The organism is Psychrobacter sp. Rd 27.2, assembly GCF_001921755.1.
Taxonomy (GTDB): domain Bacteria; phylum Pseudomonadota; class Gammaproteobacteria; order Pseudomonadales; family Moraxellaceae; genus Psychrobacter; species Psychrobacter celer.
The window spans coordinates 403700-461370 of the sequence record NZ_MRYB01000001.1; the positions used below are offsets into that span (position 1 = coordinate 403700).

Annotated in this window: 43 protein-coding genes, 3 tRNA genes and 3 pseudogenes (2 of these 49 running past the window's edge); 27 read left to right on the forward strand and 22 right to left on the reverse strand. The window is 47.9% G+C overall.

What is annotated here, in order from left to right; all coding sequences use genetic code 11:
• From BTV99_RS01695 to BTV99_RS01705, 3 genes are all read left to right on the forward strand, one after another.
• A protein-coding gene (locus BTV99_RS01695; protein ID WP_075100604.1) for an AAA family ATPase crosses the window boundary here: on the forward strand, positions 1-1467 show its 3' portion. Its footprint begins 447 nt before the window's first position; the window shows 1467 of its 1914 coding nt (coding positions 448-1914); its start codon lies beyond the left edge, outside the window; the stop codon is at positions 1465-1467.
• Between the two features lie 69 nt (positions 1468-1536).
• On the forward strand, positions 1537-2682 hold the full coding sequence (locus tag BTV99_RS01700) for a type I glyceraldehyde-3-phosphate dehydrogenase (protein ID WP_075100605.1): 1146 nt from the start codon (positions 1537-1539) through the stop codon (positions 2680-2682).
• Between the two features lie 92 nt (positions 2683-2774).
• Positions 2775-2865: transfer RNA gene (locus tag BTV99_RS01705), tRNA-Ser, on the forward strand.
• Between the two features lie 160 nt (positions 2866-3025).
• Here the strand turns inward: BTV99_RS01705 and BTV99_RS01710 are convergent.
• The 3 genes from BTV99_RS01710 to BTV99_RS01720 form a co-directional block, all read right to left on the reverse strand.
• Positions 3026-3760: a hypothetical protein gene (locus BTV99_RS01710; protein WP_075100606.1), complete on the reverse strand. Its 735-nt coding sequence runs from the start codon at positions 3758-3760 to the stop codon at positions 3026-3028.
• A gap of 330 nt (positions 3761-4090) precedes the next feature.
• Positions 4091-4420, reverse strand: a complete 330-nt coding sequence (locus BTV99_RS01715) for a CopG family transcriptional regulator (RefSeq protein WP_075100607.1) — start codon at positions 4418-4420, stop codon at positions 4091-4093.
• 201 nt (positions 4421-4621) lie between these two features.
• Positions 4622-4697, reverse strand: a tRNA-Asn gene (locus BTV99_RS01720).
• Positions 4698-5314: 617 nt separating this feature from the next.
• On the opposite strand from BTV99_RS01720, the gene BTV99_RS01725 reads away from it, so the two are divergent.
• The 14 genes and pseudogenes from BTV99_RS01725 (at position 5315) to BTV99_RS01780 (ending at position 24760) form a co-directional block, all read left to right on the forward strand.
• Entirely contained in the window at positions 5315-5659 is a 345-nt protein-coding gene (locus tag BTV99_RS01725) for a multidrug efflux SMR transporter (RefSeq protein ID WP_075100608.1), read from the forward strand.
• A gap of 31 nt (positions 5660-5690) precedes the next feature.
• Complete coding sequence (locus BTV99_RS01730; RefSeq protein WP_075100609.1) at positions 5691-6266, forward strand: TetR/AcrR family transcriptional regulator; 576 nt, start codon at positions 5691-5693, stop codon at positions 6264-6266.
• 154 nt (positions 6267-6420) lie between these two features.
• Positions 6421-7935: a betaine-aldehyde dehydrogenase gene (gene betB / locus BTV99_RS01735; protein ID WP_256713705.1), complete on the forward strand. Its 1515-nt coding sequence runs from the start codon at positions 6421-6423 to the stop codon at positions 7933-7935.
• Between the two features lie 158 nt (positions 7936-8093).
• Complete coding sequence (betA, locus tag BTV99_RS01740; protein WP_075100610.1) at positions 8094-9794, forward strand: choline dehydrogenase; 1701 nt, start codon at positions 8094-8096, stop codon at positions 9792-9794.
• Positions 9795-10152: 358 nt separating this feature from the next.
• Entirely contained in the window at positions 10153-12198 is a 2046-nt protein-coding gene (betT, locus tag BTV99_RS01745; RefSeq protein WP_075100611.1) for a choline BCCT transporter BetT, read from the forward strand.
• Positions 12199-12453: 255 nt separating this feature from the next.
• Complete coding sequence (locus tag BTV99_RS01750) at positions 12454-12948, forward strand: M48 family metallopeptidase (RefSeq protein ID WP_075100612.1); 495 nt, start codon at positions 12454-12456, stop codon at positions 12946-12948.
• Between the two features lie 805 nt (positions 12949-13753).
• Positions 13754-17014 (forward strand): annotated as a pseudogene (locus tag BTV99_RS13850) (ESPR-type extended signal peptide-containing protein); the annotation flags it as partial.
• Between the two features lie 81 nt (positions 17015-17095).
• Positions 17096-18613, forward strand: a pseudogene (locus BTV99_RS13855) (hypothetical protein); the annotation flags it as partial.
• An 84-nt stretch (positions 18614-18697) separates the two neighbouring features.
• A pseudogene (locus BTV99_RS13860) lies at positions 18698-18871 on the forward strand (YadA C-terminal domain-containing protein); the annotation flags it as partial.
• An 81-nt stretch (positions 18872-18952) separates the two neighbouring features.
• A complete protein-coding gene (locus BTV99_RS01760; protein WP_075100614.1) occupies positions 18953-19417 on the forward strand; it encodes an outer membrane protein assembly factor BamE in 465 nt (154 codons plus the stop codon).
• Between the two features lie 312 nt (positions 19418-19729).
• Positions 19730-20683: a DMT family transporter gene (locus BTV99_RS01765; RefSeq protein WP_075100615.1), complete on the forward strand. Its 954-nt coding sequence runs from the start codon at positions 19730-19732 to the stop codon at positions 20681-20683.
• Between the two features lie 50 nt (positions 20684-20733).
• Positions 20734-21147: a PaaI family thioesterase gene (locus BTV99_RS01770; protein WP_075100616.1), complete on the forward strand. Its 414-nt coding sequence runs from the start codon at positions 20734-20736 to the stop codon at positions 21145-21147.
• Between the two features lie 289 nt (positions 21148-21436).
• Positions 21437-23797, forward strand: a complete 2361-nt coding sequence (locus BTV99_RS01775; RefSeq protein ID WP_075100617.1) for an ATP-binding protein — start codon at positions 21437-21439, stop codon at positions 23795-23797.
• 24 nt (positions 23798-23821) lie between these two features.
• Positions 23822-24760 carry a response regulator gene (locus BTV99_RS01780; protein ID WP_075100618.1) on the forward strand — a complete coding sequence of 313 codons (939 nt, stop codon included), beginning with the start codon at positions 23822-23824 and terminating at the stop codon, positions 24758-24760.
• A gap of 19 nt (positions 24761-24779) precedes the next feature.
• Here BTV99_RS01780 and truC read toward each other — a convergent pair whose 3' ends face one another.
• Both truC and BTV99_RS01790 read right to left on the reverse strand, forming a co-directional pair.
• Positions 24780-25538 carry a tRNA pseudouridine(65) synthase TruC gene (gene truC / locus BTV99_RS01785; protein WP_075100619.1) on the reverse strand — a complete coding sequence of 253 codons (759 nt, stop codon included), beginning with the start codon at positions 25536-25538 and terminating at the stop codon, positions 24780-24782.
• Positions 25539-25996: 458 nt separating this feature from the next.
• Positions 25997-26073: transfer RNA gene (locus tag BTV99_RS01790), tRNA-Val, on the reverse strand.
• A 376-nt stretch (positions 26074-26449) separates the two neighbouring features.
• Here BTV99_RS01790 and BTV99_RS01795 point away from each other — a divergent pair.
• Entirely contained in the window at positions 26450-27427 is a 978-nt protein-coding gene (locus BTV99_RS01795; RefSeq protein WP_075100620.1) for a glutathione S-transferase family protein, read from the forward strand.
• 162 nt (positions 27428-27589) lie between these two features.
• On the opposite strand, the gene hemB is transcribed toward BTV99_RS01795, so the two are convergent.
• From hemB to BTV99_RS01820, 5 genes are all read right to left on the reverse strand, one after another.
• On the reverse strand, positions 27590-28597 hold the full coding sequence (gene hemB / locus BTV99_RS01800) for a porphobilinogen synthase (RefSeq protein ID WP_075100621.1): 1008 nt from the start codon (positions 28595-28597) through the stop codon (positions 27590-27592).
• A 214-nt stretch (positions 28598-28811) separates the two neighbouring features.
• Entirely contained in the window at positions 28812-30620 is a 1809-nt protein-coding gene (locus BTV99_RS01805; protein ID WP_075100622.1) for an efflux transporter outer membrane subunit, read from the reverse strand.
• Positions 30617-33847, reverse strand: coding sequence for an efflux RND transporter permease subunit (locus tag BTV99_RS01810; RefSeq protein ID WP_075100623.1), 3231 nt, complete (start codon positions 33845-33847; stop codon positions 30617-30619). Before BTV99_RS01810 ends, BTV99_RS01805 begins: the two co-directional genes overlap by 4 nt.
• Positions 33848-33882: 35 nt before the next feature.
• Entirely contained in the window at positions 33883-35295 is a 1413-nt protein-coding gene (locus BTV99_RS01815) for an efflux RND transporter periplasmic adaptor subunit (RefSeq protein ID WP_075100624.1), read from the reverse strand.
• A gap of 594 nt (positions 35296-35889) precedes the next feature.
• A complete protein-coding gene (locus tag BTV99_RS01820; RefSeq protein WP_075100625.1) occupies positions 35890-36915 on the reverse strand; it encodes a polyprenyl synthetase family protein in 1026 nt (341 codons plus the stop codon).
• Between the two features lie 751 nt (positions 36916-37666).
• On the opposite strand from BTV99_RS01820, the gene rplU reads away from it, so the two are divergent.
• From rplU to lolA, 3 genes are all read left to right on the forward strand, one after another.
• On the forward strand, positions 37667-37978 hold the full coding sequence (gene rplU / locus BTV99_RS01825) for a 50S ribosomal protein L21 (RefSeq protein ID WP_075100626.1): 312 nt from the start codon (positions 37667-37669) through the stop codon (positions 37976-37978).
• A 92-nt stretch (positions 37979-38070) separates the two neighbouring features.
• Positions 38071-38328, forward strand: coding sequence for a 50S ribosomal protein L27 (rpmA, locus tag BTV99_RS01830; protein ID WP_075100627.1), 258 nt, complete (start codon positions 38071-38073; stop codon positions 38326-38328).
• A gap of 575 nt (positions 38329-38903) precedes the next feature.
• The gene (lolA, locus tag BTV99_RS01835; RefSeq protein ID WP_075100628.1) at positions 38904-39590 is read left to right on the forward strand and encodes an outer membrane lipoprotein chaperone LolA; all 687 of its coding nucleotides are present in this window, start codon (positions 38904-38906) and stop codon (positions 39588-39590) included.
• A gap of 82 nt (positions 39591-39672) precedes the next feature.
• Here lolA and scpB read toward each other — a convergent pair whose 3' ends face one another.
• From scpB to mrdA, 8 genes are all read right to left on the reverse strand, one after another.
• Entirely contained in the window at positions 39673-40239 is a 567-nt protein-coding gene (gene scpB, locus BTV99_RS01840; RefSeq protein WP_075100629.1) for an SMC-Scp complex subunit ScpB, read from the reverse strand.
• Between the two features lie 24 nt (positions 40240-40263).
• On the reverse strand, positions 40264-41175 hold the full coding sequence (locus BTV99_RS01845; RefSeq protein WP_083608471.1) for a ScpA family protein: 912 nt from the start codon (positions 41173-41175) through the stop codon (positions 40264-40266).
• Between the two features lie 45 nt (positions 41176-41220).
• Positions 41221-42288, reverse strand: coding sequence for a tryptophan--tRNA ligase (locus BTV99_RS01850; RefSeq protein ID WP_075100630.1), 1068 nt, complete (start codon positions 42286-42288; stop codon positions 41221-41223).
• A 148-nt stretch (positions 42289-42436) separates the two neighbouring features.
• The gene (locus BTV99_RS01855) at positions 42437-43546 is read right to left on the reverse strand and encodes a lysophospholipid acyltransferase family protein (protein ID WP_075100767.1); all 1110 of its coding nucleotides are present in this window, start codon (positions 43544-43546) and stop codon (positions 42437-42439) included.
• Positions 43547-43781: 235 nt separating this feature from the next.
• Complete coding sequence (rpsI, locus tag BTV99_RS01860; RefSeq protein WP_075100631.1) at positions 43782-44168, reverse strand: 30S ribosomal protein S9; 387 nt, start codon at positions 44166-44168, stop codon at positions 43782-43784.
• A 10-nt stretch (positions 44169-44178) separates the two neighbouring features.
• Complete coding sequence (gene rplM / locus BTV99_RS01865) at positions 44179-44607, reverse strand: 50S ribosomal protein L13 (RefSeq protein WP_075100632.1); 429 nt, start codon at positions 44605-44607, stop codon at positions 44179-44181.
• Positions 44608-44868: 261 nt separating this feature from the next.
• On the reverse strand, positions 44869-45573 hold the full coding sequence (gene rsmD / locus BTV99_RS01870; RefSeq protein ID WP_075100633.1) for a 16S rRNA (guanine(966)-N(2))-methyltransferase RsmD: 705 nt from the start codon (positions 45571-45573) through the stop codon (positions 44869-44871).
• 57 nt (positions 45574-45630) lie between these two features.
• Positions 45631-47598, reverse strand: a complete 1968-nt coding sequence (mrdA, locus tag BTV99_RS01875; RefSeq protein WP_075100634.1) for a penicillin-binding protein 2 — start codon at positions 47596-47598, stop codon at positions 45631-45633.
• A gap of 575 nt (positions 47599-48173) precedes the next feature.
• Here mrdA and BTV99_RS01880 point away from each other — a divergent pair.
• The 6 genes from BTV99_RS01880 to adk all read left to right on the forward strand — a co-directional run bounded on the left by BTV99_RS01880 (position 48174) and on the right by adk (position 55159).
• Positions 48174-49508 carry a hypothetical protein gene (locus BTV99_RS01880; RefSeq protein WP_075100635.1) on the forward strand — a complete coding sequence of 445 codons (1335 nt, stop codon included), beginning with the start codon at positions 48174-48176 and terminating at the stop codon, positions 49506-49508.
• A gap of 236 nt (positions 49509-49744) precedes the next feature.
• Positions 49745-51772 (forward strand): heme lyase CcmF/NrfE family subunit, encoded by a 2028-nt coding sequence (locus BTV99_RS01885; RefSeq protein WP_075100636.1) that lies wholly within the window; start codon positions 49745-49747, stop codon positions 51770-51772.
• A gap of 4 nt (positions 51773-51776) precedes the next feature.
• Positions 51777-52436 carry a DsbE family thiol:disulfide interchange protein gene (locus BTV99_RS01890; protein WP_075100637.1) on the forward strand — a complete coding sequence of 220 codons (660 nt, stop codon included), beginning with the start codon at positions 51777-51779 and terminating at the stop codon, positions 52434-52436.
• A complete protein-coding gene (locus tag BTV99_RS01895; protein ID WP_075100638.1) occupies positions 52433-52996 on the forward strand; it encodes a cytochrome c-type biogenesis protein in 564 nt (187 codons plus the stop codon). The genes BTV99_RS01890 and BTV99_RS01895 overlap by 4 nt, the downstream gene beginning before the upstream one ends.
• Positions 52993-54273 (forward strand): c-type cytochrome biogenesis protein CcmI, encoded by a 1281-nt coding sequence (gene ccmI, locus BTV99_RS01900; RefSeq protein ID WP_075100639.1) that lies wholly within the window; start codon positions 52993-52995, stop codon positions 54271-54273. Before BTV99_RS01895 ends, ccmI begins: the two co-directional genes overlap by 4 nt.
• 232 nt (positions 54274-54505) lie before the next feature.
• A complete protein-coding gene (gene adk, locus BTV99_RS01905) occupies positions 54506-55159 on the forward strand; it encodes an adenylate kinase (protein WP_172953130.1) in 654 nt (217 codons plus the stop codon).
• Between the two features lie 205 nt (positions 55160-55364).
• Here adk and secB read toward each other — a convergent pair whose 3' ends face one another.
• From secB to rsgA, 4 genes are all read right to left on the reverse strand, one after another.
• Positions 55365-55817: a protein-export chaperone SecB gene (gene secB, locus BTV99_RS01915; RefSeq protein ID WP_075100642.1), complete on the reverse strand. Its 453-nt coding sequence runs from the start codon at positions 55815-55817 to the stop codon at positions 55365-55367.
• Between the two features lie 245 nt (positions 55818-56062).
• Positions 56063-56326 carry a glutaredoxin 3 gene (grxC, locus tag BTV99_RS01920; RefSeq protein ID WP_075100643.1) on the reverse strand — a complete coding sequence of 88 codons (264 nt, stop codon included), beginning with the start codon at positions 56324-56326 and terminating at the stop codon, positions 56063-56065.
• Positions 56327-56803: 477 nt separating this feature from the next.
• Positions 56804-57259, reverse strand: a complete 456-nt coding sequence (locus BTV99_RS01925; protein ID WP_075100644.1) for a rhodanese-like domain-containing protein — start codon at positions 57257-57259, stop codon at positions 56804-56806.
• Between the two features lie 150 nt (positions 57260-57409).
• A protein-coding gene (gene rsgA, locus BTV99_RS01930; RefSeq protein WP_075100645.1) for a ribosome small subunit-dependent GTPase A crosses the window boundary here: on the reverse strand, positions 57410-57671 show its final stretch. 842 nt of this gene lie beyond the right edge of the window; 262 of the gene's 1104 nt are visible here — the last part of the coding sequence; the start codon falls outside the window, past its right edge; it ends in the stop codon at positions 57410-57412.

Genomic DNA, 57671 nt, shown 5'->3' on the forward strand with positions numbered 1-57671 from the left:
GAGAGTAACCGCGAAAAGTTCGCTTTTATGTCTGAGGCATGGCTCGATGCCAAGTTTCATATTTGCTATCTGTCTGAGCAGCATCGTCAAGTGAGCGAGGCGGCCAATGGCGGACTGGATTTGGATGACATTCTCAACCAAATTCGCCGTCAGGAAGTCACCTTTGAGGCGATTGCGGCACTAGAGGCGACCTATGATCAAGACGTCGATATCAAGCGCACCCGACTGTATACTCACAATCTCAACGTCAATAAAATCAACGACAAAGAGCTGGCCGCCTTAGATGGCGAGATGATGCGTTTTGAGGCGACGTCGACGGGCGATAGTAAGCTGGTCGACACTCTCAAAAAGACCGTGCGTACCCAAGATGAGCTGACGCTCAAAGTCGGCGCTAAGGTGATGTTTATCAAAAACAACACCGAGCTTGGCGTCTCGAATGGCACCATGGGTGAGTTGGTTGGCTTTGCCGCTGTCAAGATAGACGATGGTAAGGGCAATAGCGAAGCCTTAATTGAAGAAGTCGATGCAGACGATGACGCAGAGACGGCCAAAAAGACAGATACGTCAGACAAGCAGACGGCAAAAACCAAAAAGCCCACCATGCAAAAAATGCCTGTGGTGCGGCTAAACTCAGGCCGTGAGGTCGTCGCTGAGACAGAAGAGTGGATCATCGAAGATGAGACAGGGGAGGTGCTGGCAAGCTACAGCCAAGTACCGCTTTGTCTGGCTTGGGCAATTACCATTCACAAGTCGCAAGGTATGACCCTAGAGGCCGCAGAGATTGATCTGTCGCGCACTTTTGAGCTGGGTCAAGGCTATGTGGCGCTCTCACGCCTCAAGTCGTTAGCAGGGCTGCAGCTACTTGGTATGAATGAGATGAGTCTACAGTTAGATCCACTCGCGCGCGGGGCGGACAAGCGGTTTTTGGCGCTCTCCGAAGAGGCGGATGCCAACTATGCCATGCTCAATGAAGAGAGTCTGACACAGGCGCATGACAAGTTTGTCTTAAAATCGGGCGGTACGCTGAATCAATCAGTGATTGATGCTTATGCGGCGCTACAAAAAAAGCGCCGTGAGCAGCAGCAAGCAAAGATTGACAAAAAACAAAAACGCCGCAACCAGGTCGCTGATAAGTCCCAAAGCACCTTGCTGGCAACCAAAACGCTCCTCGAAGAGAGTTTGTCTATCGCTGAGATATCACAAGCGCGCCAGCTGTCGCAATCTACCATCATGCGCCATATTGCAGAGTTAAAAGCGCAGGACCCAAGCTTGGCCTGTGACCATCTGCGCCCAGACGATGAGGTGATGACGGCAGTAGGTACCGCTTATATCGCGATCAAAGTCGCCAACAATCCCAATGACTTTAATGATGATGGCAGTGTTAAGCTGCGCCCAATCTTTGAGCATCTCAAGCAGCGTATCGATTACAACACCATTCGTCTGGCCTTGATTTTTATTACCCCATAGGGCTGGGCGATGATGTGATATCGTCTCAGTGATTTGCCGTGTTTTTTATCTTTATAGCGATATGTCTTTATGCCTGATTTTTCTAGTGCCACTTATCAACTGACCTCTGATCCAGCCGTCGCCGCGATGCCTTATACAGGCGAGCATACTCAGCCATTACGAGTGGCGATTAATGGCTTTGGCCGTATCGGGCGTAATGTACTGCGCGCCTTATTAGAGCGTTTTGAGGTCTTGGGTCGTGCGATTCATGTGGTGGCAATTAATGATTTGGCACCTGCTGATATTTTATTGCATTTATTAAAGTTTGATAGTGCGCATGGCCGCTTAAGTCAGCTGGGCGTGGCAGCTGAGCTGGTGGTAGCCAGTAAGGATGAGAATAAAACCCAGCTGTGCCTGACCAAAAACAGCCTGACTTATTGTATCAATATGCTCTCAGAGCCAGATCCCAAGAGCCTGCCATGGCAAGCGCTAGGGGTCGATGTGGTATTGGAGTGTACGGGGCACTTTCGCTCTTATGAGCAGGCGCATCTGCATATTGAGGCAGGCGCGCAGCAGGTCATCATTGGTGCAGCGCCTTTCGATGATGTCGATGCCTGTATCGTGATGGGCGTCAACAGCGATACCTTGACGCGGGCGTTACCGATTATCTCGAGCGTCTCATGTACCACCCAAGCGCTGGTACCGCTGATCGATACCCTTGATAAGGCTTTTGGCGTCACCTCCGCGATGATGACAGAGATTCATGCAGTCACCGCTGACCAGACTGTGCTCGATCAAGCGCACCGAGATCCAAGACGCGCCCGTGCCTCAGGTCATAACATCATACCTACGACCTCGAGCAGTATCGCTGCGACCGAGCGTGTCTTACCGGCGATGGTCGGCAAGGTCAATGGTCACTCTATCCGTGTGCCCACCATCACCGTTGCAGCGATCGATGTGACCTTTGTCTTTGACACCCAGCCTGTCAGCATTGCGGCGATTCGTGAAGTACTGACAGCCGCCAGCGACGGTCATTTGCGTGATATTATGGCCTATACCGATGAGCCACTAGTATCCAGCGACTTTATCCATCAGACCGAGTCGCTTATCATTGATGGTCAGCAGCTGATGCAGGTCGGTACGCAGTACAAGGTTTTTGCTTGGTATGACAACGAGTGGGGCTATGCCAATAGACTGCTTGATATGTGTTTGCATTTGGCCTCCAGCGGTCATTAAATTCGTGATTTATGCTCATCGATAAATTAATTTAATTTTTTTAGATTATCTGCTTGCATTATGAAATGATATCTATATAATGATGCACCAATGGAGACGTGGCAGAGCGGTTGAATGCACCGGTCTTGAAAACCGGCAAGGGTTCATAGCCCTTCGAGAGTTCGAATCTCTCCGTCTCCGCCAAATTCGAAAAGCCCCAATCAACAATGATTGGGGCTTTTTTTATGGGCGTGTATCAGCGCGCTTTATCACTTAAATGATGACAAGAGAGTGTTTGTTACTTTTTAGCCAGTCTCTTACCTGCGTATTCATTTATATGCCCAGTTGTGTACCTAGTGACGTTTTATTTGGCTAAAGACTCATCAAACTCAACATGTTGACCATCTGCTAGTGTCAACGTCCCTTCGCTAATCTCAATAGTCATGTCTCTGGTGTTTCTGATAGCGCGCATGACATTGATGTCCTCAATGCTACTCTCGATGATAATTTTGCCAGATTGCTCAGGTTTGATAGCAGGCTCAAACACAGTCAACGGGACATTAAAGCGCTTGCCTTGGGTCAAAGCGATGTCTTTCATCACCAATGTACCCTTAAAGCTATCGATGGCGACTTCGCCGTGGTTGGATAGCATAAACTGGAGCTTTACTTGGTTTAAACTGTCGCTATCACTGCTTTTGACTGGCAAGAGCGCCACAGGGTAGTGTTGCGTATTGGCCGTGGCCGCTTGCTGACTTTTTATGATGGGGCTTTTCTTGCCCGTGGGATTATTGGGATGCAAGCGCTCATATTCACGCTGCTGTATCAAGGCTTGTTTGATCGTAATACGCGGCATCGCACCAGACTCATAGGCGCCGCTGAGCTTCATGCGCAGCATATAGCGACTGAGCAGCTGCTGATCGGTCTTAGGCAGTTGCTCAAAAGTATCGCCGAGCTTTTTTTGCCACTGATCAGAGTTGGTTGGAATGGTTTTTTTGCTAGGATCTGCTTGCGGCTGTGAGCACGCAGAGAGAGCAGGCAGAAATGCCAATGCCATCGTCAACAATAATGCTTGGTTAAAACGCGGATAAAAACCTCCCATCGTACACCTCCGTGTCAATTTGTTTTGCACCAACGACAGTGATTGTCATCGGCTTTTGTTATGAGTAGGGCTGGTTTTAATATAGCTGGTTTTTTTGGGTGTTGTGTTGGATTATGGCTAAAGACTGTGTGCGGGCGACAACCATCATTTGGCGCACAAAAAAGACTGAGCGCCATGAATGGGCAAGCTCAGTCTTTTGGTACGCAGCCTATCTAGTTCATCATTAAGAAAGCAGTTTTTTATACTGTCGCTTATGTATCGTCGATTATATATTGTCGTCGATTATATATAGTCGGCAGTATATCGAATCGGCTTTCTTAATCATCTCTGCTAATCGTCGTTTTGTAGCTCGGATAGGGGGTGGGAGATGTTGTTATTGTGAGTCACCACGATGGCCTCATCGATGATGTGTTGACTGACGCCGCGCTTGCGCAGAGACTCGATAAACACTTCATCATGCGCTAGGGTATAGTCTTGATGATCACGATCAAGCCCTTGACGAATGTATAGGCGAATCAGTCCTTGAATACGCTTAAAGCCCAGCTCTTTTGAGGTGGTCTCTAATAATGCGATCATCTCTTCAGACAGCCGAATACTGACCGGGCGCATGATTTTTTGCGGATGGTCAGAAAACTTATTTTTTACACGTACAGGTATCATAATAAACCATTATTTCTAGTGAGTAGGAGTAAAATATTCAGACAAAACGAACCCAAGCAAACTACTCTTACCATACAACAAAATCGCCCAAATGAACACCGCAGCGGTATTTATATCACTGATTTCATAAGAGAATTGTCTGAGCCAAAAATGACAGCCATAAAAAAACCTTCATCAAATAATGATGAAGGTTTTCGTATATGGCTCTCCAACCTGGGCTCGAACCAGGGACACACGGATTAACAGTCCGTTGCTCTACCAACTGAGCTATTGGAGAATAAGCTGTGATAACGGTAAATATGACAGGCTAAAAGTAATTGCTGTCTGCGTTATGTGGGGCACATTTTAGCCAAGTTGGTATAGGCTGTCAACCTTATTTTGACATAATTCGCAAATATTCTTTAGTTGTTGTGAGATTTGACTGCCAGCCCTCAGTCTTTGGCGCATTTTAGCGATAAAAATGACCCTAATATGTCATAAGCGTATCTCAGAATGATGTATCTATAAGACGGCGCGTTAGGGCAAATAGGTCTGGATATGGATGGGCTTAATAGTGTGTTTGTTTTGTTAAAGTCTCCATCTACCTGCGGCGTGTAACAAAAAAATATCAGCGATATGCTACTTTTATTTATGGCTTAAGCAATCTGCTGTCAGCGTTGGTTATCAAGCTTTTGCGGGTAATTTGATTAGACAACTTGGCTATCTTTTTGAATATAAAAGCAATCTGTACATCGCTTGAAACAAAAAAACTGCTGGGTTGCCCTTCACATTGCTGGATTATTTCTATAAAATACCGACCGTGTGGTTTCTTTGAGAGCTACATTCTATTATTTATTGCTTATCCATTTCACTCAATCAAGCGTGTACGCTGGATTTAACACAGGTGTTTTAGCTATGAGTCCTACCATCATTGCTTACGGTTATCTCGCCATCGCTATCATTTGTGAAGTGGTGGGCACGACCTTTTTGGTCAAGTCAGAGCAATTTACCCGTTTGGTGCCGACCTTGATTATGGGCGTGCTTTATGCCATCTCGTTTTATTTGTTGACCCAGACCATCAAGACCATACCACTTGGCATCGCCTATGCGCTGTGGGGCGGTCTGGGGATTGTGCTGACCTCACTGGTCGGGGTGTTCTTTTTTAAGCAAAGTCTCGATACCGCCGCGGTGATCGGCATTGCAATGATAGTCGGCGGCGTGGTGGTGATGAACGTATTGTCAAACTCGGTGGTGCACTGACAGGTAGGTAAAAATGAACATGGACACAAAAATGGAAACACAAAACGCGCATAAACGTAAAAAACAGCCAGAGCTGGTGCGGCGGGCGCTGCTCGATCAAGCAGCGCGTATCACGCTAGAGCAGGGCTTGTCTAAAGTGACCTTTCAAGCGGTGGCAGATGCCGTCGGCGTGACCAAAGGCGGAGTGATGCATCACTTTGCTACCAAGGACGCGCTTATCTTAGAGGTATTTTATGATGCGATGGCCAAGTTTGAGGCAGAAGTCAATGCCGCCATGGCAAAAGATCCGGTCCGCTACGGCTCGTTTACCCGTGCTTATATCGATGCCACTATTAGCTTGGGCGAAAAAGGGCAGGCAGAGTTTAATAGCCAAGCGACCTTGTATGTGTTGATGCTAGGAGACCGGATGCTACGCGAACGCTGGGCTGAGTGGTCAAATGAGCAGCTAAAAAAACATGCCGCTACCGATAATACTGAAACGCTATGTATGGTACGTCTGGTCGCCGATGGTATTTGGCTCTCTGACTTTTCGGGTATCGATATCTCGGACAAAGCCTCAATACGTGAGCGCTTGATAAATATGACGCAGCAAGACTTTGACCAATAACCTTGATAAACAGTTTTGATAAATGACTTTGACCAATAACTTGATAAACAGCTTTGGTCAATAACACGCACACAGGAAATTTGACCTTTAACCCATGACGGCATGATTTACTGAACGCTTTTTTATAAAGCTTTAGTCGCTCTAAGGAGAACTTATGACAACTACTCAAACAAACGTAAATAATTTACAAGATATTATTGATTTAACACAGACACAGACCGCTTATATCAACGGTCGCTATCTGGCGGTCGACGAGTCGCTGACTACCTTTGACGATATCAACCCAGCGACAGGTGAAGTGCTGGCGACCATTCAGCAAACCACCGCTGAGCAAATCGACGAAGCAGTAAAGGCGGCGCAACAAGGGCAAAAAGTATGGGCGGCGATGACCGCAGTTGAGCGCGGCCGTATTTTATCAAAGGCGGTTGCGATATTGCGCGAGCGCAATGACGTACTGGCATTGCTTGAAACTAAGGACACCGGTAAAGCCTACTCTGAGACTAAGTATGTCGATATCGTCACTGGTGCTGATGTCGTTGAATATTATGCAGGGCTTGCGCCAATGATTGAGGGCCGCCAGATTCCACTACGTGATAGCAGCTTTGTTTATACGTGCCGTGAGCCACTTGGCGTCGTCGCTGGTATCGGCGCATGGAACTATCCGATTCAGATCGCCATGTGGAAGGCTGCGCCAGCGTTGGCCGCTGGTAACGCGATGATTTTTAAACCTTCAGAAGTCACGCCACTAACGGCGCTAAAACTGGCAGAGATTTTTACTGAGGCGGGCATGCCAGATGGCGTCTTTAACGTCGTACAAGGCGATTATAAAGTAGGTCAAGCGTTAACTGAGCATCCTGATATCGCCAAAGTCTCGTTTACAGGCGGGGTGCCAACGGGCAAAAAAGTTATGGCAAGTGCGGCATCATCGTCGCTCAAAGACGTAACCTTAGAGCTGGGCGGTAAGTCGCCATTGATTATCTTTGACGATGCCGATATCGATATGGCAGCGGATATCGCCATGATGGCGAACTTCTATAGTACCGGTCAGGTCTGTACCAATGGCACACGGGTGTTTATACCAAAAGCGCTACAAGCCAAGTTTGAAGAAGCGATCTTGACGCGGGTTAAACGTATCAAGCTCGGTGATCCGATGGATGAAGATATCAATATGGGGCCGCTAGTGAGCTTCCCTCATATGGAGCGAGTGCTTGGCTATATCGAGCAAGGTAAAGCCAGCGGCGCGCGTTTATTGGCGGGCGGTGAGCGAGTGACGACAGACGAGCTGGCTAAAGGCGCGTATGTCGCGCCGACAGTGTTTACCGATTGCACCGATGACATGACTATCGTACGTGAGGAAATCTTCGGTCCTGTGATGTCGATACTGACTTATGAGACTGAGGAAGAAGTCATTCGCCGTGCCAATGATACCGAGTACGGCTTGGCGGCTGGGGTAGTAACCAAAGATCTGACCCGCGCGCATCGCGTCATCGGGCAGATTGAGGCGGGTATCTGCTGGTTAAATACCTGGGGCGAATCGCCTGCGCAAATGCCAGTTGGTGGTTATAAGCATTCAGGTATCGGCCGCGAAAATGGCATCGAAGCCCTTGAGCATTATACGCAGACCAAATCTATCCAAGTAGAGCTGGGTAAGTTTGAGTCGGTATTTTAATGGTTTATTAACTGCCTGTGTTTCAACCATCTGTTTTAACCACCTGTTTTAATGTACAAAGAAAGCTGTCGTCAGTAAGCGCGCCCTGTAGGCAAATACGCCGGCATGATGTGAGCTTACTGATGGCATGACGTATTTTTACTATTATGGAGCGTTTTATGACATCAACCACACCTGAATATGACTACATCATTGTCGGTGCAGGCTCAGCCGGAAACGTGCTGGCCACGCGCTTGACCGAAGATGCCAACATTAAGGTGTTGCTATTAGAAGCTGGTCGACCCGATTATCGACTAGACTTTCGCACGCAGATGCCAGCGGCGCTCGCGATGCCGCTACAAGGCACCACGTATAACTGGGGCTACAAAACCGATCCTGAGCCATATATGAATAACCGCGTCATGGACTGTGGCCGCGGTAAAGGGCTTGGCGGCTCATCACTCATCAATGGCATGTGCTATATCCGTGGTAACGCACTCGATTTTGATGACTGGGCCAAAATCAAAGGCTTAGAGGACTGGACGTATCTCGACTGTTTGCCCTACTTTAAAAAGTCAGAAAACTGCGACGCGGGCGAAAACGACTATCATGGCGTCGGCGGTCCGGTAGAGATGACCACCTCAAAACCTGGGGTTAATCCGCTGTTTGAAGCGATGATTGAAGCGGGCGTGCAAGCTGGCTATCCGCGTACCGATGATTTAAACGGCTATCAGCAAGAAGGCTTTGGGCCAATGGATCGTTTTGTCACGCCTAATGGTCGCCGCGCATCAACGGCACGCGGGTATCTTGATCGTGCCAAACCACGTAGCAATATCACCATTTTGACCGGTGCTTTGACCGATGTGATTTTGTTTGATGGCAAGCGCGCGGTCGGCGTCAAAGTTGAGCATCAAGGTCAAACCAAGAAATTCTATGCCGCTCGAGAAGTGATCGTTTCATCAGGGGCAATTGCCTCGCCGCAGTTATTGCAGCGCTCTGGTATTGGCCCTGGTCAGTGGCTCAAAGACTTGGGTATTAATGAGGTTTTAGAGTTGCCAGGCGTCGGTAACAACCTACAAGACCATCTAGAGCTGTATATGCAGTACGAATGTAAGCTACCCGTGTCGATTGCCCCTGCCAATAAATGGTGGAATAAGCCTGCGATTGGTGCTGAATGGTTATTTATGGGTACTGGTCTTGGCGCGTCCAATCAGTTTGAGGGAGGCGGCTTTATCCGTACCGATGAGAAGTTTACTCACCCCAATATCCAGTATCACTTCTTGCCATTAGCGGTGCGTTACGATGGCCGTAGTGCGGTGAAATCGCATAGCTTCCAAGCGCACGTGGGCTCATTGCGCTCGCCGAGCCGTGGCCGCGTCAAGCTCACTTCAAGAGATCCTAATGCGCATCCAAGCATTTTGTTTAACTATATGTCGCATGAGCAAGACTGGCAAGAGTTTCGCGCAGCGATGCGTATCACGCGTGAAATCATGCATCAGCCAGCGCTTGACCCATATCGCGGCCGTGCCATTGCGCCGACCGATGATCTGGTGACCGATGCGCAGTTGGATGAGTATGTCCGCAACCATAGTGAGACCGCTTATCATCCGTCATGCACCTGTGCGATGGGTGAGGGCAATGATTCGGTGGTCAATGGTGAAGGGCTGGTACACGGTATCGATGGTCTGCGTGTGGTCGATGCGTCGATTATGCCAAATATCATCAGTGGTAACTTAAACGCCACCACCATTATGCTGGCCGAAAAAATCGTCGATAAGATGCGCGGCAAGCAATTACCACGCTCGACGGCGGACTATTATGTCGCCAATGGCGCACCGCTCAGAGCTGAGCCGATGCGTGCTTATCATACGACTGTATAAATAAACGTGCCAGCCAGTAGGCACGATATAAGGATAATATAACGTCAATTTCAAATAAAAGGCCTTTCAAAGTAAAGGTCTTTTTTATCAGTGCAGATTTGCTGGTACTCTTTTGAGCACTGACATCATCAGTCACTACCGCACACAAATGAGCATATCGGCTTTATTTTGTGCTGGCTATATTTTCATTGTTTTTTAACGGTGGTGCTAAGGGGTCTGCGGACTGTTTAGCGAATTTTTATTGATTGGTACTGCTTTGTGCATCCTGCGCTTATATAGATAACGTGGTAATTCTCCACTATGTTATGACGGACAAAGCACTATCAGATCCTGTTTCATTTACCTATTGAGGTCTTTTATGTACAGCTCGCCATCAGAAGATGCGACGAAACCCTTGAGCCTAAATAAAGCGGTTTTTTTAGGCTCAGCGATTATTTCTATTTTATTGATTATTTGGACGATTGCCTTGCCAGATTATAGTGAGGCATTATTAAGCGCGAGCATGGCGTGGGTATCAGAGAGCTTTGGCTGGTATTACATGCTGGTGGTGGCTGCTTATAGTATTTTTGCCTTGTTTGTAGGCTTTTCAAAATACGGCGATATCAAGCTGGGGCAGGACCACGAAAAAGCCCAGTTTCCCTTTTTGGCGTGGGCGGCGATGCTGTTTTCGGCCGGTATTGGTATCGATTTATTATTTTTTGGTGCCTCTGAGCCGTTGATGCATTATCTCACGCCGCATACGGGGCTAGAGCCTGCCAGTGCAGAAGCGATGCGCCAAGCGTTATCTCAGACTTTTTTGCATTGGGGTCTGCATGGCTGGGGTATTTATGCGCTTATCGGTATGGCGCTAGCGTACTTTGCTTATCGTAAAAACATGCCGCTGGCGCTACGCTCACCGCTGACGCCTATCTTTGGCGAGCGCCTAGTCAAAGGCTGGCTGGGTGATGGTATCGATACCTTTGGTGTGGTCTGCACCTTGATGGGGATTGCCACCAGCTTAGGCATCGGGGTGTTGCAGGCTAATGCGGGTTTGACCCATGTCTTCGGTATCGAGTCGAGCAAGATGGTGCAGAGCCTGATTATATTGGGCGTGGTCTTAGCTGCCGCCATCTCAGCGATGACCGGTGTAGAAAAGGGCGTACGCCGCCTGTCTGAGTTCAATATGCTCTCGTCGATATTGCTATTGATTGCTATATTGGTGATGGGCAATACCGTGTACTTGCTCAATACCTTTACCCAAAGTGTCGGTCAGTATTTCCAAACCATCGTTTTCAAAACATTCGACGTCTATGCCTATGACGGCAGCGCTGGTGCCGATTGGAAATCAGGTTGGACGATATTTTTCTGGGCATGGTGGGTTGCTTGGGCACCCTTTGTCGGCTTGTTTATTGCGCGTATTAGCCGTGGCCGTACCTTGCGTGAGTTTGTCTTTGGTGTGATGTTTATCCCGCTGGGCTTTATCTTTGCTTGGTTCTCTATCTTCGGTAACTCAGCGATAGACTTGGTGGCCAATGGTGCGACAGAGCTGGGTGAAATCGCCGTCAATGACGCGGCGATGGGTATGTTTGCCTTGTTTGAGTACTTCCCTTTTAGTGATGTTTTATCATTCGCGGGCGTGGTCATCGGGCTTATTTTCTTTGTGACTTCAGCGGACTCTGGTGCGCTAGTACTGGCCAATCTGAGCTCAAAAGGCATGACCAATGATACTGATGCACCGGTTTGGCTGCGTTTGTTTTGGGCAGCGGCAACAGGTTTAATTACCCTAGGCTTGCTGTTCGCCGGCGGCTTTGCTTCATTGCAGTCGGTGTCTGTCATCGCAGGTTTGCCGTTTTCGCTGATTTTGGTGCTTTACATGATGTCGATGTGGCGCAGCCTAAAAGAAGAAGGCAATAAGCGTAAAGCCAGTACGGTTGGCACCGCAAACGTGCTTGACAGTGGTAAGAGCTGGAAAGCGCGTCTGCAGCGTATCGTTAGTTTTCCAAGCCATACGCAAGTCGAGCGGTTTTTACAAAACATCGTCAAACCTGCCATGAGTGATGTCGAAAAAGAGCTAAGAGCTGGCGGTCTAAAGACGTCATTGGATGTGCGAAATCTGGCCAATATCGGTGACGATCTCGATGCAGGTCTAGACGATGACAATGGTCAGATAGATGGCATCAAGCTGCGCGTCGGTCATGGCGATGAAGATGACTTTATTTATGAAGTCAACCTCATCAAAGCTGAGCGTCCAAACTTTACCTTAAACACCTCAACCAAGCATGCAGAGTTTTACTACCGTGCTGAGGTGTTCTTAAGTGATGGCTCGCAGGAGTACGACTTGGTAGGCTACACCAAAGAGCAAGTGCTGGTCGATATCTTGCATCAGTATGAGTGCCATTTGCAGTATCTACATTTAGAGCGTTAATTATCTAGATGTTGAATAACCAGATGTTAACTGGCTAGATACCGTGACAAAATTATCTTTTAGATGACCCCATAAGTTACAGTGAGCTTATGGGGTTTATTTATGAGCTGACGATAGGTCAATAGGTGGTATAAGGTAAAATATATAGAAATAAGTTGTAAAGTATAGTCAGTGAAACATGATATCTATACAGCAGTACCATAGTGTACTCAAAGTATTTTGACTAAGACATACCCTATATAAAAGGATAAATCTGTGACCACACTCAAGTACATCGCTCATTATTCTGAGCATATTCAAAGCCAAGCAGCACGGCTCATCCGCGAGGGCAGGCTGGGCGACTATCTAGAAAGCAAATATCCCAATCGGCACCAAGTGCAAAGCGATAAGGCGCTTTATCAATATATAAACGACATAAAAAACCAGTCTATGCGCAAAATCGGCCCGCTATCGAATGTCAGTTATAGCAGCAAATTAAAAGTCCTCAAGCAGGCGCTGGGAGTTCATACCACGCAGTCTCGCGTCCAAGGCAGTAAGCTCAAATCGCACAACAGCATCACGGTGGCCAGCTTATTTAAAGAAGCGCCGCCTGAGTTTTTGCGCATGATCGTCGTGCATGAGTTGGCACATTTTAAGGAGCATGAGCACAACAAAGCATTTTATCAATTATGCTGTCATATGGAGCCAGAGTATCATCAGTTTGAATTAGACACGCGTTTGTGGCTGCATTGGCGTGAGTTGAGGTCTTAGTTGTATGAATATTCATAAAAGGTAATATATATACCCTACTTTAAAACAGGTATAGTGTTACTCGTATTAATTGTCCTTGCGTACTAGTTTTATTTAGGATCGGCTATATATTGTTTCCGTAATATATTCATTTTTGTTTATATATTTATTTATAATTTCGAATATAATTGAGTCTAAGAGTTTTGGTTCTTATCATACGTATATTTAATTTTTGATGCTATAGATATAAAGTTAACTTGTTGATAGCGAAGTATCAGTATTCTTTAAAATACTGATACTTAAAAGTATATTTTCTTAGAAAAATAAGGCCTCAATATCACTCTCTATAAAACGTCAATACAGTATCTGACTGCCCATTCTAATCGTATGTTGACATGCGCTTGCCTCATATTGCTTGACACGAACTGATTGTAACGATATCCGAGCAGCTAAATAAAAAATAGTTCTTATTACCTAAATAATAACCATTCAGCTTTTTATTGGTGGGCAAATATAAATTGATAGTAGACGATTTAAAAGTAAATTGTTTTCGTTTGTATAAATGCAGAGTTTTTACTAGGCCTATGCTTTATATTCAGACAAAAGGTTGTATTCATGGTATGAGTAGAATTGACGATATGAGCATATATATTAGTATGGTAAGTGAAACGTAAAAGCTGTTATCTTAGTTAGTAGTTGAAGTTATAACTATTTTAGTTTTTTGTATAAAACCTATCTTTTTTCTATTGTTTGATGATTCGAGACTATGGGTTTTGTCTTTTTTAAACAAACAGCTTTTCTCAGGGGATAGTAATGGAGTTATGTCATGAATCGCAATTATAAAGTTATCTGGAATCGCTCACTTGGCTGCTTTACGGCAGTTGCCGAATATGCCAAAGCCCGTGGTAAGTCATCGAATGGCTCTGTCAGCTCAAGCGCTGCGGTATCAGATGCGATCAGCTCGGGCGCGAAGTTATTGCGCTTGACGGCGATCTGTGCAGGAATTGCAGCGTCTGGGTTTAGTATGCAAGTGGTAGCAAATGTGGGAAATAGGTCAATAGATACTAGAGCCTGTAGTAGTAGCGCTGCAGCAGATCATTCTGATGGTGATATTGCTGTGGGTTGCGGTAGCGATGCTTCTGGTTCAAACGCTATTGTTATAGGCGGTAATGCGACTACCAAAGTGGACTCGGGGACGCAAGGTGGTCAAAGTGTCGCTATCGGTTTTGACGCGCAAGCAAAGGGGGATCAATCTGTTGCTTTAGGTGCCAATGTACGAGCGTCGGGCAATTCGTCGGTAGCAGTGGGTGGAGATGATGTTGACAAAATTGCTAATAATACAGGACAGTCTGCACAATATACGGCTATTACTGGAGGGACTTTAACTGCAGGTCAGTATCCCAATACAGAGGCTAGTGGTGCAGGTGCTTCAGCATTTGGGGTGCAGTCAGTAGCATCTGGCAACTTCTCAAGTGCTATCGGTATGACATCAAAAGCCAGCGGCGCGGCCTCTGTAGCTTTAGGTGTTAATGCCAAATCCTCAGGAGAAGGCGCCCTAGCAATAGGCGCTGTTTCTAACGCTTCTGAGAAAGGCTCTGTGGCATTAGGGATCAACTCAAAATCAAGCGGCTTAAACTCCATTGCTATTGGTTCAGGCAGTACTCCAGCGACAGGAGCTAATTCATCAGGTGCGAATGCAACGTCGATTGGTAGTGCATCGAGTGCAGCAGAAGGCGCGACCGCTATTGGTGCTGGTGCTAAAGCTACCGTTAATGGTGGCGTAGCTATTGGTACAGAAGCGGTTGCAAATATCAACTCAGGTATTAAAGGTTTTGATCCATCTACAGGTGGTGCAACGAATCAGACGTCAAATGTATGGCAGTCTACTCGTGGCGCAGTTGCTTTTGGAGATAGTGCTAATGGTATCACTCGCCAATTGACTGGATTGGCGGCAGGGACTAATGACTCTGACGCAGTAAACGTCGCGCAGCTAAAAACAGTAACGAATCAAACTTTTAAGGTTCAAGCTAATGATGATACAGCATCAGCGGTCAAATCAAGTGATACTATTAAGTTTGTAGATGGTAAAAATATTCAGATTACTCGGACTGATACAGGTTCCGGTAGTAATATTATTATTAAAACCAAAGATAACCTTGCTCTTGATAGCGTGACCACCGGCAACACCCTAATGGACAATACAGGGCTTTCGGTTAATGATGGTGCAGGCAATGCAACCACCATCACCACTGCAGGTACAAACGTAGTTGATGATCAAGGCAACAGCGCGAACTATACTGCTGCCGGTTCAACCATCACAAATGGCAACAGCGTCACCACAATAGGCGCAGGTAACATCAGTGTCAGCGGCGTTGACAACACCGATCCATCCAACCCAGTGGCTAACAACATCGTATTAGACGGAACGACGGGGCAGATCAGTGGTGTAGCTGACGCAACCGCAGCGGACCAAGCCATTAACAAAGGTCAACTAGACGCGATAGCAAGTGCAGGTGACGCGAAGACTGACGCCCTAGGCAATAGCACCGCAAGCACCCTTGGCGGCGGTGCAAACTATGACGCAGCCACAGGCGCAGTTGAAGCGCCCACTTATACCTTAAACAACGGTAATAACGACGCTAGCACCACAGACTATAACGATGTCGGTAGCGCACTAGGCAACTTAGATGGTCGCACCACCACTAACACTGATGACATCGCTGACATCAATGCTGGTCGTACCGGTATTGTTCGTCAAGACGCAGGCACAGGCGCGATCACCGTTGGTGCTCAAACGGGTGGTACCAGTGTTGACTTTACCAATGTCGATGGCGCTAATCGTCAGCTCACAGGCGTGGCTAGTGCAGGAGACATCACTGACGTGAATAACGCCAACAACGCTGTTAACGCAGGTGACGTGAACACGGCCGTAGGCAACCTAACCGAGGCAGGTCTTAACTTTCAAGGCGACGACGGTACATTGATTGATCGTAACCTTGGCGAAACCTTAACCATTACAGGTGGTGAGACAGACTCAAACAACCTAAGTGCAGGCAACATCGGTGTGATCGCAAACGGTACCGATGGTCTAAGTGTCCAGCTTGCCAAAGACATTGATCTTGGAGCAGATGGCAGCGTGACCACCGGCAACACCCTAATGGACAATACAGGGCTTTCGGTTAATGATGGTGCAGGCAATGCAACCACCATCACCACTGCAGGTACAAACGTAGTTGATGATCAAGGCAACAGCGCGAACTATACTGCTGCCGGTTCAACCATCACAAATGGCAACAGCGTCACCACAATAGGCGCAGGTAACATCAGTGTCAGCGGCGTTGACAACACCGATCCATCCAACCCAGTGGCTAACAACATCGTATTAGACGGAACGACGGGGCAGATCAGTGGTGTAGCTGACGCAACCGCAGCGGACCAAGCCATTAACAAAGGTCAACTAGACGCGATAGCAAGTGCAGGTGACGCGAAGACTGACGCCCTAGGCAATAGCACCGCAAGCACCCTTGGCGGCGGTGCAAACTATGACGCAGCCACAGGCGCAGTTGAAGCGCCCACTTATACCTTAAACAACGGTAATAACGACGCTAGCACCACAGACTATAACGATGTCGGTAGCGCACTAGGCAACTTAGATGGTCGCACCACCACTAACACTGATGACATCGCTGACATCAATGCTGGTCGTACCGGTATTGTTCGTCAAGACGCAGGCACAGGCGCGATCACCGTTGGTGCTCAAACGGGTGGTACCAGTGTTGACTTTACCAATGTCGATGGCGCTAATCGTCAGCTCACAGGCGTGGCTGCAGGCACCAACGACACAGACGCTGTAAACAAAGCCCAGTTAGACGCTATTACTGGCAATATTACCGCAGGCGGGGTTCAGTATGATCGAAACCCTGATGACACAGTAAACTACGACCAAGTCAGCTTCGCTGGTACACCAGCTATCGTCGGTAAAGATGACAATGATAACGACATCGTCGTTAGTGGTGGAACGACGCTTACTAACGTTGCCAATGGTATCAACGCCTCTGATGCAGTTAATAAAGGTCAGCTTGATAGTGTTACTAAGGTCAAAGTTTTTGATAAAAACGGTGATGAGGTCACGGTAAATTTGGCAGATCAAGTGGTCAACAACAATGTAAATAACAATGACTTAGAATCTTTATTCTTAACCTACAATAAAGAGGGCCAAGAAGTCACTGATCGCTTGACCATCGGTGAGACGGTGCAAAAAATGAACACGGAAGGCGTAAAATTTGCGCATACCAATGCTAGTAGTCAAAGCAAAGGCGACATTGCTAACGGTGTGACCAATGACTCAAGCGCAGGTGGTCTAGACTCTACTGCCATCGGTGTCAACGCCATTATCGAAGCTGGCGCTGATAGCACAGTAGCCGTAGGCCATGACACGTTTGCCTCGGCCGATGCGACAAACTCTGTCGTTATAGGTAGAGGGTCAGAAGTCACAGGTGAATCATCAATTGCTATTGGTGATGGTGCGCAAGCGTTAGGTAATCAGTCCATTAGTATCGGTACCGGCAACGTTGTTAATGGCGATAACTCTGGTGCCTTTGGTGATCCAAGTATTATTAATGGCAGTAACAGTTACTCAGTGGGTAATAACAATACAATTAATAGTAATGACACCTTTGTCTTCGGTAATAATGTGACTCAAACTGTCGAAGGCTCGGTAGTATTGGGTACCGGCTCTGCAGCGATGACGGGCGCGGGTATCGCAGGTTTTGGGGCCGTTAGCAATGCTGCTATTGCTGCCACAACCAGTACTACAGGCGCAGTTGCGGTAGGTGATGCAGCCAATGGTGTATATCGTCAAGTCACTGGCGTTGCCGCAGGTACGGCGGATTCCGATGCGGTTAACGTCTCACAGTTAAAAGCAGTCAGTGATGCGCTGGGTGATAGCAATGAAGCGCTCAGTAACGCTGCCGTGCAATATGACAAAAACCCAGATGATACTGTCAATAAAGGCAGCATTACATTAGGCGGCGCGGCAGGTACCACTATCACCAATGTCGCTGACGGCTCTATCGCTGCCGGCAGTACTGATGCCATCAATGGTGGTCAATTGCATAATCTTGGTAGCGATGTCGCGGGTATTATCGGTGGTGATGCAACTTATGATGCAAATGGCAACCTAACTGCTAATAACATCGGCGGGACTGGTAAAGGCAACATTAGCGATGCTATCGCTTCTATTAACCAAGGTAATGCTCAGGCCAACGAAGACATCCAAGTCAATGCTGATAATATCCAAGCCAATACTGACAGGCTCGATACGGGTCTTAGCTTTGGGGCAGACACTGGGGATAATATCAATAAGCCTATTGGTGACAGTAGTGCGCTTAATTTTGAGGGCGGCAATAATATCACCACCTCTGCCACTGGTGACGGTATCAAATTTGACTTAAACGGCAATATCAGTGTGGACAGTGTCACGGCTGATAGTGTGACCACAGGTAATACCACAGTCAGCAATAATGGTATCACTATCAAAGATGGTCCAAGCATGACCACAGACGGTATCAATGCCGGTGATAAAACAATCACTGGTGTCGCTGATGGCATCGAAGTCAATGATGCTGTCAACCTTGGTCAGCTTAATGCGCTTGATGGGAAGCTCAGTAACAGCGTCAATGAGCTCGGTTACAAAATCAATGAAGTAGAAGACGATGCCAATGCGGGTATTTCGGCAGCAATGGCAATGTCGTCACTGCCACAAGCTTACATCCCTGGTAAGTCGATGGTCGGCGGTGGTATCGCCACTTATAATGGTCAAAGTGCCGTGGCAATTGGTGTGTCTAAAGTGTCTGACAATGGCCGCTGGGTCATTAAAGTCAACGGCACCGCAGATACCCAAGGCAATGCTGGCGGCGCAGTGGGTGCAGGCTTCCATTTCTAATCGACCTTGCGATGTCGTGACAGCGTTTACCCGTGAGTAGATGCTGTCAACTCACTTATAAAACATATTTAGGGATGTATAATGAAAAAATCTGTATATCATTATGGCTTACTGGCAACGACGGCATTACTTTTTACGATGACCGGCTGTAGCCAAAAAAACATTTTACCAACTTGGCACTTAACCCCTGGGGCGCAGCATGGCTCTGTCGATGCCGATGACTTGGTCTTTCCTGACCCCAACAAAGCATGGCAAAAAGGCGGTACTATCGTCAATCACGATGATGTTGCCAAGATAAGCGTAGGGACGACAAAGGATGAGATTTACAAGCTCATCGGTACACCTCACTTTAGCGAAGGTTTTAATGCTCGTGAATGGGATTACATTCTCAAGTTTTATGGCGCTGATAATAACGTAGAAACTTGCCAATATAAAATCATCTTTGATGACAGCTATGAGGGCAGAATACGTGACGATGAATTCTTCGCCACTGAGTTTTATTGGCAGCCAGCATCTTGCGCAAAATACGCACAGTTTACGCCTTGATGGTTTGATCTGTATTTACGATTAAAGGCGCCAAATGAAAGCGCATAAGTGAAAGAGTAAGGCATGGTGTCTTACTCTTTTTTGCTTTTGATGGTTACGCTTGACAGCTGCTTGGTGGATTACCTGATGGAGTCACAAAGATATGTGCTATGGTAGTCGTTCTAAAGCATTATTAATGGGTGAAACATGGATGTTTTTTCATATTGGCAAGGGTTTTACCGCAGCCCTTACGCTGGTGGGGCCAATCATCATCGGAATGAAACCGTATGAGTATGACGATCAACGATAAAATACGATCCGATAGGATAGCCGATGAGTACACGCAAGACGCCGCCCATACGTGCGGGTAAAGCAACATGGCTTGTCCCCGTGCTATGTCTGTTGGCGGGTGGAGCACTGATCGGTGTTTCGACCAATGTGGCAAAATATGCAGGAATGGTGGGGCTGACACCATTGGCGTTTTTGTTTTGGTCGATAGCAGGTGCCGCTCTCATACTGTTGGTGATGGCTGTACTTAGGCACGAGTTGCCACCATTGAATAAACGCAGCTTTGAGTATTATTTTATCGCCGCTTTGGTCAGTGTGGCGGGGTCTAATTTGTTGCTATTTTTGGCCATTCCTCATGTCGGTGCAGGGTTTGTGGCGCTGATTGTGTCGTTGCCGCCGCTGCTTACTTATCTGGCCGCGCTTACTTTACGCATGGAGCGCTTTGATGTCAGTCGTGCGTTTGGTGTGGGGGCTGCGCTACTGGGGGCGGGAGTGCTGGCGGTACATAAATTCTCTGCGCCAGACACCAGTATGTTTTGGGTATTGATCGCGCTGTGTGGCCCAGTGCTGCTGGCAGTGGGTAATATTTACCGCACGTTGCGCTGGCCTACGGGTGCCTCTCCCAATGCGCTAGCACCAGGGATGCTGTTGGCGGCGGCACTGCTGTTATTATTGTGTGCAGCGTTGCCGGGCTTTTCAGTGGCGTTACCGCATACAGGATGGCTGCCGATTGCTGTAATTGTCTTACAAGCGTGGCTCTTTGCTGGGCAGTTTTTGCTATTGTTTTTATTACAAAAGACGGGTGGCCCAGTGCTGCTTAGCTTATTGGGCGCGGTGGGCGCGGTCGTCGGCGTGCCAATCGCTATTTTTTTGCAAAAAGAGACGCCGCCTGAGGGGTTGTTTTTAGGCGCTTCACTGATTGCGATAGGTGTGGTTTTGGTGACGTGGGGCGGGGTAAGAGTGACGGCACGAGCAGCAAAAGACAGTGATAAGCAATAAGTAAAAAAGTAACTTATAAAGGAATAAGAACCGCTGAACAAGGAGCGTATATGTCGGCAACTAAAGAACAGATCGTCGCCTTTATGGCAGCAGAGTTTCCGCAGACCAAATGCGTGGTCGAGTCGGTAGATGATAAAGGGGCAGTACTATCACATGATATTGGCATAGATGAGCTGCGCCCAGGTGGGACAGTATCAGGGCCTGTATTGATGAGCATCGCGGATGTGGCAATTTATGTGGCCATCCTCGGTAGGATCGGCATCGTACCTTTGACCGTGACCACCAGTTTGACGATTAATTTTTTGCGAAAACCCTCGTCTGAGGCTCGCATCATAGCGGAGTGTACCCTGATAAAAGTGGGGCGCACCCTCATAGTGGGTGAGGTGTCGCTGTATTCAGAAGGCTCAAGTAATATGGTGGCTCATGTCGTCGGAACGTACTCGGTGCCACCAGCGCTCACATAATGCCAGTCATACAACAAATCATTTAAAGTACTATTATCTGAATTACTACCATCTAAAACATTAGTGAAGTAAAGTTTATTGTTGTTTTCTAAAAAAGCTCTTAGCGTCACTGCTGAGGGCTTTTTTATTTGTATGGTCTGAATAATAGTAAACACCAGTTTTGTCATCATATTGTCATAACGGCGTCGTATCCTTGTGCTCACGATAAATCGTGGTTGCATCACACTCATATCTTTAGTTATTTATTGATATGGCGATAGCAGTCAACGCATAGCTATTAGGGATGTTTATGAAGGTTGTTGGTCGGTTTGGCAGTATTTCCACTCGTATCTTGGTTATTTTGGCACTGGCTTTTTTGTTGATTATTTTATTGGTGTACTGGGTCATACAAACCCAAGCCAAACCGCGCATTCTAGCGATGACGTCAGAGATAGTCGTAGAAACCGGCAACGAAGCCATCAATAGCATCATGGCCAGTATCAATCATGTCGATGGACTGGCCAAAGCCACCAGCACGATGGCAGGCGGCTTGCCAAAACAAGATGACATTTATAAACAAACCTTTGGCAACCTCATGCAGCAGACGGATGCGCGTATCGTGGGCGGCGGTGTGTGGTTTGATCCCAATATGTATGTACAGGGCCGCGAACGCCAGTCGTTTGTCTGGGCGCGAGATACGTCAGGCGTGATGCAACCATTGACGCGTTATAATCAAGCCCGTCAAACGCCAACCCCGTATTATCGGGACTGGTGGTACATCCCTGCGATGTATGCGCGGCACGACCACTGCGTCTGGAGCCGAGCCTACGTCGATCCTGTGAGCAACCAGCGGGTAATGACCTGTGCCAAGGCGCTGTATGACAGTCGCAATCAGGCGTTTGATGGGGTGGTGAGCTTTAATTTGTTGCTGGATAATCTCGGTGCTGCCATGAAAAAGTGGCAAGACAAACTCGGTGGCTATGTGTTTTTGGTCGATTTGGACAACCGGTTTTTGGCCTTTCCAGAGCAATCGAAGGTCACACAAACGACTGAGAATAATCCGCAAGGTGAGGTAGTCACGGCACGGCAGCTGGCCGCCCAAAGTCCTGGTTTTGCGCCGATTGCGGACAGCTTAGAGCGTATCAATCATCAGCTGATCGATGAAGCACTGGCAAAAGATGAAGGCCGCTTTACCCTCGCTGCTCGTAGTATCTTGAGCACCACCAATCTAGACAAGATTAGCGAGCAAGAGTCCAAACTGCTCTCTGCTTTACTGCTATTAAATATCGATCAGACGTTTGCGCTTGTAGACAGTCATTTGGTTGAGACCATCGCTGTGCCCGATGATTTTATATTGCAGCAGCCGGCGACCGCCTTTGTCTTTCGTCTGCCGTTTACCTATTGGAAGATGGTCGTCGTCAAGCCTGATAACGATATGATGAGCGTGGCAAATGCGTTGTCTGACAAGCTGATTCAGGCCATGTTGTTGGGTTTTATACCGATCTTGTTATTGACCGCATGGGTGTTTCGTCGCTACTTCACGCGGCCGCTCAAGCGGATGGCCGATGCTGTGGCTGACATGGGTGCGCTGATTGAACAAAAACAATATCAGCAGTTAAGCGCGCACAAACTGCCAGCCTCAGCGGTCAGTGAAATCCATGTCATCAGTGAACAAACCAATCAGTTGATCGACCGTATCGTCGAAAACGAAGGCGCACTGGCTGAAATCAATGTCCATCTAGAAAAGCAAGTCGCAGCTCGAACCCAAGACCTACAGCAAGCCATGAATGAGCTAAAAGCCTCACAAGTGCAGCTGGTACGCTCCGAAAAAATGGCCACGCTCGGCCAGATGGTGGCAGGCGTGGCACACGAGGTCAATACCCCGCTTGGCTATGTGCGTAGCAATATGGAATTGGTGGGTGATAATCTTGGGCGTTTTGATGAGCTGATACAGCATACCGAGCAGTTATTGCAGGCCTTAAAAGCGCCAAATACCCCGCCAGAAAAAACCGAGCAACTGATAGCGCAAACCTTACAATGCTGCGAGGCAATCAAAGAAGATGAGGTCAGTGAGGATTTGGCCGATTTGATTAAAGACGGGCTGTACGGCGTCGATCAGATTGCAGAGCTGGTCGTCAGCTTGCGTGATTTTTCTCGAATTGATGAATCTAAAGTCAAAGAAGTCGATATCAATGACTGTATCACCACCTCCCTTGTCATGGCGCGAAACAATCTAAAAACCCTAGACGTCAGCACAGAGCTTGCCGAGCTGCCGTTGATTCAATGCAACCCTTCACAAATCAACCAAGTGTTATTAAACCTATTTAATAATGCCGCTCAAGCCATGCCAGCCGATCGTAAAGGCACATTGCATATTACGTCATCTGTCGATGACACCCAGCAGTACCTAGCCGTGAGTGTCAAAGACAATGGCGTGGGCATTGAGGAGAGTAAGCTGGTACAGATTTTTGAGCCATTTTTTACCACCAAAAAAGCCGGTGAAGGCACAGGCCTAGGGCTGGCTATTAGCGCGCAAATCATGGAGCAGCATCATGGACGTATGGAGGTCAGCTCAGTCGTTGGGGAGGGCACGACGTTTACGCTGCTGCTGCCTGTGCAGTCGACTGCTGATAAGAGCAAACCAGCTCGAGCTTTATTTGAAAATGAATAGACTTAAAACTATAAAGAGAATGACATGCAAAAACCAAAGATCGCCTTTATCGACGATGAGCCGCGCATCTTACGCAGCTTAAAGATGCACTTTCGCCAGTCGCACGATGTGTTTACCACCACCGATGCCGCTGAGCTGATGGCGTATGTCAGCCGCCACGATGTCCAAGTGGTCATCAGTGATCAGCGTATGCCAGATAAGCAAGGGACAGAAGTGCTGCGTGATATCAAAGAGAAATCGCCAAACACCATTCGTATTTTATTGACCGGTTATGCCGATCTAAACGCGGTGATTGATTCGGTCAATGAAGGCGAGATTTATCGTTATATCACCAAACCTTGGCAAAATGATGAGCTAAAAGACGTCATCAACAAAGCGACAGAGATTGCTCAACAAACACAAGACATTGCCCCGAGTGTTTTTGGGGACACAGCACTGTCTCACCCTGCATACAGTAATGCAGCTGGCAAGCGCCATCTACTGGTATTAGACGATGACGAGCATGTCTATCAGCAAATAAAAAGTCATTTTAAGGGTTCCTATACAGTGAGCTGGGCAAACACGCTTGAGCAGGCAGCAAGCTTATTACAAAAAAAGCGCTTTGGGGTCACCATTACTGACGCCACGCTCAACGAAGAAAACATCACGCCTGTGGTTTATGCCCTAAAAAACATCCAGCCAGATTTGATGGTGTTGATGTTGACTGAATTTAAAGATGCTCATATGGTGATTGATTTAATCAATAAGGGTCAAGTGTATCGCTGCTTACCACGACCGACCAATTTTTCTATGATGAGTATCAGTCTGGATCGCGCCTTTGATCATCATGAGCGACTACTCCAGCAACCAATACTGGCAGCGCGCCATCAGGTCGAGGCGGTGCCTGCGTCCGAGGCGTTTAGCTTTTCTGAGAGAATAAAAGGTTTTTTTACCAAAATAAAAAGCTGGCGCATCGGTAAATAGCACCGATGGATACCTGCGCCTAGTCTGTAATACTCGCTGTCCAAGCAAAGGTCTCTATGATGTGACGCCACTGCTCGTCCAGTCCCGCTTTTAGTAGCAGTGGCTCACCGGTGACAGGGTGGCTGAGCGCCAAACTGTGAGCATGCAGTAGCATGCGCGTGCAATCATACTGAGTACGAAAAAATCGATTGTGCCGTCCATCGCCGTGACTGGTATCACCCACGATGGGGTGAAACAAATGCTTCATATGCCGGCGCAACTGATGCTTGCGGCCAGTGACGGGCATCAAGCGCATGAGACTGTAGCGGCTGGTGTTGTGTTTTTTTGATACGGCAAATGGCAGCTCGATCTGTGCTAAGCGTTGCCAATGAGTCACCGCTTCTTGAGCAGGTTTGTCCACATTGGCAAACTTATCGGCGATGGCGTCTGGCTGAAAGCTTAGCGCATGATCGACAGAGCCTTGCTCTGGCATAAAGCCGCGTACCACCGCCAAATACTGCTTGGTTACCTTGCGCGTAGTAAAAGCCTCAGTCAACGTGCGCGCCACGTCCGCATTTTTGGCAAACAGTAATACCCCTGACGTCGGCCGATCCAGACGATGTACGGGAAACACATGACAGCCTACGGCATCACGGGTCAGCTGCAAAGCAAAGCGCGTCTCGCCTTTATCCAGCCAGCTGCGATGCACCAATAGCCCCGCCTCTTTATTAATCGCCACCAAAAACTCATCTTCATAAATAATATCTACTTGGTCGACGTTATCACTTTCGATATTCATATGTTTTACCCATCTGTAGAGGCTATCATTTTATACCCATTATACATCAGCTGTTTTTATATATAGTCAGGTCAATATAAACAGGATACAGCGAGACTGAGATAAGTTTTACGCAGCACCTGTCGGCGCAGGCACAGCACGCAAGAAAATTTATGTCAGTTTAGCGAATATATACAGTGTACCTCTTTTATGTAGTAATGACGAAATCGCTTTTTTAACGTCTCGCTGAAAATGACAGCTACTATCAGACTGAGCCATGCTGAAAAAATCGTAGAGAGAAACTTGATAAACTAAGCCCATTAATCGGAGCTTGCTATGATCAAGAACGTGAGAGCCTGCAGTGACGAATTCAAAGCTAAAGCTGTCAAGAAAATAGCGAATGATAAGTAGTGCCTTCTTCTTTCAGAACGGGATACATAAAAAAAGCCCCAATCATAAAGATTGGGGCTTTTCGAATCTGGTAGGCGTAACTAGATTCGAACTAGCGACCTCTACCATGTCAAGGTAGCGCTCTAACCAACTGAGCTATACGCCTATTTAGGTTGAGCATTTTAGCAAGTTTTTAAGACTTTGCAAGCCTTTTTTATAAAAAAATTGAATTATTATGCAAATACTTATAATCCCTTCGATATTGAAGCTTTTTATGGCCTTTTATCTACAGTTTGGCGACTACCAGCGATTTATCTGATGCGTTTGGTTGGTGTTTTGTGGGTGATAAGCATTAATAATAAAGCTGCATAGAGATATCACCGGCATTGATGTTACTATGATTTTCATAAAGGCTCAGTAGTTTTCATAAAAGAGCAATGGTTTTGATCAGAGGTCGTTGTACAGACTGTTTTGTTTGATGTCAGGACTCAATGATGACGGTGACAAGGCTATGATGATATTAACGTAGAATGGGATAGGTTATGGGATTATTAGTCGAGGGAAAGTGGCAAGATCAGTGGTATGACACAAAATCCAGTGGGGGGCGTTTTCAGCGTGAGGACGCAGGCTTTAGAAATTGGGTGACCGCAGACGGTAGCGCAGGCCCATCAGGGGTAGGCGGTTTTAAAGCCGAGCCAAACCGTTATCATCTGTATGTATCGCTGGCTTGCCCTTGGGCGCATCGCACCACCATTTATCGTAAGCTCAAGGGCTTGGAGGATATGGTGTCGTTGTCGGTTGTGCATCCATTTATGGGTGATAAGGGCTGGACGTTTGCCGCGGGCGAGGGCTTGATTGCTGATCCGCTACACGATGCCGATTATGCTTATGAGATATATGTTGCGGCGAAGCCTGATTATACAGGGCGCGTCACGGTGCCTATCTTGTGGGATAAAAAAACCAACACCATCGTCAGCAATGAGTCATCAGAGATCATCCGTATGTTTAACACCGCCTTTGATGAGGTCGGCGCGCGTGCTGGTAACTTTTTACCAGCAGAGAAGATAGCCGAAATCGATGAGATCAACGATAGGGTCTATACAGCGGTAAACAATGGCGTCTATAAGGCAGGGTTTGCTACCACGCAAGCTGCTTATGAAGAGGCAGTGACGGCGCTATTTGAGGCGTTAGACATGCTCGAGGCGCGCTTGTCCCAGCAGCGCTACTTGGTCGGCCAGACGATCACAGAAGCAGATTGGCGCTTATTTACCACGCTTGTTCGTTTTGATAGTGTGTATTTTGGTCATTTTAAATGCAACATACGCCGTATTGTTGATTACCCCAATCTGTGGGGCTATCTGCGAGAGTTGTATCAAGTGCCAGGCGTCGCAGAGACGGTCAATATGACGCATATCAAGCAGCACTATTATGGTAGTCATACCAATATCAACCCAACACGTATCGTCCCTGTCGGGCCTGCGATTGATTTTCATTCACCACATCAGCGTGATAAGGCATAAGTCTGTCTTAAAGTGACTATTTATCAAATTGTCTGTGTGTTTAAGAGGTTCGCAGGCAGAGGTTAACTGATACTGATAAAAAATATCACAACAAAAAACGCCCTAGCTAACCGATGTTAGCTGGGGCGTTTTTGAATGATAAGTTATTGATTAAACTTATCTTTAAGCGTTGTTTAACTGACGCGCTGCCTCTAAGGCAAAATAGGTCAAGATGCCGTCGGCACCCGCGCGGCGAAAGCCAATTAAAGACTCTAAGATCACCGCATCAGTCAGCCAGCCATTTTGAATCGCGGCCATGTGCATGGCATATTCGCCAGATACTTGATAAGCAAAAGTCGGCACGCCAAAGGTGTTTTTGACTTCGCGAATCAAATCCAGATAGGGCTGACCGGGCTTGATCATCACCATATCGGCGCCTTCGTTGATGTCCATGGCCACCTCGTGTAGAGCCTCGGCGCGGTTACCAAAGTCCATTTGGTATTGTTTTTTGTGCCCACCTTTTAGGTTGCCTGCACTGCCGACAGCATCACGGAATGGTCCATAATAAGCCGAGGCGTATTTGGCAGAATAAGCCATGATAGCGGTATTGACAAGACCTTCGCTCTCAAAGGCATCACGCATGGCTTTGATACGGCCATCCATCATGTCACTTGGTGAGATGATATCAGCGCCAGCCTGTGCATGGACGAGGGCTTGCTTGACCAATACCTCGATGGTGGCATCGTTGATGACATAGCCACTATCGTCGAGCAGACCATCTTGGCCATGTGAAGTATACGGGTCCAGTGCCACGTCAGTCATCACCACCATTTCTGGTACGGCGTCTTTTACGGCTTTTACTGCGCGCGCTGTCAGGCCATTTTTATCGTAGGCTGCTTTGCCGTCTGGGGTTTTTAGGGCGTTGTCAATGACGGGAAAGATATCGATGGTTGTGACGCCCTCATTTAATAGCGCTTTGGCATAATCGATCAGCAGATCGATAGATAGGCGCTCGACGCCTGGCATGCTAGAGATGGCCTCACGCTGGTTTTTACCTTCTAAAACAAAAACAGGGGCGATAAAGTGTTTGGGGTGTAGCTCCACTTCACGAATCATCGCGCGTACATTGTCGTTATAACGTAAGCGGCGCAAGCGAGTGGCAGGATATTGGCGGTTAAAGGTATAGCTCATAATCATTCCTTATATTTGTTTTGTTTGATGAATTTTACATGCTCTAAGCGTTGCCGTCTGATACGGCTAGGTGAGGCTGGCTAGTATGGTCTGACTACTATACCCAATAGCCACGGTCAAAAGCAAAAAGCCCTACCAAGTCGGTAGGGCTGATGGTACGTATCGACTGTTAGGGTGAGAGGGCATTGTGTTGCCTTGCCCTCGTTAAGACTGCTTATGGTTCAACGATCTGGGTCACAGGGACGGTCTCTGTACTGGTGTCAAAGGTGGTCTTTTCGGTGATCACCCCGACCGCAGCATCTGTTGTACCATCGTCATTGACATCGACCACCGCGGTTGGCTCAAAGCTTGCGGTCTCTTTGGCCTGCGCTTGCTTGATTGCACCTGCTTCTTGCGGCGAGGCTACCCGTGCTGAGCTGGCAGCCTCGATAGCGTTTACTGCTTTTGCTTTGTTGGTGCTAGCAGGTAAGTTGACCAATTGTACCAAGTTTTTGTGCGGTACGGGAATGGCTGTTGGTACATCAAGGTTGGCACCGCCACCGAGCGCTTGGTATAGCTCGATTTGGCTGACGATTTTTTGTAGCTCCAAATCCAAGATACCTTGCTGAGTTGAGAACAGCGAGCGCTGGGCATCGAGTACGTCTAGATAGTTTGCGATACCAGCCTTAAAGCGTGCATCTGCTATCTGATAGGTTTGCTCAAAGTTGTCTTGTAGACGATACTGTGCTTCGAGCTGTTGTCCTAGCGTCGCACGTGTGGCCAATACATCTGACACTTCACGGAAGGCGGTTTGGATAGATTTTTCGTAATTTGCCAAGGTCTGCTCGCGCTCGATTTTGGCCACGTCGTAGTTGGCATCTAGGCGACCTGCATCAAAGATAGGCACGCTAATACTTGGGCCAAACGACCAGCCCACCGAGCCGCTCTTAAACAAGTCATCCAAACTACCACTACTCACGCCCACACTACTGGCTAGGCTGATAGAGGGGAAGTAAGAGGCGCGTGCCACTTCGATATTGGCACCAGCCGCTTTGAGGCTGTACTCTGCTTGTAGGACGTCAGGGCGATAACGTAACAGCTCACTTGGCAAGCCGGCATTAAAGATCTGCTGACTTGTGATATTGCTGACGGCAGGCGCTGGAATCAGCTCATTTGGAATCGGGGCGCCAATCAGATACTGCAAGGCATTACGCGAGGTCAAAATACTACTCTGGGCGCGTAGTACCGCCAGTCTGGCGTTTTCTAAAGACGCGCTGGCTTGTAATGAGGGCAGTTTGGGATCGACCCCAGCTTCAAAGCGTTTGTCGGCAATAAACAGCGAGCGCTCACGGCTTTCAGCAGTGGCTTCTGCCAGTTTTAGCTGCGCCAAGCTATAGCTTAGGTTGGCATAGCTTTGGGCGATGTTACTAATCAGGCTGATTTGCGTGGCGTCTTTGGCGGCGCTCGTCGCTAAGAAATTTTGCAAGGCTTGATCTTTTAAGCTGGCAATTTTGCCCCAAAAATCCAGCTCATAGTTGGCCAAGCCTAGGTTGACGTTATAGCTGCTGTTGGGGTTTTTGTCGACGCTATTTTGCGCTTGACGCGTGTAGCCGCCACTGGCGTTGATCGCAGGCAAATCATTGATGTCAGTGATTTGATATTGCGCGCGCGCTTTCTCAATTGCAAGGCGCGCACTTTCAAAGTCTTTGTTATTTTCCAGTCCTAATGCAATCAGACCTTTTAGGCGCTCATCGCTATAAAAGTCCTGCCAACGCTGTCCTGCGATACTTGGCTGCTCGCCACTACTGACGGTTTCTTTGTCAAATGCGCCGTAGGTTTGCTCAATCGGCACATTGGGCTCAGCCAATACAGGACGCATATCCGCCTTTGGAATGGTGTTACAGGCTGCCATACTGAGCGCCAAGGCGGTCAAGCCGATAAGACGACCGCCGTTTTTGCGCAGTGCTGCCCGCGTTGGGTGGGCAGGGGTAGCCATGTTGGCTACCGCAGCTGAGCTTAGGGTTAAGGTTTTTTGAGCACTCATTGTGTATTGTCTCCAAAGCTTGCAGGCTGATAACTTTCAGAAGGCGTTGGGGTTTGTGGGCCAGTTGGACCACTGCCACCATCTTTATCATTCGGTTGATTGTTCTCATATTTGTGCGGGAACAAACTACGCACCCAGATGTAGAACATAGGGATAAAGAAGATACCTAAGAATGTCGCGGTGACAACCCCGCCAACCACACTGGTACCGATGGCGTTTTGACTGCCCGAACCTGGTCCTGTGGCGAGGAATAATGGCACAACACCGAGTCCAAAGGCAAGTGAGGTCATGATAATTGGGCGCAGACGTTGACGTGCTGCGGTCATTACCGCCTCTTTTAGACTATAGCCTTCTTCTTGGTGCTCTTTGGCAAACTCGATAATCAAAATCGCGTTTTTGGCAGACAGACCAACGACGGTGAGTAGACCCACCTGTAAGTAAATATCGTTGTTAAAGCCGCGTAGCCAGGTAAATATCACCGCTCCCAATACCCCAAGTGGAATCACCAGTAGGACAGAGAAGGGGATGGACCAGCTTTCATATAGAGCGGCTAGGCATAAGAATACCACTAAGATAGACAGCGCATATAGCATGGGCGCTTGGGCACCTGATTTTTGCTCCTCAAGTGACATACCCGTCCATTCGTAGCCGACGCCATCAGGCAGTTTTTCCATCATGGCTTCCATCGCGCTCATTGCCTCACCTGTACTAAGACCAGGCGCGGCGCTACCTTGGATGTTCATAGAAGGCAAGCTGTTATAACGGGTCAGACGCGGAGAGCCTGATTGCCATTCGCTGCTAGAGAACGCATCAAATGAAATCATATCGCCCGTATCATTACGTACATACCACTTACCGATGTCATCTGGGTTGGTACGGCTGCTAGGCTCGCCTTGGACAAAGACGCGTTTGATACGACCACGATCGACGAAGTCATTGATATAGCTTGAGCCCCAAGCTGTAGAAATAACACTATTGATGCTGCCAAGCGATAGGCCATAAGCGGCAGCCTGCTCTTGGTTGATATTGACTTTGAGCTGCGGCGCATCTTCTTGGCCGTTAGGGCGCACACCTGCGACTTGGTCGTTCTGTGCAGACATACCGAGTAGCATATTACGCGCCTCGAGCAAGCCTTCGTGTCCGAGGTTGCCGGTATCCTGAATCATCAAGTCAAAACCACTGGCGTTACCCAGCTCAGTAATCGCTGGTGGAACGATGGCAAAGACTTGTGCTTCGTTTAGTTGGGTAAAGAAATATCCCATGGCACGATCAGCGACAGCCTGTGCGGTGTTTTCTTCACCAGGACGATCCGCCCAGTCAGATAAGCGCACAAAGGCCAGACCCATGTTTTGCCCTTGTCCAGCAAAACTAAAGCCTGCAATGGTAAAAACAGAGGCGATATTGTCGCCTTCTTGCGTGTCGTAATAGTTACTGACTTTATCGAGCACGTCTTGTGTTTCATCTAGCGTGGCGCCAGCAGGAAGCTGAACTAAGGTAAACATAATACCTTGGTCTTCTTCTGGCAAAAACGAACCTGGAATACGCAAGAACACCACTGCCATGAGGCCGATGATGGCGGCATAGCCGATCAGATATAGCCACTTAAACCGAATACTCTTACCAACGAAGTTTTCATACGAGCGGCTAAGTTTAAAGAACCCGCGGTTGAACCAGCCAAAAAAGCCTTTTTGTTCTTCGTTGCTGCCTTTTTCGTGACTCTTACTACGTTTTAGTAGGGTCACACACAGCGCTGGCGTAAAGATCAGCGCGACCAAGGCAGAGAGTACCATACTGGTGATCAAGGTGATGGAGAACTGACGGTAAATGACCCCAGTTGATCCGCCAAAGAAAGCCATCGGTACGAATACCGCTGACAATATCAAGGCAATACCGATAACGATTTTACTGATTTCACCCATAGACTGTAGGGTGGCATCCTTGATAGAGATATGCGGATCTTCTTCTAAAATACGCTCGACGTTTTCTACCACGACGATGGCATCATCGACCAACAGACCGATGGACAGTACCATCGCAAACATGGTCAAGACGTTGACACTAAACCCTGCGACATACAGTACAGCAAAAGTACCGAGTAGAACGACAGGGACGGCAAGGGTCGGAATGATAGTGGCGCGCCAGTTCTGTAAGAAAATAAACATGACGATAAATACCAGCACGATCGCTTCGATCAGTGTATGAACCACTTGCTCGATAGACAAACGTACGAATGGCGTGGTGTCATAAGGCACAACAGAGATAAGGCCTGCTGGGAAGTTGGCTTCTAGCTCAGCCATACGTGCGCCGACCGCCTCACGCGTCTCTAGCGCGTTTGCGCCTGCAGCCAATGAGATACCTAGACCTGCCGCTTCTTGACCGTTATACAGGGAGATGACGCTATAGTTTTCACTACCGATTTCGACATCAGCGACATCGCCGAGGCGTACTTGCGCGCCCGATGTGTCTGTTTTTAGCAAGATATCTTTAAACTCTTCAGGAGTTTGTAGATAGCTCTGTACGGTGACGGTGGCGTTGATGACTTGTCGATCGGTGTCAGCAGGTGCTTGCCCTAACTGACCGGCTGAGACTTGCGCGTTTTGTGAGCGTACCGCATTGACCACATCAGAGGGCACCATGTTGTAGCTACGCAAGCGCGCAGGGTCCAGCCATATACGCATGGCATACGCCGAACCGAACACCTGTACTTCACCCACCCCTTCGACACGGCTTAGCTGATCGACGACGTTTGAGTTGATATAGTCGGCGATATCCGCACGATCCATACTACCGTCTTCGGAGATAAAACCCTGTACCATCAAAAAGCTGCTGGAGGATTTGTTGACGTTGACGCCTTGACGCTGCACCGACTCAGGTAGCGAGCTCATGGCCGCTTGTAGTTTGTTTTGTACTTGTACCTGTGCCGTATCAGGGTCTGTGCCGTTTTCAAAGGTGAGCGTCACAGAGGCGCTACCGTTTGAGGAGCTCGACGATGACATATACATCAGACCATCAAGGCCCTTCATACGTTGTTCAATGATCTGGACAACGGAATCTTCGACGGTCTGGGCGTTGGCACCAGGATAGCTGGCACTCACCGAAATCGTCGGCGGTGCAATACGTGGATACTGTTCGATCGGTAGATTGATGACCGATATCACCCCGATGAGCATGACCAAAATAGCCAGCACCCATGCAAAAATAGGGCGATTAATAAAAAAACGTGACATAGTATATCCCTAAGTCTTCCTATCTTTGAATGGAATTAGTTAGCAGCGGCTTCTGTAGATTTTTCTTTGGTAGCGTTGTTTTCAGAGGTGTCATTACCAGCTGGCTTCTTATCCATTGTTTTTGCCGCTTGCTGCGGTGTTTTAGCCTCAGCACCTTTTGCAGATGGTGCTGGATTGGCGCTTTCTAGTGGTTTTACCACCACTTCTTGCTCAGGTTTGACCTTCGAGCCACCAATAACGACCACTTTATCACCCGCTTGCAGGCCATCTGTGACGATCCATTGTCCATCATAAGTACCATTGATGGTGACTGGACGCACTTGGATTTTGTTGTTTTTGTCAGCGATGTACACTTGCGTGTCGCCTTTAGGCGTACGCATGACCGCACTTTGTGGTACTAAGGCGGCGTTGGTGATGACGCTCTGCGTGAGGCGAGCGGTGACGTACATGCCTGGCAACAAGATATTGTTGCTATTTGGGAAAATCGCGCGCAAGGTGACCGCGCCTGTGGATTCATCGACTTTGGCTTCAGACAGCGCAAGCTTACCGCGTACCGGATAGACCGAGCCGTCTTCTAATACCAGCTCCACAGAGTTCATACCTGGCTGTGCTTTTCCTTCAGATATTTGTTGGCGTAGCTTTAGTAGCTCAGATGATGACTGACTGATATCGACATAGATAGGGTCTAAGCGAGAGATGGTCACCAACGGATCGGGCTGACCTGCGCTCACTAGTGTACCCGCCGTCACGCTTGAGCGGTCCGTGCGACCCGTCAATGGCGCACGTACGATGGTACGGTTGAGGTCTAGCGTGCTGGCTTGTAGCCCAGCCTTAGCCGTTTGAATGCCTGCTTTGGCACTTTCGATGCCCGCTTGGGTCTGTCCGACAGCGGCCGCCGCGCTTTGTACAGCAGCTTGTGCGGTGCGTACCGCGGTTTGTGCTTGTTCGTATTGCTGCTTGGAGATGGCATCGATATCGACCAACCCTTGCAGACGTTGTAAGTCGTTTTGCGCCTGTGCCAATGAGGCTTGACGGCTGGCTAGCTCAGCTTTGGCATTGGCGTTGTTGGCCTGTGCTGTCTGATAGTTGGCTTGTGCTTGCTGCACCGCGGCTTGCCCACTGGCGACAGAAGACGCATAGTTGTCGGTATTAATACGATAAAGGGGCTGGCCTTTTTTGACGTTGCTTCCTTCACGGAACAGCACTTCGTCGATGACACCATTGACCTGTGGGCGGACGTCAGCGGTTTGATACGCGGCGGTACGTCCAGAGAATGTCTGTACTTGAGGGACGGTATCAAATGTAACGGTTTGGACGTTGACGACCGCAGGCGGCATCTGCTGCTGAGCGGCTTCAGCGCCAGCGGCGTCCTCGTTTTTGTCACAGCCAACCAGTACAGCTCCAGATAGTACAGATGCTATTACAAGCGCAAGAGTAGAATGCTTCATCAATGTCCTCGGCAATATGTATAAAGAATAATGGCAGTATAAAAAGTTTATCAATAAACCTAAGCGTATTGAATATAAAAGTTAATATTGATTCAAAGCACCTATACCATCTTCAAAACCTCGCTACTAGGACATCTGATAGCGCTATATAAATGAGGTACCGCGGTAAGACGCTTTGTGTTTTAGTCGCCGCTTAGGGGTAGAAGACCTATGAGTAAGCGGCAACATGGATGTATAAAATGAATAAATAATTATAAACTATAGGGGTAACCCCACAGTCAAGTGACTAATATCGCGGATTGTCATAAAAATCAGCAATGTTGGCAGCGCTATAAGTGCTAACTATCCGTGATATCAGCGTTATGTCAAATAACTGAGCAGCCCTAACCGCCTATTAATCAGCAAAAATAAATGTTAACTTTTGTTAAAAATGCAAAGCCCTATAATCATTAAGGTGTTTTTTGCTTCCTAAGTCGCCTCTGTCTACAAAAAATCGGCGTTGGCAAGCCATAATTGTGACCGCGGAAATAAACGCTTAATCACCCGGTCATTGGGCAAAGAGTGCGACGATCTCACTGCTAATGACGCTACAGCCTATAGCAAGCGCGCGCTGGCAAGCTCAGTCAATTGATACAGACCATGACGGTAGCGGTTGTCAGGCAAGCTCTCAAGCGCCTGTTGCGCCAGCTTGGTTTCTTCTAAGGCGCGCAGCTTACAGTAGTCTAACGCACCTGATTGGCGGACCAGTTCGATGAGCTGCGCGGCATTGGGGGTTTTGCCCGTTTGTACAGCGACTCTTAATTGCTCATAACCCTCATGGTCGCTTTGCTTGAGGAGCTCAAGAGCTTTGATGGTCGGTAGTGTCGGCTTGCCTTCAGCCAAGTCATCACCAAGGTTTTTACCCATCAGCTCACTGTCGCCGCTGTAGTCGAGCACATCGTCGATGATTTGAAAGGCATTGCCGAAGTGCTGGCCAAAATTGCCAAGCACCTGCATATATTCTGTCTTGCCTTGCAAAATCGCCGCGCCTTGAGTCGCCATCATAAACAGCCGTGAGGTTTTGCCATCGATGATGTTGAGATAATCGGTCTCAGTGGCCTCAGGATTATGCTGATGCTGCAACTGCAAGACTTCGCCTTCAGCGATATCACAGGTGCCATCAGAGAATACTTGCAATAGCGGCAAGCTTTGAAAGCCAACCAATAAATTAAAGGCGCGGGCGATCAGATAATCACCGACCAGTACGGCGGTGGCGTTGTCCCACGTAGCATTGGCCGTGGGCTTGCCGCGGCGCTGACCTGACTCATCAATGACATCATCGTGTACCAGCGTCGCAGTATGCAGCATCTCTGTGATGGCCGCCAAATGCATGGCTGATTGTGATGGGTTGTCATCAAACATACGAGCGCATAGTAAGGTAATAAGTGGGCGCATACGTTTGCCCCCTGCATTGATCACATGCTGTGAGACGCTCATGACGAGTTGTACTTTGGAGTTCAGGCTGCCAAATACTTGTTTGTCCATGATCTCAAAATCATCGGCCACGATACTTTGGATATCGGCATAGCTGGGCGTGGGCTGAGCGTTAGGCGTATTCGTGTCTAAAAGGGTACTGGTCATAATAAATCGTCATATCAGTCAAAATAAAAAAGTTTGGTAGCCTCGGTCTTATATAGCAAAGGCGTCGTTTTGGTTATAATAGCATAGCTGTGTTTTTGAATGGTTGGTTAAAGTGTAGTGCGCTGATGCGGATAGGTGCTGGGCTGGGAAGGTAGACGCTAACAGCCAACCGAGAATAGACATTAAAAATAACCAAAGAGTAAATAAAGCACTGTAAGTCACTGATTATATAAGCTATAATGGCCACCGTTAGGCATTAGCCATGCGTCGTATTTGCTAGCGTGTCTGCTAGTGTATGTCTTCAATTCACTCGATAGTTATCTAAATGGGCTAAAAATGGCCAAATTTTGCCAAACATCATCAAATAGCGGGTCAATATCCCGATATTAACGGCGCTATTTTCCTTGTTTGGCCGCAATGTAGCTCATTTTTATCACCATTTTTGAAATAAAGACACGCCCTAGACTAAGTAACTGGGCATTCACAATCATTGATTGTAAGTTATAAACAGTCACAGGCCATAAAAAGTGTGTAGCAATAGCGAACACCTTTATAAAGCTTGATCATCACTGACAAGCAGAGAGATACGGACGATGGTATTTAGGTAACCACCTTACAAAAACAAGAGGCGCGGCTTGCTTTTATGAGCAAAAAGCCGTAAAATCTTGCCTTTAATTTTTCCCTGTCGTGTTCGTTATCGAAGCGTTGATATAACATCAGCCACGGCACACGGGTTAAACGGAGTCATACAATGTACGCAGTAATCAAAACTGGTGGTAAGCAGCACCGCGTTGTCGTCGATGAGCTTTTAAAAGTTGAGCTACTAAAAGCAGAAAAAGGCGAGACAATCAAACTAGAAGACGTGTTGATGGTTGTTGACGGCGATAACGTCAAAATCGGTCAGCCTGTTGTTGAAGGCGCTAGCGTAGAAGTTGAAGTGGTTGAGCATGGTCGCGGCGAAAAAATCCGTATCATCAAGCACAACCGTCGTAAGCACTATCACAAAGAGCAAGGTCACCGCCAATGGTACACCTTGTTAAAAATCAAAGCCATTAATGCCTAATTCCCTATTTAGCGATTATCGCTAAACTAGCGCACTAAATGCTTAAGAGTTATCGCATTGGCGGTAAGTCACATTAACAAGGAGATTTTCTCATGGCACATAAAAAAGCTGCCGGTTCGACTCGTAACGGTCGTGATTCAAACCCAAAAATGCTCGGCGTAAAAATCTTTGGTGGCCAAGCTATCACAGCCGGTAACATCATCGTACGTCAACGTGGTACAGAGTTCCACGCAGGCGAAGGCGTTGGCATGGGTCGTGACCATACTTTATTTGCCCTAAATGACGGCGTTGTAAAGTTTGCGACCAAAGGTAAGTTCAACCGTCGTTATGTATCGGTTGAAAGCGCATAATTCATGGCCTATAACGGCTTAGCAATGATGCAACGTCATTTTATTTATCTTTCATTTGTATAAAATGACGACAAAAAAGCTTCTACTGTCTGAGGGCAGTAGGGGCTTTTTTTATGCCAGTCATTTCTCACGAACGTTATTGAGCGTTTTGAGCTAATTGCTTTGAGCTAATTGCTTTGAGCTAATTGCTTTGAGCTAATTGCTTTGAGCTAAGTGTTTTGTTGGGCGCTTTGTATCAGCCATTGTATGCCCGCTTACGAGTTTAAAAGACTGCTATGGTCTATTAGACAACCGGTTTGGAAGGAATCTAAAAAAACTTGCCCAATCGCGCGCCATAGGGCAGTGCGTTTGGTCTATGATGTACAATCGCCGCGCGTCAATCAGTTACAAGCGTGTATGGCAGCCGTAGTAAAGATTGCAAACGATGACTAGGCGTGTAATAAAAAAACTGGCACACTGTCTGCATTGTTTACTCACGTCGATTTTTTGGCGCGGGATAAGCACTTATTGAAAAAAACAATTTTAATGAAGACATTTTATTTTTATGCGATTTGCATGTTGAGAGAGGAATGAGTATGACGTTATCTAGCAAACCAACCACTTTAACACAGAAACTGATGAGCAGTGCGTTGACAGGCGTGTTGATGACATCGCTTGGCGTGGCTGCCCCTATTATGGCGATCAGCCAGTCAGCAACCGCTGCCCCTGCGGATAATTTAACGGCCGCTAAGCGCTTAAATAAGCTTTTGGCAAACACCAAAAGTATGACCGCAAACTTTAGCCAAACCACCAAAGGCGCCAATAGTGGCACCTTCACAGGTACGATGAGCGTGCAGCGTCCCAATAATTTTCGCTGGGAAACCAAATCCCCATCGCAGCAGCTTATCGTAGCCAACGGCAACTCGATGTGGGTCTATGATAAAGACTTAGAGCAAGCGACCAAACAAAATGTCGATAGCCAAGTAGGCAACACGCCAGCGTTATTGCTGTCGGGTGATCCCAGTAAAATTGATAAAAACTTCAAAATCACCCAGCCTTATGATAATAAAAACTACTACGTGCTTTATCCAAAAGCTGATAGTGCGAGCTTTAAGAGCCTGTCGATGAGCTTTAGCGGCGGCAAGCCTGTGATGATGGTGCTCAATGACAGTTTGGGTCAGACTACTTCTATCAAGTTTAGCAATATCAAGCTAACCCCGAGTATTGTTAGTAGCCAGTTTAAATTCACCCCGCCAAAGGGTGTGGACGTCATCAATCAGTAAGTTTAGCCCTCAAAACAAACGGTTATGAATAAAAAAAAGGACAAGCCTTGCGTGGTTTGTCCTTTTTTATGGCAGCAAGACTCTAAGACATCGCTTGGATAGCTTCCATATCTGGCATAGGCGGCAGTTCATCCAAATGCGTCAGCCCAAAGGCGTCCAAAAACTGCGGCGTGGTATGCAGCAGTGCAGGGCGCCCTAAGGTGTCTTTATAGCCTTCCTCGACGATCCAGCCTTTATCAAACAGTTGGCGCAAAATATTACTCGATAGCGTCACACCGCGGACATGCTCGATATCGCTACGGGTCACAGGCTGCTTATAGGCGATGACGCTTAGAGTCTCAAGCAGGGCTTGGCTTAGGCGCTCTTGACGCTGCGGAAATACGCGCTGAATGAGCGCGCTATAATCATCAGAGATTTGTAGTCGATAACCGCTGGCAGTCTTGTGCAGACTAAGCACGCCGCTGGCTAAGCGTAATTGTAACCGCTCTAGCGCTTGGGTCAGCTCTTCGACCGTTAACGACAGCTGTTTTTTTAAGACCGTATCAGTAAGAGGTGTCTCTGAAGCGTGCAACAGCACTTCGATATGCTTACTCATCGTCTCTAAATAATCGTCCGTCTGTGTTGGCGATTGATGCTGGTTGTCTGTCATTGCATATATTCTCTATTAAAACTATTAAGCCAGCCACTGTAGCGTGAGTTGTCCTATGTGGTCGTCTTCTGCAGACCTTTTAACAGCATCAGCATCGTTAGGGCGGCTTTCTAAATCGGTACTTACAACGCCAACCAGCTGCCGTTTTATCAGCTCCAGTACGGCAACGAAGCTGACCACCACACCGATCTTACCTTGGGTTTTGTCCAGCAGCTCATAAAATGAGCGCGCGCCATCCGTGCTTAGCTGACGGCTGATGCTGGCGATGCGATCAGACAGCGGCACGGCATCGACTTTGATGGTGTGCATCTGATAATCAGGCTGCAACTGCATCTTAAACAAACTATCGATCAACAGAGTTGGTGAATAGCTAGGTAATTCGGCGCTCATCACCTCGGTGCTGGGCATGCTGACCATCGCCAAAAACACATCGCGCTCAAGACGCACCAGATTGTCCAAGCGTTGACTGACCGCCTTGATCTGTGCGTATTCTTCAAGGCGCTCGATCAGCTCTGCCTTTGGGTCACGCTCATCGCTTGGCACCTCAGGCGTGGGCAGCAGCAGTTCAGACTTGATCGCAATCAATGTGGACGCCATTAGTAAGTAGTCGCCCGCCAGCTCAAAATGCTCGGTATCTAGCTCACTGATATAAGCCAAATACTGCTCTGTGATAGGCAAGATGGGCATTTGCGTGAGATCGACGTTGTTTTTTTTGACCAGATACAATAAAAAATCAAGTGGCCCGGCAAATTGCTCAAGCCAAATGGCAAAGGCCCCAGGCGGCACGTACAGATCATCGGGCAGATGTTGTACGGGCGTTTGATAGATACGTAGCGGTATTTGGCTGATAGCGGTGCTGTCTTTTTTGTCAGGTGTGCTAGCAGACAAAGCCGCTTTATCTAAAGCGGCTGATGGTTTGGTCGTTGAGGTTTGCATGTTTAGCACCTGTCCTGATGGCGACGTACTTTGCCACGTAAGGAGCTATTTAAGTTTGGCAAGTGGGCGTATTCCAATAGCACGGCGCGCCTTATCTAACTGTTTGCGGCTATGTCGACGCGCTTTGTTCGCCCCCATTTGTAGGATTTCTTCAAGCTCTTTGGGGTTGGCCATCAGCTCCTCATAACGCGCGCGAAATGGCGCAATCTCGCTATTTATTTTATCAAACAATACTTGCTTGGCATCACCCCAGCCGATACCAGCGGCATACTGTGCGCGCATATCAGCGACTTCTTCAGCAGTGGCAAAGGCTTTGTAAATCTCAAAGAGTGCTGAGTCATCAGGGTCTTTTGGCTCATCCGGCAATTGCGAGTTGGTGACGATTTTCATGATGGCTTTGTGCATTTGCTTTTCAGCGCTGACTTGCGGATTGGGCTCACCAAATAGAGGAATGGTGTTGCTATAGCTTTTGCTCATCTTACGACCATCAAGCCCTGTCAGCAAAGGTATGTCTTCATCAACGACCGCTGAGGGGAGGGTAAAGAGCGGTTTATAGCGATGGTTAAAGGTACCAGCGATGTCACGCGCCATCTCGATGTGCTGTACTTGGTCACGGCCTACGGGTACGTGGGTGGCGTTGAACATCAATATGTCCGCCGCCATGAGCACAGGATAGCCAAACAGCCCCATGTTGATGCCTTGATCTGGATCGACATTGGCTTTTTCTGTATTGATATCGACCGCCGCTTTATAAGCATGGGCACGGTTCATGAGACCCTTGGCGCATGAGCAGTTCAAAATCCAAGCCAGCTCTGGTATCTCAGGCACATCCGACTGACGATAAAACGTCACACGCTCAGGGTCAAGACCACAAGCAATCCACGTCGCAGCAATTATTTTGGTTGACTCATGGATGACGGCAGGATCGTAGCAGCCGATGATGCCGTGATAGTCGGCCAAAAAGAAAAACGCCTCATCGTCACTATTTTGGATCGACTCAATCGCTGGACGAATGGCACCGACATAGTTACCTAGATGCGGGATACCTGTCGGCTTGATGCCAGTGAGGATGCGTTTGTGTTCTTTATTAGGGGCGTCAGTTTGATTAGTCATGAAAAATCCGTGGTTGGTTTACTTTTTAATTTATTAGAGTGATATTAGTATTTTTACTTAAGTAAAAGAGTGCTATTGACGTCAACGACTCAATTTGATGGCGCAAATTATAACAAATTTACCTACTGCTTTGTTTGGGTATCAATGTCTACTTATAAATATCTGTACGACCATTAGGGCCGTTTTTGAAGCGGCGATGGAACCACATCCACTGAGTCGGATCAATACGAATCAGTCCTTCTAATATCTCATTGACACGTGTTGCATCAGCCACCTCATCATTACTAGGATAGTTCTCCAGCGCTGGGGTAATGGTCAGGTGATAATGAGGACGTTTGCCTCGCGGTAGGTTATCAGGCGTTTGCCGATAGGTATGCAGTGCCATGAGCGCAGGTGGATGCTGTTTATCACCCAGTTTTGCCATACGTCTGGCGGCGGTAATGGTGGCCGCTGGTACACCAAAAAACGGTGCCATCACTCCTTGTTTGAGGCCATAATCCTGATCGGGTGAGTACCAAATCACGTGTCCAGCTTTGATTGAGGTGACCAAGCTGCGCATATCGCGGCTAGAGATTTGCTTACCAAAGATAGTGGTGCGGCCGTTGTAGATAAACCAATCGAGCAATGGATTGTTTTGAGGTCGATACATACAATCGACAGGGAAAAACTGCGCGCTTAGCAAGCCGCCCAAATCCAGCATGGTGTAATGAGCACCCAACAAAATCACAGGGCGATTGTCGTTTTGCGCATTAACCAAATGCTGTAGTCCTGAGATTGAGACAGTACGAGTAAAGACATTGGGGCGAAACCAAGCACACAAGGTCTCAAACACCCCGATGCCCTGATTGACAAACACTTGCTTTGCCATCAGCTCGCGCTCAGCTTCTGGTTTTTCTGGAAAGGCCAGCCTAAGATTTATCAGCGTATCACGCCGACGCGTGCCTGCTACGGTATAAACCAAAATACCTAGCTTACGGCCCAACCAAAACTGCCAACGCAGCGGTAGATATATCATCGGTAATATAAAAAAGAATAATAGCCAAATGCCCCAGTATTTGGGCAACAAAAACTGCCATTCAAAAGGCTTTTTTTCTGCTTGTGTGGTGCGTTTGTGGTTTTGTGTGATGGTCGGCGTACCGGCAGGGATGGCAGGTGATTTGCTGTTGTTTTTGGCCGTATGATTAGGCGACGCAGGGCGTGAGCCTGATACATCAGTCTTTGGGTGCTTGCTGGGGTCGTATTGTTCTGGCGCTTTCATAATAAAGATGAGGTAATAAAAGTTACTATCATGATGGGGTAGTGCTGAATACTTTGCAAGGTGGTTTTTGCGTGTAGCAGGTTTTTGTAGAATAGTCTTAGACACATAGCCATAAAAAAACCTTATAAGCTGTGACCAGCTTATAAGGTTTTGCAAATCTACTCTGTGGCTTAATGCGGATAGGACTGTGTTGAGATAAAGTGGCCAATCGCAAAAAGATAAGAGATAGCTTTGATTAACGTTTTGAGAATTGTGGGCGTTTACGTGCTTTACGTAGACCCAATTTCTTACGTTCGACTTGACGTGAGTCACGAGTAACAAAACCAGCTGATTTTAGAGCAGGCTTTAATGTTTCGTCAGCTTCGATCAATGCACGCGTGATGCCGTGGCGGATTGCGCCCGCTTGACCACTGATACCACCGCCTGCAACGGTTACGTATAGATCGTATTCGTTAGCAGAGTCTAGTAACTCTAGTGGCTGACGAACGACCATGCGTGAAGTTTCACGGCTGAAGTATTCATCAAGTGGTTTACCGTTAACAACGATAGCACCAGTACCTTTCGCTAAAAAGACACGAGCGGTAGACGTCTTGCGGCGACCAGTTCCGTAATTGCGTTCCATAAGTGACTCCTTAGATGTCTAGTTCTTTAGGTTGCTGTGCAGTATGTGGATGTTCTTCCCCGGCATATAGCTTTAGCTTCTTAATCATCGCATAGCCAAGAGGACCTTTTGGAAGCATACCCTTAACAGCTTTGTATAGAACATCTTCAGGCTTATGTGCAATCAGCTTGGTGAAGTTGGTTTCTTTGATACCACCTGGGTAGCCACTGTGACGATAGTACTTTTTGTCTTGTGCTTTTTTACCCGTTACCGCGATTTTTTCTGCGTTGATGACAACGATGAAGTCACCAGTATCTACGTGCGGAGTATAAGAAGTTTTATGCTTGCCACGTAAGCGAGTAGCAATTTGAGTGGCTAAGCGACCAAGGGTTTTGCCGTCAGCATCTACGACATACCAGTCATGGGTCACTTCAGCTGGTTTTGCACTAAGTGTTTTCATGATAAAACCTTAAAATTAGAATTCGTTGAGAGTTTAGCTGGGAACGGGGCTCTCAAAAAACAGACTGCACATTATAAGCAGTAGCGCCTACGCTTGCAAGCTGCATTGGGGTTTATTTTTGCCTTTATGCATCAAACTGCAGCGTTTGGCCAGTTTTTAAGCGGTTTTAGACATTTTGTAGGTGTTGCGTGATTTTGCTAAAAGCGGGGAGGCAAAGAAAAGCGATTTGCTCATCACTCACTTTTTGCAAGCACGCTGCAATTATGACGGTGCCAGCCGATAAAGTCCAGCGACAACTTGGCCGACTTTGGTTTGTTTCAGACAATCAAAGCTGATGTTTGTTGGCTCTGTCTGCGCCGCGCAGGTCGTTGATTGGCTAAGGTGATCAGCCAACTGCTGCAATTGTTCCTCTAGTGCTTTGTCCGCCTCAAGATACAGCAGCGTGTCACTTGTGATCAGCGACTGCTCGATGAGCGTCGTCAAGATAGGCTGCCATAAGTCCTGCGCATACGGCGGATCGATAAAGACGATATCAAAGTGACGTTGCAATGTTTGAGTGTGCGTCAGGACGTGTTCGGCTGCACCTTGGATAACCTGATAACGATGAGTCTCTAAGCGTAGCTGCGTGGCGCTTTGCTCAAGTAAGCGGCATTGGGCAGAGTTAGGCTCGACAAAGGTAGTGTGCGCCGCGCCGCGGGACAGTGCTTCAAACCCCAATACCCCGCTGCCTGCACAGCTGTCGAGCACATAAGCGCCGTGTATATCAGCCAGCAACCAGTTAAATAATGTCTCGCGCAGGCGGTCGGGCGTCGGACGCAAGCCTTCGGCGTCGACGAATCGGACGATACGGCGCTTGTGTTCACCACCGATGATACGGACATCTCCGGCGCTGCTACTCTTTGCCAGATGGCTGGTTTTGGGTGTGCGGTTTTTAGCGGCGCGTCTGCTTGAGGGTTTTTTTGTCATGGCTTGGGTTACCGTGTCTGATCGTGGTCTTTATTTTGCTTATTATTCCTATGTATCCTATTGTGCCGCTGCATTGGCAGTTTGCTCTGCTTGTGCTTTTTCTTCTTTATCACGCAGCGCATCACGCATGGCTTTGTCAAACGCTTTTTGACGTTTAATGGCTTTTAGCTCGTCTGCTGTCGGTGGCAAGATAGGGTCGTCGTGCCGCTGTAGTACCCAATAATCAAAGAGCGCGCGGCCAATTGGGGCGGCAACGGTACTACCGCCGCCACCGTTTTCGACCAGCACCGCCAGCGCGATTTGTGGGTCATCGACAGGGGCAAAGCCACTAAACCACGCGTGGTCCCAGTGGCGCTTATCGAGCGCAGACTTATCATAGCGTTTGCCTTGAGCGATGGATTTGACCTGTGCGGTACCCGTCTTGCCTGCGATGCGATATTCTGAGGTGTAAATACGGCGTCCGGTGCCGTTTTTTACCACGCTCTCCATCGCGTCATGCATGCGTAGCCAGTCTGAGGGCTTGCCATTGTAGTCGATTTTGCCATCAGGTTTGCTGATGATCTTTACGTCCGCTGCGCCGTCGCTACTTTTGAGTAAATGCGGGGTAATATGTTGCCCCTTGCTGGCCGTCATGGCGGTGGCGTTGGCTACCTGTAGCGGCGTCGCCAAAAAATACCCTTGACCGATACTGACTGAGATGGTTTCACCCGGTAGCCAGTCTTTATCATAAGTTTCTTTTTTCCACTTCGGCGATGGCATGATACCTGAGCGCTCATGCGGCAAGTCAATACCCGTCTGCTCTCCAAAACCAAAGCGCACCATCCAGTCATGCAGGCGCTGAATACCCATCTCATAGGCGAGTTTATAGTAATAAGTGTCCACCGACATCACCACCGATTTTTTGAGGTCGACTGAGCCATGACCACCGCGTTTCCAGTCACGAAAACGGTGACTGTCGCCTGGCAAGCTAAAATACCCTGGGTCATAGATAGAGGTCTCCCACTCTCGTAGGCCATAATGCAGTGCGCCCAAGCCTTCAAAGGGCTTGATGGTAGAGGCAGGGGGATACATGCCCTGCAGTGCACGGTTGTACAGCGGCTGATCTGGATCATCACGCAGGTCGCCATAATCTTTAAAGGAGATACCAGAGATAAAGGGATTTGGGTCGTAGCTTGGATTACTCACAAACGCCAATACGTCGCCTGTTTTGGGGTCGATGGCCACAATGGCACCGCGGCGGCCATCTAGCTGCTGCTGGGCGACTTTTTGTAGGCCATAATCTAAGCTCAAAGTGATGTCGTTGCCCGCGATCGGTGGTTTGGTGTCTAGTTGGCGAATGATGTTGCCGTGCGCGTCGGTCTCAACCGATTGATAACCTGGCTGCCCTAAGAGGATATCTTCATAATAATCTTCGATACCGATTTTACCGATGAGGTCAGTGCCTGCATAACGATCCTTGTCGATACGCTTGGTTTCTTTGTCATTGATACGGCCGACATAGCCAATGACATGGGCAAATAGCTCATCATAAGGGTAGGATCGGGTCAGCTTACTTCGAATCGTCACGCCCCGAAAAAACGGTTTACGCTCGCTAAACTGCGCCACCTGCGCTTCGGTTAGGTCAATCTTGATGGTGACCGGATCGTTTTTGGCTTTATTCAGACGCGCCAAAATATCGGTGATATCCGTCTCTGTCAGATCAAAAATAGGCGCCAGTAAGTTTAAGGTGCGCTCAGGATTTTCGACCTCATCAGGGCTGAGCATCGCGGTAAAGACAGGTTGGTTGTCGGCCAAGATAATGCCGTTGCGATCATAGATATAGCCGCGGCTCGGCGGCGCTGAAATCAGCTTGATACGGTTGTTGTCCGCTTGCGTCGTATATTTATCATGCGCATAGACCTGCAGATAGCCATAACGCAGTATCAGACCACCCAATCCTAGGAGGATAATAGCGCCAAAGATGATAATGCGATTGGTAAAAATACGATTGACCTGTTCGGTATTGGGAGTCAGCGGTTTATTCATAAAAATCAAAGCCCAAACGGTCAGCGAGTCAATAAAGCTGAGTCAGCAAAACATGGATAACAAAAAATAAGCAAACAAATAGACAGGTTTGCCAAAGCGCGGTAAGAATAAAGGATAATGCAAAGGGTTTCAATCACATAGATGGTCTTTGCTCAAAAAGACATCTTAGCAACTGACTGGCTGATATCTTATGCGGTTGGTGGACAAATTATAACAGAAGCCATGCGCGCGCGCAGTACTCGTCAGCGGGTTTGTCACGATTATCTGCTGTCAGGCGCTATCTGGCCGACCACCATCATCAGGTCCATATAAAGTGAATATCAGTAGACACGACCTAAAGGGCGCGATTGCTATGTTGGATTAGCTGTATCAGCGCTGGCAGTGGCTCACCGTTATTTGTCAGATGAGTCACAACTTGCGCGCTGCGACGTGTGCTAATAAATAGCAAGTATGCTAAAATCAGGCGATTTGTTTTATAGTCGTTATGATGGCCGCGCGTCTTTTTGCCGCGCTCGAAGTTTGCTAACGCTCATTTACTAGCACCGACAATCAACCTGTCAGGAACCAGATAAATCATGGACGTAACTTCATTGTGGCAGACAATCGCTGAGCATCCAGAGTTTTTTGCCATGCTAACCATCCCGCCGGTGACCGCCTTTGTCACTTGGGCACATGTGTGGATGGCGCTCAAAATGCTGTTTTATCCGATTAAGTTTTGGGGTATTCGTATCCCAAACTTTCCGTTTTTTGGTTTGCCAGGTATTGGCTGGCAGGGTATCGTGCCGCGTAAAGCCGGTAAGATATCGGGGGTTATCGTCGATCAGACATTATCAAAGCTTGGGTCGCTTGATGAGTTTTTTCAGGCGATGGAGCCTGAGCAGATGGCAGCCTTTATCACGGAGACGGTCGATAAAAACCTTGAGGTGTTGATTGATGAAATTATGCTCGATCATTCGCCAGCCTTATGGGGCAATTTGCCATATGCTGTCAAGCGCCGCGTCTATGCCCAAGCGCACAAAGAGCTGCCAAGCATCATGCAGTCCTTGGTGACGGATTTGACGTACCATGTCGAAGATCTCGTCGATATGCGTCAGATGATTGTCAATAAAATGGAGAGTGATCGCCGCTTGATGGTCAATATGTTTTTGAAAGTTGGCCAAAAAGAAATAGATTTTATCTGGCATATCAGCGCTTTGATTGGGCTGGTCTTTGGTATTATCCAGATGTTTATCTTTTTGGTGGTGCCGCAGCATTGGACCGTGCCGTTTTTTGCGGCGATTTGGGGCTTTTTGACCAATTGGATTGCGATTTGGATGGTGTTTAATCCTGTTGAGCCGCGTTTTATACCTTATGTGAAGTTTTTTACAGTTCAGCGCCGCTTTCCGTTTATTCAGCCGCAAATGCCGCACATCGCCCAGTACCGTTTGCAGGGCGGTTTTATGAAGCGGCAAGAAGAGGTCTCTGAGGTGTTTGCTGAGATTGTGGTGCGAGACTTGGTGACGTTAGAAAACATCATGAATGAGATGATGTATGGCGTGCGCGCGCCGCAAACGCGTGACTTGATGAAGTCGCATTTGTATCAGGTGTTAGAGTCGCCTGTGATCAGTACTACGCTGCGTGTCGGGCTGGGCCGCCGTGAGTATGGTCAGCTAAAAAACACCATTATTGACAAGTCAATCGTGGCCACGATGGTGCCGCTGCGTGATCCTGAGCTCAATGAGAGCCGTGCCAGTAAAATATTTGGGATGTTTCGCGATCGGATTCGGGCACTGACGCCAAATGAGTTTCAAAACCTGCTGCGTCCTGCCTTTAAAGAGGACGAGATGACGCTGATCATCCTTGGTGGTTTGACAGGGTTTTTGGCAGGCTGGCTGCATTTGGTCTTGGTGTTTTTTCCTTCAGTACAGTGATCTGTCATGGGCGCATCGCTGAGTATAAATATAAATAGCAGATACGTTTTTTGTATCAATAATTCCTATTGATACATCACGACAATAGTAGCGAGTTTTACAGCTTCTATAGCCATTAAAACCGCCGTTTTTAACCGTAAACTATGACCGCATAAAGGACTATTTCGCGTTTGCCAGTGGCCAAAAGGCTATTGGCGAATCCTTAATTGTATCCAAGGTAAACAAGGTTAGACCGTATGTTAATCACAGAATTGGGTTATTTTGCCTTGCTGGCCGCCTTTATATTGGCGATTTTGCAGGTGGTATTACCAACCGTTGGCGTCATGCGCGATCACGTTGCTTGGCAGCGTCTCGCGCCCAGTCTCGCGTGGGCACAGTTTGCTGCCATGATTTTTTCATTTGTTGCGTTGATGGCAGGCTTTTATTTCAATGACTTTAGTCTCGTCTATGTCACGCAGCACTCTAATACTTTGTTGCCTTGGTACTATAAACTCTCGGCGACATGGGGCGGGCACGAAGGCTCGCTCTTGTTGTGGATGACCATCATGGCCACGTGGTGCGCGCTGGTCTCCTACTTTAGCCGTGGCTTGCCGTTGTCGATGCGCGCGCGGGTACTCGTGATATTGGCCGGTGTGCAGGTCATGATGCTAGCGATGCTGATTTTTACCTCGTCGCCATTTGATCGTACCTTGCCCAATCTGCCCGTAGATGGGGTAGATCTCAACCCACTTTTGCAGGATTTTGGGCTGATCATTCACCCGCCGATGCTGTATATGGGCTATGTGGGCTTAGCGGTGCCATTTGCTTTTTGTATGGCGGCATTGTGGGAAGGGCGTTTGGATGCAGTATGGACACGTTGGTCGCGTCCATGGGCGCTGGCGGCTTGGGGATTTTTGACCGTTGGTATCGCTCTTGGCTCTTGGTGGGCGTATTATGAGCTTGGCTGGGGCGGCTGGTGGTTTTGGGATCCTGTAGAAAACGCCTCACTCATGCCGTGGCTGGCTGGTACGGCGTTGCTGCATTCGCTGGCGGTGACCGAAAAACGCGGGGTCTTTAAGGCCTGGACGATCATGCTGGCTATTTTTGCCTTTGCGCTGAGCTTGCTTGGTACTTTTTTGGTGCGCTCAGGGGTGATTACCTCGGTGCACTCATTTGCTGCCGACCCCACGCGCGGGCTGGTGGTTTTGATGATTCTTGGTATCGTTGTGGGCGGCGGCCTGTTGATGTTTGCGGTGCGCGGTTGGCGCTTGACGGTTGAGAGTCAGTATCAGCTGATCTCACGAGAGTCATTTTTGGTGATCAATAACGTTATTATTTTAATTGCTACCTTGGTGGTATTGCTGGGTACGCTATACCCGATTATCGCTGACTCTTTTAACCTCGGTCAGGTCTCTGTCGGCCCTCCGTACTTCAACGCGCTGTTTGTGCCACTGACGTGGCTGCTGCTCATCGCGATGGGTATGGGCTCAAACATTCGCTGGAAAAAAGACAGCCGTCCGCTCTTGGGCGCTGGCATGGTGATTGCCGCAAGTAGTCTGGTACTGGCTGCGATTATCACCTACTTTGCTAGCCCCTCTGCCATGCTCAATATTGGCGTGACATTGGCGATTAGTTTTTGGGTGTTGTTTTGGATGGTCGTTGATTTCAAAGACAAAACCAAAAATGCCCCGAGTCGTCTGCAGGGGCTGCGCCAGCTACGTCTGAGCTATTGGGGACAACAAACCGCGCATATTGGTGTCATCATTGCTGTCATTGGTGTGGCCTTTACCAGCACGCTCAGCATCGAGCGTGATGTGGCACTAGGGCCAAACGAGAGCGTCCATGTCCAAGGCTATGACTTTACGGTTAAGGACTTTCGCGAAGTCAAAGGCAGTAACTTTGATGCTACTCAAGCTGAAGTATTGGTCAGCAAAGATGGGCGCGATGTCACAACTTTGTATCCTGAAAAACGTAACTATATCATCAGCATGATGCCAATGACCGAAGCTGCCGTTGATGCCAGCCTCATGCGTGACGTCTATGTGGCGCTTGGTGAGCCTATCGCTGCTGACAGTAACGAATGGGCAATTCGTATCTATGTGAAGCCACTGATTCGCTGGATATGGCTAGGCGCAATCATCATGGCCTTAGGCGCGCTGCTCAGTATGCTTGATAAGCGTTATCGCTTTAATAAGGACAAGACACCTGCGCAAGTCGCTGCCAAAAAATCAGGCTTTGCCACGGTTGCCGACTTGGACACACCAGCACCAAAGAGAGGGGCGTAAACACATGAGCTCATCCAACCATTCCTCTGAAAATAGCACCCAAAAAACCTCTGTACAGGGGTCTAAAACCATGAACAAAAAGCAGTTAAAAGTATGGTTCTTGATTCCGCTGATTGTGTTTATCGGCTTACTCGTTATGCTGTATATGCGTCTGGGTAAGCCCACAGATATCGTGACCAATACGGCGCTTGAGCGTCCGGTGCCGCCTTTTGAGTTGCCATTATTGTCAGACACCAGCCGTATCATGACCAACGACAATTTGCCCGATCAGCCGTTTTTGCTCAATGTCTGGGGCTCTTGGTGTCCCACTTGTATCATCGAGCATCCTTTTTTGATGCAGCTAGAGGAGCGCGGTGTCAACTTGGTGGGCGTCAACTACAAAGACGATATCGGTGATGCGCTCAGCTATCTCAACCGCGGCGGCGATCCGTTTTCGATGTCTATTCAAGATTTATCTGGTCAGTTTGCTTTGGATTTGGGGTTGACCGGTGCGCCTGAGACCTTTGTGGTCGATGGGAAGGGTGTTATTCGCCAGCATATTATTGGGGAAGTAAACGAGAGCAATTGGCAAAGCCGTATTACCCCTTGTCTTATGGTGCTCAATGACGCCAATGATAAAAACATCAGCCCAGATCCAGCTCAGGTTGCGGAGGCATGTAAATGATGGCCAATCACTTATCTACTCTGATACTGAAGCTGGCCGGCGTTGTCCTAGCGTGCTTGCTCAGTAGCGTAAGTTACGCGGCGATAGAGGTATATGATTTTGACTCTGTACAACAAGAAGCCCAATACCGAGGGCTAATCGAAGAGCTGCGTTGCCCGAAATGTCAAAACCAAAACTTGGCCGGCTCTGATGCGCCGATCGCTCAAGATTTAAAGCAAAAAACCTACGATATGGTAAAAGACGGTCGTAGTGATGGTGAGATTCGCGCTTATATGCAAGAGCGCTACGGCGATTTTATCAGCTACAAGCCGCCTGTACGTCCATCGACATGGATTTTATGGTTTTTTCCGCCATTGCTACTGATCGTATTATTGATAGGGTGGTTTTGGCAAAGCCGTCGCCGCCAGCTGGTAGCGAGCGGTCAGAGTAGAGTGACGGTAGATAATACCGCCTCGGAGCTGACTGCCGCCGAAAAAGCCGAACTTGATCGTCTGCTATCGCGTGCCAAAAGCACCGATAATGATGCTCATGACACCACAAGCCCCGAGGACAAAAAATGACCATATTCTCTACCGCTGGCTTATTTATTGCTCTAAGCTTACTGATTGCCTTACTCCTTGCTGTTATCACCATCATGCCATGGCTGCGCGCCGCGCGTACATCAGGCACTTCTGTGGACAACCAGCTACTAGATATCAACGTGGCGGTGTTTCGCGAGCGTCTGGCAGAGCTACAAACAGACAAAGACAGTGGCACCATCGATGATGCTCACTACCAAAACCAAAAGCTCGAGCTTGAGCGGCAATTATTGGATGCCCAACGTGAAGTCACCCCGATGGTCACCCCTGGTATCAAAAGCCGCCTGATTCTCATGGTTTGGGTGCCTGTATTGGCTGCGCTGGCGTATCTGATGGTGGGTGACCGAACGCCTGTGTTTGAGCTGTGGACGGCCGAAGACAAGGTCGGAAAAGTCGCTGATGACTTGTTGACTGGCAAAATCGATCAGCCACCTGTATGGGCAATCGAAAACGGCCAGCAGCTTATCAGCGCGATGCAGACCAATGTCTATCGTCATGCTGATGACCCCAATCGCTGGATGCGTTTGTCTGAGCTGTTTTTGTCATTAGAAGCGACAGATTCGGCGCTAGAGGCATTGTCACGTGCTTATCGCTTATCGCCTGATAACGAGGAGATTGCGACGACCTATGCACAGATCAGCTTCTTTGCCAATAAAGGTCAACTAGACGCCACCAGTCGCCGCGTCTTGCAGGACGTGCTGGCCAAAAACCCACGCCACGAAGGCGCGCAAATGCTGATGGCCATGGGCGAGGCGCGTAGTAATAACTTTGAGGAGGCGCAAGGCTGGATTAAACGTCTGCGGAGCAGTATCGCTGCCAAACCTGGCGACCATACAAAAGCCTTAGCCAGCCTAGATGAGCTCAGCGCCAATGTCAGCGCGCAGCAGCAACAAGCCTCAGAAGGGGTGGAGGTAAGCATTAGAATCAGCGCCAGCCTGTTGCCACTTGTCAAGGCGGACGATGTATTGTTTGTGGCGATACGTGATGTCAATGGTGGACCGCCATTTGCCGCCAAGCGCTTACCGATCAGCGTGATCAAGCAAGGCGAGGCCACTATCAGTCTAAGCGATCTCGATGCGATGATGCCTGAGCGCACCTTACAATCGGCGCGTGCAGACAAGGTACAGCTGGCAGTGATCGCTCGTATCAGTCATAGTGGCACCGCGGCGGCTGAGTCAGGCGACTTATCTGGCAACCCTGTGGTCATTAGTGCCGATCAAAATCAGGTCAATGTTGAAATCAATCAACAAATTCCCTAGTATTTATAACGGTTGTTAGTAGCGACTACTACCCACTCAGTAAGCGCGCTGTCGTCGTCACAGCAGCGCGCAACTGCATTATATGAACAGAGAAGTCATTGCGACTTTTTACTGCAGATAATGAAAATACTTGAGCTTTGTCAAGCCACAAGGTAAGGTAGCTTAGCAACCAACCAATCCCTAAGTATTTATTAGTCCCAAAATCCTACCTATTAAGGAGAGTCGTGTAATGATGCGTATTATTTTGCTAGGTCCACCAGGCGCCGGTAAAGGTACCCAAGCCCAGTTTATTTCTAAAGAGTATGATATTCCGCAGATCTCAACTGGCGATATGTTGCGTGCAGCAATCAAAGAAGGCAGTGAGCTTGGCAAACAAGCCAAAGACATCATGAATGCTGGTGGTTTGGTATCTGATGACCTTATCATTAACCTAGTGAAAGAACGTATCGCCAAGCCTGACTGTGCCAATGGTTGTATCTTAGATGGTTTTCCACGTACGATTCCACAAGCGCAAGCGCTGGCTGATGCGGATGTTGCAATCGATCATGTCATCGAAATCAGCGTACCTGATGACGAAATCGTCAAGCGCTTGTCTGGCCGTCGCCAGCACCCAGGCTCAGGCCGTGTTTACCACGTCGATCACAATCCGCCAAAGGTCGAGGGTATCGATGATGTGACGGGTGAAGCGCTGATCCAGCGTGAGGACGATCAAGAGTCGACCATTCGTGATCGCCTAGCGACATATCATCAGCAGACCTCAGCGCTGGTAGATTTTTATCAAAACAAAGCGGCTGAAGGTGGTGATGCGCCGAACTACGATAAGTTTGACGGTACGCAAGCGATCGACGATGTCAAACAACAAATCCTAACGGCGCTCAAGGGTTAATCTTGTCATAAGATAACCGATGCCGTGATTGAAAGCCCTGTTTCTTAGCAGGGTTTTTTTGTGGCTGATACGCATTCATATAGCCTTGCCCGCACAAACCTGCCCACACACGACCATACTCACAAAAAAGCCGCTTACCTATGATAAGTAAGCGGCTTTTAATACGCATTTAACACAACAGCTGTCTGCCTTAGCAGCTCACCGCTTATGCATTACCTTGCGCATCAACTTGTGCTTGCTGCTGGCTTTGTGCGTAGGCTTGGTCAAAGTTCACAGGAGCAAGTAGCAACTGCGGGAAGCTACCACGTGTGACGATGTCGCTGATGACTTCGCGTGCATAGGGGAATAGCACATTTGGGCAATAAGCACCTAGAATTTGACCGATTTGGTCTTCTGGAATGTCTTTTAATAAGAAAATACCCGCTTGATGTACCTCAGCGATAAATGCGGCTTCGCCTGCGTTTTTTGCAGTCACGCTGACGGTCAAGACGATTTGATAATGATCGTCGTCTAGCTTTTCTGCGTTGCTAGAGAGATTGATGTCAAGCTCTGGGTTCCACTCTTTGGTAAATACGCTCGCGCCTGGCACCTCAAGTGACATGTCTTTTACATAAATGCGCTCTAGTGCCAATTGTGGTTGTGCTTGTTCTTCAGCCATGATAATTCCTCTAAAATTAAATCAAATGATTGGGCAAGTTATGATTAAAAATACTGTGGTTAAAAATACTATGACAAAAGCGTCGTCATAAAAGCCTTATGGTAATAGTAGCCGAGATTGAATCAAAAAGATCAATCTCGCCGTTTTATCACACACATTGCATAATACCGTGTTTTATTTTGCCGCTGCTTATCATTACACAGCTGATGACAAACCGCAAAACAAGGTTGCAAAAAACTTGTAAATTAACCGGCCAATAGCTCGTCAAGCTTGCCTTGTTGGTTCAGTTGATTGAGCTCATCAAAACCGCCGACAAAGGTATCACCCACAAAAATCTGTGGCACAGTGCGATAGTTATTGGTCTTTTGCATCAATGCGCGGCGCTCTTCGCTCGTCATATCGTGCATACCGATTTCTTCATAATCGACGCCTTTGGTTTTTAGTAGTTGTTTGGCGTTAGAGCAGTACGGGCAGATAGGCGTGGTATAAACTTTGACAGATACAGTCATGATAAATCCTTATTGGTCAGTATGGTCGTCAGTAATGACTTTATTATAAAAAACTACGCATAAAAAATATGAATAAAAAACGAAATGCTTAACAGACCCTAGTTATTATAAAAAATACGATAAACAATCATGTGATAAAAATGATGATCATCGGTTACTCACAAGTAAACGTGCCAGGTATTGGGCCGGGCTTATTAGTACAGTGGGGATGTGTCAGGCAAATTCAAGCGAGATGGGCCAAAAAGGCGCTGCAGCGGTATAACTATAGTCGATTCTAAATAAAAAAGTCATGTGTTTATTAACCAGCAAGGCCGATAAAAATTTCTAGTGTACTGTACCTACACCGCTCGATACTGCAAAAATTTCTATCAGCCTTGCAATAACATTTTTATAGTGAAATGACTATACCACATAAAAAAAGACACCTAAATGCGGTGTCTTTTTAATGGTTACTGGTACTAAATAATGCAGCACCAGCTATTTGTTCAATGACGGCTTGGCCTTGCCTTTGGTTTTTGACTTGGCATCTTTTAAACCAACGAGCGGCATACCAGCTGCCTGCCAGCCGCCAATGCCACCTTCTAAGCGATAAACGTCATCTTTGCCAATCATTTGAATGGCTGCGCCTGCCTGTACGCCCATATCGCAGATGATGACCACTGGCTGCTGGATGGCGCGGATTTCTTCTAGGCGATCTTTTAGCTCAGTAAAAGGTATGTTGCGGCTGCCTTGAATATAGCCGGTCAAAAATTTCTTTTTGGCGCGAATATCGATCAGCTGCGCGTTTTGCGAGTTCACCATCATGCCAAGCGTGTTGGGCGATATTTTTCTACCGCTACGTTTGTTTTCGATGGTAAAAAACAGCACAGCAAGTACGGCTAATATACCAAACAAAAACGGGTGGTTGCCCACAAATTCTAGCGCACGATCCAAACCATACCTCCAAAAAATAAGTGTTCTATTAAGCTGAGAAGACAGCTCAATGATTTTGAACAAGGCGCTATTATACCGATTAGGTCATCTATAGTAAATGTATGATGAGCAACCTACAGTTTAATAATGCGGATTTGATACATAGCGTTGTTAATAGGGCTTGGTATCAGCCTCTTCGCTCAAGGTCACCAGGTTTTCGACTCGGCGCTGTAGCACATCACCATCAGCTACGGCTTGCCATAGCGCGCAGCCTTTGCTGTTGTGAGTGTGACGACAGTCACGGAACTGACAGTCGCCAGCGAGCGGGGCAAGCTCAATAAAGCCTGAGATGATATCATCAGGGGTCAGATGCCAAATCCCGTACTCACGAATGCCAGGGGTGTCGACGATACCGCCCTCCGTCAAGTCCTCT

What these genes read in the sequence shown, in the direction of transcription:
- grxC (WP_075100643.1), bottom strand. Translation starts at nt 56,326, where the DNA reads ATGACTGTATCTGTCAAAGTTTATACCACGCCTATCTGCCCGTACTGC.
- mrdA (WP_075100634.1), bottom strand. Translation starts at nt 47,598, where the DNA reads ATGAATAAACCGCTGACTCCCAATACCGAACAGGTCAATCGTATTTTT.
- rpmA (WP_075100627.1), top strand. Translation starts at nt 38,071, where the DNA reads ATGGCACATAAAAAAGCTGCCGGTTCGACTCGTAACGGTCGTGATTCA.
- rplM (WP_075100632.1), bottom strand. Translation starts at nt 44,607, where the DNA reads ATGAAAACACTTAGTGCAAAACCAGCTGAAGTGACCCATGACTGGTAT.
- BTV99_RS01880 (WP_075100635.1), top strand. Translation starts at nt 48,174, where the DNA reads ATGGACGTAACTTCATTGTGGCAGACAATCGCTGAGCATCCAGAGTTT.
- secB (WP_075100642.1), bottom strand. Translation starts at nt 55,817, where the DNA reads ATGGCTGAAGAACAAGCACAACCACAATTGGCACTAGAGCGCATTTAT.
- adk (WP_172953130.1), top strand. Translation starts at nt 54,506, where the DNA reads ATGCGTATTATTTTGCTAGGTCCACCAGGCGCCGGTAAAGGTACCCAA.
- BTV99_RS01765 (WP_075100615.1), top strand. Translation starts at nt 19,730, where the DNA reads ATGAGTACACGCAAGACGCCGCCCATACGTGCGGGTAAAGCAACATGG.
- BTV99_RS01795 (WP_075100620.1), top strand. Translation starts at nt 26,450, where the DNA reads ATGGGATTATTAGTCGAGGGAAAGTGGCAAGATCAGTGGTATGACACA.
- betA (WP_075100610.1), top strand. Translation starts at nt 8,094, where the DNA reads ATGACATCAACCACACCTGAATATGACTACATCATTGTCGGTGCAGGC.
- BTV99_RS01725 (WP_075100608.1), top strand. Translation starts at nt 5,315, where the DNA reads ATGAGTCCTACCATCATTGCTTACGGTTATCTCGCCATCGCTATCATT.
- rplU (WP_075100626.1), top strand. Translation starts at nt 37,667, where the DNA reads ATGTACGCAGTAATCAAAACTGGTGGTAAGCAGCACCGCGTTGTCGTC.
- BTV99_RS01710 (WP_075100606.1), bottom strand. Translation starts at nt 3,760, where the DNA reads ATGGGAGGTTTTTATCCGCGTTTTAACCAAGCATTATTGTTGACGATG.
- betT (WP_075100611.1), top strand. Translation starts at nt 10,153, where the DNA reads ATGTACAGCTCGCCATCAGAAGATGCGACGAAACCCTTGAGCCTAAAT.
- BTV99_RS01770 (WP_075100616.1), top strand. Translation starts at nt 20,734, where the DNA reads ATGTCGGCAACTAAAGAACAGATCGTCGCCTTTATGGCAGCAGAGTTT.
- BTV99_RS01885 (WP_075100636.1), top strand. Translation starts at nt 49,745, where the DNA reads ATGTTAATCACAGAATTGGGTTATTTTGCCTTGCTGGCCGCCTTTATA.
- rsmD (WP_075100633.1), bottom strand. Translation starts at nt 45,573, where the DNA reads ATGACAAAAAAACCCTCAAGCAGACGCGCCGCTAAAAACCGCACACCC.
- BTV99_RS01890 (WP_075100637.1), top strand. Translation starts at nt 51,777, where the DNA reads ATGAGCTCATCCAACCATTCCTCTGAAAATAGCACCCAAAAAACCTCT.
- BTV99_RS01820 (WP_075100625.1), bottom strand. Translation starts at nt 36,915, where the DNA reads ATGACCAGTACCCTTTTAGACACGAATACGCCTAACGCTCAGCCCACG.
- rpsI (WP_075100631.1), bottom strand. Translation starts at nt 44,168, where the DNA reads ATGGAACGCAATTACGGAACTGGTCGCCGCAAGACGTCTACCGCTCGT.
- BTV99_RS01895 (WP_075100638.1), top strand. Translation starts at nt 52,433, where the DNA reads ATGATGGCCAATCACTTATCTACTCTGATACTGAAGCTGGCCGGCGTT.
- BTV99_RS01730 (WP_075100609.1), top strand. Translation starts at nt 5,691, where the DNA reads ATGGAAACACAAAACGCGCATAAACGTAAAAAACAGCCAGAGCTGGTG.
- BTV99_RS01815 (WP_075100624.1), bottom strand. Translation starts at nt 35,295, where the DNA reads ATGAAGCATTCTACTCTTGCGCTTGTAATAGCATCTGTACTATCTGGA.
- hemB (WP_075100621.1), bottom strand. Translation starts at nt 28,597, where the DNA reads ATGAGCTATACCTTTAACCGCCAATATCCTGCCACTCGCTTGCGCCGC.
- BTV99_RS01715 (WP_075100607.1), bottom strand. Translation starts at nt 4,420, where the DNA reads ATGATACCTGTACGTGTAAAAAATAAGTTTTCTGACCATCCGCAAAAA.
- truC (WP_075100619.1), bottom strand. Translation starts at nt 25,538, where the DNA reads ATGAATATCGAAAGTGATAACGTCGACCAAGTAGATATTATTTATGAA.
- scpB (WP_075100629.1), bottom strand. Translation starts at nt 40,239, where the DNA reads ATGACAGACAACCAGCATCAATCGCCAACACAGACGGACGATTATTTA.
- lolA (WP_075100628.1), top strand. Translation starts at nt 38,904, where the DNA reads ATGACGTTATCTAGCAAACCAACCACTTTAACACAGAAACTGATGAGC.
- betB (WP_256713705.1), top strand. Translation starts at nt 6,421, where the DNA reads ATGACAACTACTCAAACAAACGTAAATAATTTACAAGATATTATTGAT.
- BTV99_RS01845 (WP_083608471.1), bottom strand. Translation starts at nt 41,175, where the DNA reads ATGCAAACCTCAACGACCAAACCATCAGCCGCTTTAGATAAAGCGGCT.
- BTV99_RS01760 (WP_075100614.1), top strand. Translation starts at nt 18,953, where the DNA reads ATGAAAAAATCTGTATATCATTATGGCTTACTGGCAACGACGGCATTA.
- BTV99_RS01780 (WP_075100618.1), top strand. Translation starts at nt 23,822, where the DNA reads ATGCAAAAACCAAAGATCGCCTTTATCGACGATGAGCCGCGCATCTTA.
- BTV99_RS01775 (WP_075100617.1), top strand. Translation starts at nt 21,437, where the DNA reads ATGAAGGTTGTTGGTCGGTTTGGCAGTATTTCCACTCGTATCTTGGTT.
- BTV99_RS01850 (WP_075100630.1), bottom strand. Translation starts at nt 42,288, where the DNA reads ATGACTAATCAAACTGACGCCCCTAATAAAGAACACAAACGCATCCTC.
- BTV99_RS01805 (WP_075100622.1), bottom strand. Translation starts at nt 30,620, where the DNA reads ATGAGTGCTCAAAAAACCTTAACCCTAAGCTCAGCTGCGGTAGCCAAC.
- BTV99_RS01810 (WP_075100623.1), bottom strand. Translation starts at nt 33,847, where the DNA reads ATGTCACGTTTTTTTATTAATCGCCCTATTTTTGCATGGGTGCTGGCT.
- BTV99_RS01700 (WP_075100605.1), top strand. Translation starts at nt 1,537, where the DNA reads ATGCCTGATTTTTCTAGTGCCACTTATCAACTGACCTCTGATCCAGCC.
- BTV99_RS01855 (WP_075100767.1), bottom strand. Translation starts at nt 43,546, where the DNA reads ATGAAAGCGCCAGAACAATACGACCCCAGCAAGCACCCAAAGACTGAT.
- ccmI (WP_075100639.1), top strand. Translation starts at nt 52,993, where the DNA reads ATGACCATATTCTCTACCGCTGGCTTATTTATTGCTCTAAGCTTACTG.